The following is a 54,805-nucleotide window of genomic DNA, read 5'->3' as shown; positions in this document are numbered from 1 at the left end:
TCGGCCGAAGCATAGGGCCACATGCGGCAGCCCCCCGCCGCCGGTCCCCGGGCCGTGGAATGCACGGCGACAATGCACTTGAGGCCGCTTCTTTCGTCGAAGAAGGAATGGACGCCTTCGTGCGCCTCAAAAGCCGAGGAATCGAACAAGGTCATGCCGCAATCATCGCCCTTGACTGGAAACTTGCGCCCCTGGCTCTACGCCCCTGGGCCCTCGATCACAACCCCGCGCGCCGGTCGACGTCCATCTCGGCGGCGCGCGGCGCGTTGGCCGGCGTCGGCGCGCCGGGGATCGGCGGCGCGCCGGAAGGCAGGGGCTTTCTGGGATCGAGCACGAAGCTCAGCACGTCGGCCCAGACCACCGGCCCTTGCAGGTCGCGCGTCAGAAGATGCCAGCCGTTTTCGTAATAGGCCGAGCGGTCGGTGGGTTTCAGCCGCGCGGCCGCCTGCTGCGTCGGCGTCTCCGGAATGATCTGGTCGTTGGCGCCGTAGAGGTAGAGAACCGGCACGGAAACGCCGTCGATCTCGCGCCAGCCGCGCTCCATCAGCCCGACCAGGCCGTAGAGGGCGTCGGAGCGCGCGCCCCAGACCATCAGCGGGTCACGGCCCATGGCGATCAGCTCTTCCCGGTTGTCGGTGGGAGACACGCGCCGGGTCAGCCACCGGGGCGGCGTATAGATCTTCGATCCCGTGAAGTTGGCCGCGAACCAGAGCATCGTCCGGTAGGGCAAGGGCTGGTTCGACCAGCCCCAGACCGCCGGGGCCAGCAGCACCAGGCGATCGGCCGGGGGCGGACGGTCGGAAGCGAAGGCGGCGATGGCCACCGCCCCGCCCATGCTCTCGCCCAGCACGACCACGGGCGCTTCCGGATGGCGGTTGCGGACCACCGCGGTGAGGATCCTCAGATCCTCGATCATCAGCTCGCCGCCCCAGAGCCCGCGGTTGGGCGAGCGGCCGAAGCCGCGCTGGTCGTAGGCGTAGGTGGTCACCCCCCGGCTCGCCCACCAGGGCGCGGCCAGATGGAATGCGTTGGCGTAGTCGTTCATGCCGTGGGCGGCGACAATCACCGCCTTGGGCTCGCCCTCGGCCTCCCAGCGGGTGAGGCCGAGCCTCGCCCCGTCGAAGGAGATGAAGGCGTCGCCCTCGATCCGCGGGCCCTGGAAGCCGATTGGCGGCGCGCCGGCCTGCTGCACCTGCAATGGGGTGCAGGCGCCCAGCATGAAAACGGCGGCGAGGACGGCGAGCAGTCTCACGGCGACAGGATTTCCAAAACCCTTCGGCGAAGATAGGGCGTAACTTCCGACTCGAACCACGGGTTGCGTTTCAGCCAGCCGGTGTTGCGCCAGGAGGGATGCGGCAGAGGCAAGACGGCGGGCGCGTGGTCGCGCCAGGCGCGCACGGTTTCTGTCATTCCTCTCCGTGCGACGGAACCCAGCGCCCAAGCCTGGGCGTGGCTTCCCACCAGCAAGGTCAGTTCGACCTTCGGCAGGGCGGCCAGCAGGCGGGGCCGCCACAGAGCCGCGCACCGCGGCGGCGGGGGATAATCGCCGCCCCTGGGGTTCGTGCCGGGAAAACAGAAGGCCATGGCGGCCACACCGATCTCCGGCCGGCCATAGAAGACGTCGGCGTCGACGCCCATCCAGTCGCGCAGCCGATCCCCCGAGGCGTCGGTGAACGGCAGTCCGCTTTCGTGCACGCGGCGGCCGGGCGCCTGGCCGCAGATGAGGAGGCGGGTCTCAGGACGCACCATGACCACCGGCCGCGGCTCGTGCGGCAGTTCGCCCGCGCAGGCGCGGCAGGCGGCGATCTCGGCGAGAAGGGCGGAGAGCTCCATGGGCGGGATATAGGCGAATCAGTCGCCCAAATGACCAAGATCAATTCGCGCAGGACCCACACGAATTAGCAGAGGCTGGGGTTGCGTGTGTGGGCGGAGTTTCGATGCTGAAAACCATCAAGGCCCGGATGCGGGCGTCGTGGCTGGCGGGCCTGGTCTGCGTGCTGGGCGTGGCCGGGCTGAACGCGGCCCTGCTCTGGCTGGTCGAGAGCCGGCTGGGAGGCGCGCAGGGTGCGGGAGAGGCCACGGCCATGCTGGGTCTGGCCATGCGGATCAATCTGGGCGTCGGAGCCGCCATGGTGGTGGGCGTGGTCGTCGGCGTCCTCTATTTCGAGGGCCTGATCGTCGGGGCGCTGGGCCGCATGTCGGCGGCGATGCGACGGCTGGCCGCGGCCGACTACGAGGTCGAGATTCCCGGGGCCGACCGCCAGGACGAGATCGGCGAGATGGCCCGCAGCATGGCGGTCTTCCGCGAAAACGGCCTGGCCCGTGCGCGGCTGGAGGCCGAGGCCCAGGCGATGCACCAGGAGGTCGACCGGCGGCTGAAGGAGACCGAGGCCGCGTTCGAGGCCGCCGGCCGTGACCAGAAGCGGGTGGTGGAGGCCATGGCCCGGGAACTTTCCAAACTGGCCGACGGCGACCTTTCGGCCCGCCTGGAGGCGGAGGTGGCGGCCGAATACGCCCAACTTCGGGAAGACTTCAACGCCGCGGTCGGGCGGCTGGCGGCGGTGGTCGGCTCGATCGCCGCGGCGGCCCAGGAAATCCGCTCCGGCTCGGGCGAGATCGCGCATGCGGCCGACGACCTCTCACGCCGCACCGAGCAGCAGGCGGCCAGTCTGGAAGAGACCGCCGCAGCGCTGGATGAAATCACGGCTGGGGTGAAGCGCACCGCCCAGGGCGCCAATCAGGCCGACGCCACGGCCGCCGCCGCCCGGGGCGAGGCCGAGCGCAGCGGCGCGGTGGTGGACCACGCCGTCCAGGCCATGGGCGAGATCGCCAATTCCGCCGGCCGCATCGGCCAGATCATCGGCGTGATCGACGAGATCGCCTTCCAGACCAACCTGCTGGCGCTCAACGCCGGCGTGGAAGCCGCCCGCGCCGGCGAGTCCGGCAAGGGGTTCGCCGTCGTCGCCTCCGAGGTGCGGGCGCTGGCCCAACGGTCGTCCTCGGCCGCCCAGGAGATTCGCGAACTGATCGCCGATTCCAGCCGCCAGGTGGATCGCGGCGTGGAGCTGGTGGGTCAGGCCGGCGAGGCGCTGTCCGGCATCGTCGGCAAGGTCGGCGAGGTTTCGGCCCTGGTGGCGGAGATCGCCGCCTCGGCCGCCGAGCAGTCGGTGGGCCTGGCCCAGGTGAACACCGCCGTCACCCAGATGGACGAATTCACCCAGCAGAATGCGGCCATGGTCGAGGAGGCCACCGCCGCCACTCAAGCCCTGACGCGGGAAGCGGCCGAGCTGGCCAAGCGCGTCGCCCAGTTCCGGCTGGCCAAGGGCGAGGGAAATCCTGTCCACGCGGCCCAGGCCCGCCTGGCCTCGGCTGCACCGAACCTGCGGGCCGTCTAGCCCCGGTCGGCGGCGGGCGCCTGTTCCCCCGGCAAGGGCAGGCGCAACCGGTAGACGCCCTTGAAGCTGTTGGGATCGGCCGGCTTGCCGTGGCGGGTGATGACGATCCGCCCCTGACGGGCGAGGCCGATGGCCGTGGCGCGGACATGCCCTGTCAGCCGGCGCCAGTTCTCATTGTCGGCGGCGCGCGCCACCTCTTCCGAGGAGGCGGACTTGCCCGGCGGCAGTGCGCCCAGCACGTCCAGGATCACGGTTTCCATATCGACGCTCATGCGCGGAGGATCCTCGTATTCTTACTCAGCGGATGAACCGCAACTCGATCGGAAGGCCAAGATCGGCCCAGGGCCGGTCGGCGGTGAGAAGCGGCCAGCCGCGATCCAGGGCGAGGGCAAGGTCATCCGCCCCGCTTCAGCGTCTCCCGCGCGATGACCACCTGCTGGACCTGGCTGGTGCCTTCGTAGATCCGGAAGATACGGACGTCGCGGTAGAAGCGCTCGATCCCGTGGTCGGCCACATAGCCGGAGCCGCCGAAGATCTGCACCGCCCGGTCCGCCACCCGGCCGACCATCTCCGAGGCGAAGTACTTGGCGGCGGCGGCTTCCATGGTGACGCTCTGGCCCGCGTCGCGCTTGCGCGCCGTCTCCATCGTCAGCGCCTTGGCGGCGAGGGACTCGGTCTTGGAGTCGGCGATCATCCCCTGGACCAGCTGGAACTGGCTGATCGCCTGGCCGAACTGCTTGCGCTCGGAGGCATAGGCCACGCTGTCGGCGATCAGCCGTTCGGCCACGCCGACGCAGACGGCGGAGATGTGCAGACGGCCGCGGTCCAGCACCTGCATGGCCACCTTGAAGCCTTCGCCCTCGGCGCCCAGGCGGTTCTCCGCCGGCACCCGGACGTTGTCGAAGATCACGTCGCAGATGTGGGCGCCCTGCTGGCCCATCTTCTTCTCAGGTTTCCCCACCGAGAGACCGGGAAGGTCCCGCTCCACCAGGAAGGCCGACACCCCGCCGCCGCCGGGCTTGGACGGATCGGTGCGGGCCATGACGGTGAAGAGGTGGGCCTTGTTGGCGTTGGTGATGAACCGCTTGGAGCCGTTCAGCACGTAATGATCGCCATCGCGCACGGCGCGGGTCTGGACATTGGCGCTGTCGGAGCCCGCCTCCGGTTCGGTAAGGGCGAAGGAGGTGATGATCTCGCCGGTGGCGATGCCGGGCAGGTACTTGGCCTTCTGCTCAGGCGTCCCGAACATCACCAGGCCCTGGCTGCCGATGCCGACATTGGTGCCGAAGGCCGAGCGGAAGGCCGGGCTGGTGCGGCCGAGCTCGACGGCCACCAGGCACTCCTCCTCCATCGAGAGGTCTAGGCCGCCATATTCTCCCGGGATCGAGAGGCCATAGAGACCCAGTTCCCGCATCTCCGCCAGCACGTCGTCGGGAATGGCGTCATCCTCGGCGACCTTGGCCTCAAGCGGGCGCAGGCGTTCGGAGACGAACCGGCGGACGGTGTCGATCAGCTGTTCGCGGGTCTCGAGGTCGAGGGCCATCAGTCATTCTCGTCTTTGCAGGCCGGCGCATCGGCCGAGGGTTCGTAGAAGCCGGAGGCCACGACCGCAATGATCGGATCGGGCCAGGTTTCGAAAGCCGCGCCGCCCGCGGCGATCGGACAGACCGCCAGCCGCTTGCGCATCAGCTGGCCGCCCCGCAGGGCGACGATCTCCGCCTCGAAGGCGACGGGGCGGGCGAGCGCGTTCCAGATCTTCATCATCGACTGGCGCTTTTCGGGCGCGGCGTCGAGCGCCACGGCCAACCGCCCGGGCCGTATCCCCTTGAAGACGTCGGCGGCGCCGGCCGGCGCCGCGCGGTCGATGCGGCCGGTCTCCACCGCCGAAAGCGTCGGGCGGTTCTCGGCGTCGAACTCGACCACGGCGCGCTGGCCCGACATCACCTGCACGGCGCCGTCCTCCAGCTTGGTCCGGGGATCGAGGCCGGCGGCCTGCAGGGCGCGGATCAGGGGCGGCGGCTCGGCCTCGGCCGGCGGACTCGCACCCTCGGCCTGCCCCACGGCAAACGCGGCGAGGAGGGCGAACACCGAAATCACAGGCCATGCTCCGGTGAGCTGGTCCGGAAACCGCCGACCCGATACCTGCTTCGGCCTTGCATCCACACTCTCCGGCGCCTAGTTCGCCTCAGCCGGCGCGCGCGATCCGGCGGCAAACTAGAGTTCGAGAGCCCCGCGGAAAAGCCTTCCGGAGGGGAAAGACAACAGGGGGCGGCATGGACGGCGGCGATCATCAGGTTACGGGCTGGCGGCACGAGATCGTCAAGGACGGCGAGTGGGCCGGCTGGGTGCTCTATGGGAACGATCCTTTCGAGGAGCACGCAGGCCCCTTCTACTATCGCGAGGACGGGCGGGGTCGCCGGGTCTGCGCCATGCGCGCCGAGCGCAAGCACATGAACGGCGGCGGGTTCATGCACGGCGGCGCCCTGATGACCTTCGCCGACTATTGCCTGTTCGTGATCGCCCGCGATGCGCTTTCCGACACCCACAGCGTCACCGCCACCTTCAACAGCGAGTTCGTGGGGGCGGTCCCTGAGGGCTCGCTGGTGGAATGCACCGGCGAGGTGGTGCGCAACGCCCGCAGCATGGTCTTCGTCCGCGGCCTGATGACGGCGAACGGCGAGCCGGTGCTCAGCTTCTCCGCCACGCTGAAGAAGACGCGGCCGAGGGCCTGACGGGAATGGCGCGGCTCGAACCCCTGCGACGCGAGGACCTGCCGGCGGTCATGGCGATCGAGCGCCTGCCGGGTTACGAGGTCTTCGTCGGCCGGTTCGAGCTGGCCGAGCACGAGGCGGAGCTCGCCTCGCCGGACGCGCGCTACCTGGCCTGGCGGGAAGGCGAGACCTTGGCCGGCTTCGTCATCCTGCAGGAGTTCCGGCAGCCGACGGTGCTGCTGCGCCGGATCGCCGTGGCCGAACCCGGGCGGGGAACCGGCAGGCGGCTGTTCAGAGCCGCCGTGGATTGGGTATTCGCCGACACAGCGGCCGAGGCGGTCAAGCTGCACGTGCGCATCGCCAACGCCCGCGCGCGCCACATCTATGTGCGTGAGGGCTTCGCCCCCTACGACGCGGACGAGACGGGCGAGCGGCTGTCGGTCGATCGCCGCCGCTGGATCGAGCTGCATCCGCGATGAGCTTCGTCCTTTCCGTTCTGGATCTATCGCCGGTCTCGGGTGCGGACAGCCAGGCCCAGGCCGTGCGCGACACCCTGGAAGTGGCCAAGGCGGCCGAGCGGCTCGGCTATCATCGCTTCTGGCTGGCCGAACACCACAATATAGAGACCCTCTCCTCGCCCTCGCCGGAGATCCTGATCGCGGCCCTGACCCAGGTGACGAACACCATCCGCCTGGGATCCGGCGGGGTGATGCTGGTGAACTACTCGCCGCTGAAGGTGGCCGAGGTGTTCATGGAGCTGGAGGCCCTGGCGCCCGGGCGGATCGACCTGGGCGTGGGCCGCGCCCTGGGAGCCGATCAGCGCACCGGCGGCGCACTGCGTTCTGCGGGTTCGGAGGCCTTCCCGCACTATTTCGCCCTGCTCAGCGCCTGGCTGTTGGACGCCGCCGGCGTCGAACCGATCGGCCCGGAGCATCCCGCCCACGACATCCACGCCAATCCGGCGGGTCCTTCGCACCCGGACCTCTTCATGCTGACCTCCTCGCCGGAGAGCGCCGACTTCGCGGGCCAAGCCGGCGTCGGTATGGTGTTCGCCGAGTTCATCGCGCGCGCCGAGGGCGGTCCGGCTGTGGCCGCCTATAGACGCGCCTTCGAACCCTCGGTGTTCCGCAGCGCGCCGTGGGCAGGCGTGGCCACCATCGCCCTGGCGGCCGAAACGGCCGAGGAGGCCGAACGCCTGGCGGCGCCCATGCGGGCCTCCAACCTCGCCACCCTCACCGGCCACCGGCGGCGGTTCACGTCGATCCCGGAGGCCCAGGCATACCTGGCCGAGCACGCGGGCAGCCCGCTGCTGGACGCCGTGCTCGCCCGCGCCATCGTCGGCGAAGCGGCGGATGTGCGTGGGCGCCTTGCACAGAAAGCCCGCGACACCGGCGCCGACGAAGTCTTCGTCATGGCGGTGGGCCCCACCCTGGAAACTCGGATCCGCTCGCTGGAGCTGATCAAGGACCGGTGAATAGGCCGCCTCAATCCGCCCGTCGCAACTCGATCCGGATCGTCCGGTAGACGCTGCGCGACGCCTTCCGGTCGCCGGCCACCACGGTGCGGTAAGGGCCTTCTTTCTCGTCGAGCTTCTGGCCGTCGACCGTATCGGCCAGGATCACCGTTCCTTCGTGGAAGTCCTTGTCCACCTCGGCGAGCGCATAGACCGCCAGGAACCCGTCGTCGCCGATGGCGGCCACATAGTTGCGCATGGCTTCGGCATGCAGGCGCGCGCCGGCCGGGGCGCCGACCTCGCGCAGCAGGTAGACGAGCAAGGGGCCCTCGTAGGTCCGATCCTTGCCGCCCAGGGGAATGGTCGCTTGAGCCCGCGGCAGGTCCGCCAACGCCTGCGGCGTGAACACCTTGGTGCGGCCGTCGAGGCCAACCACCGTCACCTCCTGCGCCGCGGCCGCAAGCGGCGCCAGGGCCAGGACGGCGGCCAACAGGGCCTTGCGCATGGGAGCCTTCCTATCGTTCGAACAGTTCGCGTGGCAGGGCGCCGACCAGGGCCGCGGTCATGCAGGTGGCCAGGAAGCCGGCCACCAGCGCCTTCCAGACCATGCCGATGATCTCGGCGCGGCGATCGGGCATCAGCACGCCCATGCCGGTGACGGTGATCCCTACCGAGCCGACATTGGCGAAGCCGCAGAGCGCATAGGTCAGGATCATCCGCGTGCGCTCGCTCATTTCCGCGGCGGGCACGGCGCCCAGCTGGATGAAGGCGATGAACTCGGTCAGCATCAGCTTCACGCCCAGGAGGTATCCGGCCCGCGAGGCCTCTTCCCAGTGCACCCCCAGCGCCCAGGCGAGCGGTGCGAAGACCATGCCCAGGACGCGCTCGATCGTGATCGGCTCCCCATAGACCGGCGGCAGCATGGAGAGCAGGCCGTTGCCGATGGCGACGAAGGCCACGAAGACGATCAGGATGGCGGAGATGTTCAGCACCACCGACAAGCCGTCCATCGTGCCCTTGGAGATGGCGTCGATGGAGGAGTCGTACTTCAGCAGCGAGCCGTAATCGGCGTAGTAGCCGCCTTGCCCCGGCTTTTCCGGCACCATGATCCGCGCGAGCAGGATGCCCGCAGGCGCGGAGATGATCGAGGCCACCAGCACGTGGGCGGCGGCGTTCGGCAGCACCGGCCGCAGGATGGTGGCGTAGGCCACCATGGTCGAGCCGGCGACGGTGGCCAGCCCGACCACCATCATCAGGAACAGCTCCGAGCGGGTCAGCTTGTCCAGATAGGCTCGGATGACGATCGGGCTCTCGATCATGCCCAAGAAGATGTTGGCCGCCACCGCCAGGGCCGAAGCGCCCCCCAGGCCCATGGTGCGCTGGAAGAGGATGCCGAAACCGCGCGTGATCCACTTCAGGATCTTCCAGTGCCACAGCAGGGCCGAAAGGGCGGAGATGACCAGGATCAGCGGCAGGACCTGGAAGGCGAAGACGAACAGCGCCCCCTGGTTGGTCACCTGATAGGGTTGCTCCCCGCCGCCCATGTAGCCGAACACGAACTGGGTGCCCTGGGCGGTGGCCGCAGCGAGGCCGTCCACCCCGCGATTGACGCCCTCGATCACCCCTTGAGCGGCCGGCAGGCCGAACAGCAGCAGGATCAGGCCCACCTGCACGCCGAGCGCGCCGAGCGCCAGCCGCCAGGGGAACCGCCGCCGGCTCTCCGAGAGCCCCCAACAGACCAGAAGCACGAAGGCCAGGCCTGCCAGGCTCTGGGCGTTCTCAGGACGGAACATGCGAAATAGGCCCCCGCGGCGCGGGACTCGCGCCGCCTTTTCGTAAACGGCACTTCAATACCGAGCCTGGGGGCGAGGCAAGCGGGCGCCGCGCCGCGGGCGACGCAGCGGCCGCCCTTGACGAGGAAAGCAGCGCCGCCTATTTGATTGTGTACAATTTAATAGGAGAAAATCAAATGCCCGCTCTCTACGCCACCCGGGCCCGCGCCGTCGGCGGCCGCGCCGGCCATGTGGAAACCCCCGACGGCCTGCTCGCGGTCGATCTCGCTCCACCAAAGGAATTGGGCGGACCTGGCGGCGCGACCAATCCGGAACAGCTGTTCGCCGCCGGCTACGCGGCCTGTTTCGAGAATGCGGTGCGCTTCATCGCCCGCCAGCAGAAGATCCCGCTTTCTGACGCCGCCGTGACCGCCACGGTGGAGCTGCACCCTCGCGAAGGCGGCGGGTTCCAGCTGGGCGTGGCGCTGGAGACGGAGACCAGGGGCCTGGATCAGGCCGCCGCCGAGGCCCTGGTTGCGGCCGCGCACCAGGTCTGCCCCTATTCCAACGCCGTTCGCGGCAACATCGACGTTGGGATCACCGTAAGGGCGCAATGAACGCCGTTAGATCGAAGAGCCTGCAGGACGAGGCCCTGCGCCTGGAGAACCAGCTCTGCTTCGCCCTCTATGCGGCGAGCGGGCTGGTCACCCGGGCCTACCGCCCGCTGCTGGAACCGCTGGGCCTGACCTATCCGCAGTACCTGGTCATGCTGGTGCTGTGGGAGCGCGGTTCCGCCACGGTGGGCGAACTGGGCGAGGCGCTGGAGCTCGACTCCGGCACCCTCACCCCGCTCCTGAAAAGGATGGAGACGGCGGGCCTGGTCGCCCGCCGCCGCGATCCGGCCGACGAGCGCCGGGTGATTGTTGACCTCACCGAGGCCGGATCGGCGTTGAAGGCGAGGGCGGCGGAGGTGCCCGCCGCCCTGGCCTGCAAGCTCGCCCTGCCGCTGGAAGACCTGGCCGCCCTCCGCGCCGGGTTGCAGGACCTGGCGCGGCGGATGAAGTAGGGCCGAAGCCCTACTTCCGCGTCAGCTCGCGAACCAGGGCGGTCTGGCCATAGACCTTCGACAGCGCCTCTGTCGCCGCGGCGGTGGAGACCACCACCGTGCGGTTCAGGGTCCCGTCATAGCCGTAGGCGCCGCCCAGCGAGTGGATGTTGCCGTCGAAGGCCGCGCCCAGCACCTCGCCCCGGGCGTTTAGCACCGGCGAGCCCGAATTCCCGCCGATGATGTCGTTGGTGGTGACGAAGTTGTAGACCGTCTCCGGGTTCAGCTTGTCCTGAGCCGCGATCCAGCGCGAGGCGAGCTCGTAGGGCTCGGCGCCCGTCGCCCGTTCGTAGAGGCCGGCGAAGTTGGTGGTCGCCGGCACGGTCACCCCGCGATGGCTCCAGCCTTCGACCTTCCCGTAGGACAGCCGCAGGGTGAAGGTGGCGTCGGGATAGACCGCATCGCCATAGACGCCGAAGCGGGCGCGGGCGATACGCTCGGCCGCCGCGTCGGTCGGGCCTGAGACCTCCGCCTCCCAGGCCTTGCGCACGGCGCGCGCGGCCGGGTCGTTGCGCAGGACCAGCTGGATCATCGGGTCGTCGGAGGCCTCGATGGCCGCCTTGCCGCCTTCCCACAGGGCGCGGCGGACCGCCGGATCGGCGAGTTTGCTGCCGGCCACGGCGCGGGCCGCCAGGCCTTCAGGGCTCTCCTTGCCGAGCAAGGTCTTCACCGCCGGATGATCGGTGGTGAGGTATTCCCGCGTCTTCGAAAGCCAGAAGGCGAGATAGACCTCCTCCAGGGCCGGATCGACGGGCTTTTCGTCGAACAGCCGCTTCTCCACCAAAGGCAGGCGCGTGTCGCCGAACTCCGGCAGGCGCTCGGCGGAAACCTTGGCCCGCTCCTCGCCGCCGCGCACCAGGGTGCGGGCGTAGTCGTAGAGCAGCGAATATTGGCCTGCCGCGGACTCGAGCTGGCGCCAGGCGACGAAATGGTTGGCGTAGGCGGCCTGGGCGGCGGCGATCTCGCTCCAAGGATCGCCGATGTCGGCGGCGAGGGACGCATTCGCCGCGACTTTGGCCTTCAGCTCGGCCTCCTGGGCGCGCTTGGCGTCCATGAACGCCTTGTCGTTCAGAGCGAACTGCCGGCCGAAGAAGACCTTGAAGGAGTTCTCGATCCCGAACAGCGGATCGGTGGCGATGCGCTTGTGCTCCGGGCTCTCCTCCGAGAACCGGATCAGCCGACCGCGCATCTCGGAGCGCTGAAGCTGGCCGACGGGGATGGCGAGATCGCGCAGGGTTTCCAGCTGGGCGACGGTCAGCATCCGGTCGGTGGAGCCGGGATTGCCGGAGACGAACACCGCCTCACCTTCCTGTGGCGCGCGCGAGACCCAGGTCAGGTGCTGGGGCGTGGCCACCGGCCGCTCGCCCTCGTAGAGGCGAAGGAAGGCCATATCGAGGTTGTAGCGGGGGAAGTTGAAGTTGTCCGGATCGCCGCCGAAGAACGCGGTGGCGAGCTCCGGCGCGAAGACCAGCCGGACGTCGGAGTACTTGCGGTACTTGTAGAGCTTGAACTGGCCGCCGCGATAGAGGCTGACCGTCTGGCAGCGGAAGCGGTCGTCGCCGGCGCAGGCTCGGGACTCCGCCGCCGCCTGGGCGGCGTCGCGGGCGCGGACGAAGTCCTGGCCGGCCTTGCCGGCGCTGGCGGCCTTGATCTCGTCGGTCACATCGTCGATCGAGACCAGCACCTCGGCCTGCATGCCCGGGCACTTGCGCTCTTCCGCCCGGCCGGCGGTGAGGAACCCGTCCTTCACATAGTCGGTCTGACCGGACGAGAGATCCTGCACGCATTCGACCACGCAGTGGTGGTTGGTCAGGACGAGACCCTGCGGCGAGACCAGCGAGGCCGAGCAGCCGGTGGTCAGCCGCACGGAGGCGGCCTGGACGCGGTCCAGCCACTTCTGGTCGAGCTTCAGCCCGTAGGCGGCGTTGACGCGGGCCAGGGGGAAGTTGTCGAAGGTCCACATGCCTTCGTCGGCGAAGGCGGGGCCGGCGGACACGGCCAAGGCGGCGGCCAGCGCAAGCGCCCGGCCGGACTTCGAGTGCGTCATTACGAAAACCTAATGAGGAGCGCGCGGCGCCCGGAAACGTAACTCCTGTAACCAGTTGCGCGACGTGTGACCAGGGGCCGCGCCCCGCCTTACGGCGATTTAACTGGCCCCTGGAGGCCCGCCCCCGCACATCCTTGCGGCGCTGGAGGGAACCTATGTCGCTGGCCTTGGCCACCCTGATCTATGAATGGCGCCGCTATCTGGCGGCGGTGATCGCGCTCGCCTTTTCCGGGCTGCTGATCCTCGCCCAGGTGGGCATGTTCACCGGCATCGTGAAGGCGGCCACGGCCACCATCGACCGCAGCCGGGCCGATATCATGATCCTGCCGGCGAAGTCCGAAAGCCTGATCAATTCCGGCCCCTCGGGCCTGCCCCAGCGGATCCAGCCTCAGATCTACCTGCACCCCGAAGTGGTGGAGGTGGCGAGCTTCGACGGCGCCGGCGCCCGCTGGTCCAACGACCCCAAGCCTGGCCAGAAGCAGGTCTCCACCTTCGTCCAGATCAACATGGTCGACACCCGGCCCGACGCCGTGACCCTGCCGGTCGACTATTCGGAAGAGGTGCGGCTGGCGCTGATGGAGCCCTATGCGGTCGCCATCGACCGCACCGCCCTGGCCCGCCTCGGCGTCAAGGTCGGCGACCACGCGGCCCTCAACGGAAAGACCGTCAAGGTCCGCGCCGTGCTGGACGGCTATCCGGACATCAACAACGCCTCTGTGACCATGTCGCGCGACACCCTGCGCCTGCTGGGCATGGGGCAGAAGGGCGCCAAGACCGGGCCGCTGATGGTGCGTGTGAAGGACCCAACCCGGGCGGCGACGGTGCGCGACCAGCTCAACGCCAACGCCGGCGGGGCCTATCGCGCCTGGACGCGGGCCGAGCTGGCGCAAGCCAACCAGGGCGCCCTGCTGAAGGAGCAGATCATCGGGGTCTTCCTCGGCTTCTCGGTCTTCCTCGGCTTCCTGATCGGGGTCGGGATCACCTCCCAGACCCTGCGCGGGGCGATCCTGGCCAACATCAAGGAGTTCGCCTCGCTCCGGGCGCTGGGCGTTTCCATGGGGTCGCTGCGGGTCATCGTGCTGGAGCTGGCCTTCTGGATCGGCGTGGTCGGGCTGGGCGCCACCGCCCTCTTCACCTTCCTGGTCTTCCTGCTGGCCAAGAGCGGCGGCGTGCCCATGGGCTTCCCCGTCGGCTGGGTGGTCACGGTCGCCATCCTGCTGATGATCATTTCGCTCGCCTCCGGCCTGATGGCCCTGGGCATCCTGAAGAAGAGCCAGCCTGCGGACCTGCTGCGATGAACGGCAAAGCCATCGACGCCCGGGGCGTGACCAAGCGGTTCAAGACCGGCCGCACCTACATCGAGGTGTTGAAAGGCGTGGATTTCGACGCCCTGCACGGCGACCTGACCATGGTCATGGGACCCTCCGGATCGGGCAAGTCGACCCTGGTCGCCACTCTTTCGGGCCTCCTGAAGCCCGACGCCGGATCGGTGAACGCCATGGGCGAGGATCTGTGGTCCATGCGGCCGGGCAAGATCGACCGCTTCCGACTGGACCACTGCGGCTTCATCTTCCAGGGCTTCAACCTGTTCTCGGCGCTCACCGCCGTGCAGCAGGTGGCGACCATCCTGAAGTACAAGGGCTATACGCCCGCCGAAGCCAAGGCCCGCGCCGCCGTGGCCCTGGAGGAGGTCGGCCTGGGCGCGCGCCTGAACCAGCGGCCTTCCGAGCTTTCCGGCGGCGAGAAACAGCGGGTGGCCATCGCCCGCGCCCTCGCCAAGGACCCTCAGCTGATCTTCGCCGACGAGCCGACCAGCGCGCTCGACGGCGAGAACGGCCAGGTGGTCATCAAGCTTCTGCAGCGGGCGGCGAAGCAGCACGGCGCGGCGGTCATCTGCGTGACCCACGACCCGCGCCTGGAAGCCTACGCCGACCGCGTCATCCACATCGAAGACGGCCGCATCCTGGACGACCGGCGCACCGCGCCTGCGCCCGCCCCGGAGGCCGCCCGCCAACCCGAGCTCGTCGGAGCCTGAGCCATGTTCGCTTTCGTCAGATCCCACCGCATCAAGCTGATCGTCCTGGCCGTCCTGGTCGTGGGCGGCGGCGGTTTCATGGTCGTCAACGGCCAGGCTCAGGCCAAGAAGGCCGAGGCTGAGAAGGCCGCGGCCGCCAAGGCGCCCAAGAGCCCCTATGTGGCCATCGCCAACGGCAAGGCCGATGTGGAGGGCGGCATCATCCAGGTGGCCGCCCGGCGCGCCGGCGTCGTGCGCGAGGTCCTGGTCCAGGAGGGCGATCGGGTGACCCGCGGCCAGGTTCTGGCGAGACTTGAGGACGACGAGCCGCGGCTGGCGGCCGCCCGCGCCGCGGCGGCCGTAGAGCAGGCGAGGGCCGCCATCGCCCTGACGGAGGTGCAACTCTCCACCGCCCGCCGCGAGCACGAGCGGCTGCAAGGCTTGGCCGGCTCCAACTTTGTGGCCGCCCAGAAGCTGGACGCCGCCGCCGATAGGATCCGGGAAGCCGAGGCCACCCTGCGCGCCCAGCGCGCCGCCGTCGCCACCGCCCAGGCGGCGCTGGAGGAGGCGCGCTACAACCTGGAGCTCACGGCCATCCGCGCCCCGGCCGACGGCCGCATCGCCCGGCGTCACGCCAATCCCGGCGCCGGCGCCTCGACCCTCAACGTCTCGACCATGTTCGATCTGGAGCCGGACGCCCCGCGCATCATCCGCGCCGAGATCGCCGAGGGCTCGCTGGCCAACGTCGCCATCGGACAGGCGGTGCAGATCTCGCCGGAATCCGATCCGGCCAAGACCTATAAGGGCGAGGTCCTGCGCCAGGCGGCCGTCTTCGGCGCCCGCAAGCTGCAGTCCGACGATCCCACCGAACGTACCGACGACCGGGTGGTCGAGGTGGTGGTCAGCGCCGAAGGCGCGCCCTTCCTGGTGGGTCAAAGGGTGCTGGTGAAGTTCCTGCGCGACGGGGCGACCACCCTGGCGGCGCGCTGACTGTTGTAGAAGACAGATCCTCCCCCAGGGCGCAGCGCGATCTGGGGGAGGTGGATCGGCGTACGCAGCACGGCGAGACGGAGGGGGTCGGCGGCGCCGGAGTCAAAGTCCCCCTCACCCGGCTTCGCCGGGAGCTCTCCCAGCAGGGGAGCATCTGTTCGCGTCGCCGCCCCGCTCCGCCCTCTCCGCTTGACGCGCCTTATCCCGCGCCGCACAAACCCGGCCGAAATTCCAAATCTCGTTCGGATGGGAGACTTCGATGGCGGACATCCGCTTTGACGGCAAGGTGGCGATCGTCACGGGCGCGGGCGGCGGCCTGGGCCGGCAGCACGCGCTGGAACTGGCGCGTCGCGGCGCCAAGGTGGTCGTGAACGACCTGGGCGGTTCGGTGGACGGCTCGGGCGGCTCGTCGGCTGCGGCCGACGCCGTGGTGGCCGAGATCAAGGCCGCCGGCGGCGAGGCGATCGCCAACGGCTCTTCCGTCACCGACGACGCGGGCGTGGCCCTCATGGTCAAGCAGGCGATGGACGCCTGGGGCCGCATCGACATCCTGATCGCCAACGCCGGCATTCTGCGCGACAAGTCCTTCTCCAAGATGGACATCGCCGATTTCGAGCTGGTGCTGAACGTCCACCTGATGGGCACGGTGAAGCCCACCAAGGCCGTCTGGGAGATCATGCGCGAGCAGAACTACGGCCGGATCGTGGTCACCACCTCGTCCTCGGGCCTGTACGGCAATTTCGGCCAGTCGAACTACGGCGCGGCCAAGCTCGGCATCATCGGCTTCATGAACACCATCAAGCTCGAGGGCCAGAAGAACAACATCCACATCAACGCCATCAGCCCGGTGGCCGCGACCCGGATGACCGAGAACCTGATGCCGCCCCAGGTGCTGGAGCGCCTGAAGCCGGAATACGTCACGCCCGGCGTGGTCTATCTCGCCTCGGAAGAGGCGCCGACCGGCGCAATCCTCACCGCCGGCGCCGGGGCCTTCGCGCTTTCGCGCATCTACGAGACCGAAGGCGTCTATCTGGGCGAGGGCGGCCTGTCGGTCGAAGAGGTCCGCGACAACTGGGCCAAGATCGAGGACGCCGCAGGCCAGCAAGCCTACAAGACCGGCGGCGAGCAGAGCCAGAAGTTCTTCCGCAAGATGTCCGGCGGCTGAGCGGCTATCCATCGTTGCATGCCAGACGGGCGGCCCTTGCGGCCGCCCGTTTTCGTTTCCGAGATTTCACTTGCCGAGGGATAGGTTATCGCGCGTAACCTGAAAGGAGTCGGGAACGCGCCGATCCAGAAGCGCGACCCCGTCCTCTCGGGAGAAATGAAACTTGACCCAGGCCCAGAAGGCGGCGCGTTCCGGCCCCCTGCCCCTTTCCACCGTCTTCGCCTTCGCCGCCACCAGTCTGCCGATCCAGGCGGTGGTGATCGCGGTGGCCGTCTATCTGCCGCGGCATTACGCCAGCCATCTGGGCATCAGCCTGGCCGCCGTCGGCACGGCCTTCTTCATCGTCCGGATGATCGACATTCCGGTGGATGGCCTTCTGGGCTGGGTCATGGACAAGACCCGCACGCGGTGGGGCCGATACCGGATCTGGACCCTGATCGGGGCGCCGGTGCTGATGGCGTCGATGTATTTCCTGTTCATCCCGCCGGATGGGGTGGGGGTGGGCTACCTGATCTTCTGGGTGCTGATCATGTATCTCGGCACCTCGATCCTGGCGCTTTCGCACGCGGCCTGGGCGGCGACGCTGGCTCCGGCCTATAACGACCGCTCGCGGGTGTTTTCGGTCATGACGGCCGTCGGCGTGCTAGGCGCCGCGTCCGTCCTCGCCATCCCGATCATCAACGAAGCCCGGGGTGCGCCGGACGCCGGCAACGTCGCCACCATGGGCTGGTTCATTTTCGCCATGACGCCGATCGCCGTGGCCCTCGTGGTCTGGCGCACGCCGGAATGGATCGCGCCGGAGGTTCCCGGACATAGCTTCCGCCTTCGGGACTACTGGTCCTTGATCGCCCGCCCGACCATGGCCCGGCTGCTGGCCGCCGACATCTGCCTGGCCCTGGGTCCCGGCTGGATGAGCGCCCTCTACCTCTTCTTCTTCACCGACAGCCGCGGCTTCACCACCGGTGAGTCCAGCATCCTGCTGGCGATCTACATCCTGGCTGGCTTCGCCGGGGCGCCGGCCATGGGACGCCTGGCCATGCGGATATCCAAGCACCGGGCGGTGATGGTGGCGACCACAGGCTACTCGGCGATCCTGGTCTCGCTGATGGCGATCCCCAAGGGAAGCATGCTGGTCGCCGTCTTCCCAATGTTCATGGCCGGATTCCTGGCCGCCGGCTTCAACGTGCTGACCCGGGCCATGACCGCCGACGTGGCCGACGAAGTCCGCCTGGAGCAGGGCAAGGAGCGCTCGGGACTGCTCTACGCCATGACCACCATGACCACGAAGATCGCCGGCGCCTTCTCCATCGGCCTGACCTTCCTGGTGCTCGAGGCGGTGGGCTATGTGGCCAAGGAGGGCGCGACCAATACGCCCGAAGCGATCCGCAACCTGGAGCTCGCCTATCTGATCGGCCCCATCTTCTTCGTGCTGCTCGGCGGCGCCTGCTTCATCGGCTACCGCCTCGGCGCGGTCGAACACGCCGAGATCCGCCGCAAGCTGGACGAGCGCGACGCCCTCTACGACGAGGCCGCGATCGTCGAAAGCGTGACGGCCGAGGCCGCCATCGCCACGCCGCCGTCAGGTCGAGCTTGAGACTAAAATCGTAGTGCAGTCCTTCCCCGCATACCGGGGGTTTCGTCGATTTTTCCGAGCGGCGCCGCCGCCCCTCCATTTTGGACCCGGCCTTTCCCGGGAGAACATTTGAGGCGTTCATGGCTGTTCAGCCCCCAGGGAGCCAAAGGCTTCCCCTGCCCATCGTCCTGTCTTTTGCATCCACAGCGCTGCCCATCGCCGCCATCGCCCTGGTGATGGGAGTCTATCTTCCGCGCTTCTTCGCCGGCCACATCGGGCTGTCGCTGGCGGCGGTGGGGGCGGCCTTCACCATCGTCCGGCTAATGGACATGGCGCTCGACCCGTTGCTCGGCATGGCCATGGACCGCACGCGCTCGCGCATCGGGCGCTACCGCCCCTGGCTGATCGTCGGCACGCCCGTGGTCATGCTGGCCGTCTACATGCTGTTCATGGCCAGCCCGGGCGTCACCGAAGGCTATCTGATCGCCTGGCTGCTGGTCCTCTACATCGGCATTTCAATCCTGACCCTGTCCCAAGCCGCCTGGGGCGCCTCGCTCGCCACCGACTATCACGACCGCAGCCGCGTCTACGGCGTGATCCAGGCGGTGGGGGTCACCGGAGCGGTGCTGATCCTGCTCATGCCCCTGGCCGTCGCCGGCCGGGGCGCGGCGGGCGGGGTCCACGCCATGGGCTGGTTCTGCATCGTCATGCTGCCCGTGACGCTCGCTCTCTGCACCCTGTTCACGCCCGAGCGCGTAGCGCCGACCGGCGCCAAGGAGCGGGTGACGCTTGCGGACTATTGGGCGCTGGTGAAACGGCCCGAAATGCTGCGGCTGATCTTCGCCGACCTGTTCATGGCGCTCGGCCCCGGCACCACTGCGGCGCTCTACCTCTTCTTCTTCCACGATGCCCGCGGCTATTCGGGCCAGCAGACCGGCGTCCTGCTCATCTTCTTCATCGCCGCCGGCCTGGCGGGCGCGATGTTCTGGGGCTGGCTCGCCCAGAAGATCGGCAAGCACCGCGCCATGATCGTCTCGGCGCTCGCCTATGCGGTCAGCCAGTCGGCTCTGATGATCATCCCGCCGGCGACCATGGCGCTGGCCATACCCGGCATGATGTCGGTGGGCTTCGTCTCCTCGGCCTTCATCATGATCGTCCGCGCCATGGTGGCCGACGTGGCCGACGAGGTGCGGCTGGAAACCGGCAAGGAGCGGCTGGGTCTGCTCTACGCGCTGGTGACCACCACCCAGAAGATCGGGGCGGCGATTACGGTGGGGGTGTCGTTCACCGTCCTCGACCTGGTCGGCTACAACGCCGCGGAGGGCGCGCACAACACGCCGGCGGCGATCCATGGGCTGGAGCTCTGCTACGTCTTCGCCCCGATCGTCTTCGTCTTTTTCGGCGGCGCGGCCTTCGTCGGCTGGAAGCTGGACGCCAAACGCCACGCCGAGGTCCGGCGCCAGCTCGACGAGCGCGACGCCCTGGCGGCCGAGAGCGGCCTGCTGGCCGCCGCCAGCGGCGTCGACGTCGCCGGCGCCCGTTAGGTTACAAGCGCCTCCGCCGCGGCCTGGAAGGCCTGGGCGGCGGCGCTCTCGGGCGCGCTTGCGGTCAGAGGGCGGCCCTCGTCGCAGGCCTGGCGCAGCGCCACCTCCAGCGGGATCTCCGCCAGGAGCGGCACGCCCAGCTTCTCCGCTTCCGCCCGCGCCCCGCCGGCGCCGAAGATCGGGATCTTCGTTCCGCTCGAAGGATCGGCGAACCAGGCCATGTTCTCGATCACGCCCAGGATCGGGGTGGCGGTCTTGCAGAACATGGCCGCGGCGCGGCGCGCGTCGATCAGGGCGATCTCCTGCGGGGTGGAGACGATCACCACCCCGTCCAGCTTCATCTTCTGGATCAGCGTGAGCTGGATGTCGCCGGTGCCCGGCGGCAGGTCGACCACCAGCACGTCCAGCGGCTCGGCCTCCGAGCCCCAGGCCACGTCGTGGATCATCTGGCGCACGGCCGACGAGGCCATGGGCCCGCGCCAGATCATCGGCGCGCCTTCGTCCACCAGGAAGCCGATGGACATCACCTTCAGTCCCCAGCCCTCCAGCGGCTGCAGTTTGCCACCGACGAAGGCCGGCTCGCCATCCAGGCCAAGCATGCGTGGCGCCGAGGGGCCATAGACGTCGGCGTCCAGCAGGCCCGCCCTCAGTCCCATGCGCGCGAAGGCGGCGGCCAGGTTGACCGAGACGGTGGACTTGCCCACCCCGCCCTTGCCGCTGGCCACGGCGATCACCCGGCGGACATGGGCGGGGCGTTCCGCAGCCGCGGGCGGGGCCGCCGCGGCCTGGGGATCCTCGGCCACCCGCGCGCCCTTGCGGACCCGGGTGACGCCCGGCGCCGGCGGGGCGGCGGCCGGCGCCTCGCTGGTCAGCACCACCTGGGCGCGCGTCACGCCGGGCACGGCGGCAAGGGCTTGTTCGGCCGCCTTCCGCACAGACGCATACTGGCCCGTCTCGCTCGCCGGGACCTCCAGCATGAAGCCGGCGCGGCCGGGACCTAGGGCCAATCCGCGCACCAGGCCGGCGGCCGCCAGTCCCTTGCCGGACTTCGGGTCCAGGACCCGATCGAGGGCCGCGAGCACCGCGGCGCGGTCTGGAGCTTCAGTGTTCATCGACGCCTTTGTCTTGCTTTGGCCGCCTCGGGGGGTCATATCCGGCGGGAAGCGCCGGTTTACAAGCCCAGCTCGGGCCACACGACGCGGCCGCGCCGACAGACAAACATAACGACGCGACCTGGATGCCTTGGAACGATAACGCAAACCCCGGCCCCTGGGGGTCTCCCTCGCCCAACGACGGCGACCGCGACAGGAACAACCGTCCCGGCCCTCGCCGGCCGCTGGGCGGCGGGCCGCGCGGCCCCCGCGGTCCCGACGACCTGAACGAGACGATCGAGCGTCTCCGCCGTCGGCTGCGCGACTTCTTCAACGGCCCCGGCGGCCAGGGCGTGCGCCCGGGCGCCATAGCCGCCATGGCGGCGGTCGGCTTCGGCCTCTGGGCGCTTTCGGGCTTTTATATCGTCCAGCCCAACGAGCAGGCGGTGGTGATGACCTTCGGCGCCCATACGCGCTCCGAAGGCCCCGGCGTCCGCTATCACTTGCCCGCGCCCATCGAACGCGTGGAGAAGGTGGCGGTGACCAGCCTGAACCGCATCGACGTGGGCGGCTCCAGCAACAATCCGCTTCCCGAAGAAAGCCTGATGCTGACCGGCGATGAGAACATCATCGACCTCGAATTCAGCGTCACCTGGCGGGTGTCCGACGCACCGCGCTTCGTCTTCACCTTGCGGGACCCGGAAGTCTCGGTGAAGGCGGTGGCTGAGAGCGCCATGCGCGAGGTCGTCGGCAAGACGCCGCTGGATATCGTGCTGACGACCGGCCGCGGACAGGTCCAGCGCCAAGCGGCCGAGCTGATGCAGCGCGTGCTGGATTCCTGGGGGGCCGGGGTGAGCGTGGTGGAAGTGCAGATTCGCTCCGCCAACCCGCCGCGAGAAGTCATCGCCGCCTTCCGGGACGTGACCAACGCCGAGCAGGACAAGGAATCGGCGGTCAACGAGGCCAACGCCTACCGCAACCGGGTGGTCAACGAGGCGGAGGGCGATGCGGCCCGCATCATCCAGTCGGCCCAAGGCTATCGCGAACAGGCCGTGCGTGAGGCGACCGGCGACGCCGCCCGCTTCGACCAGATCTATACCGAATACCGCCGCGCCCCCGACGTGACGCGCGAGCGGCTCTATGTCGAGACCATGCAGCGCGTGCTCCAGAATTCGAACAAGGTGATCATCGACGGCAAGGGCGCCAGCGCGCCGATCATCCTGCCGCCCGATGTGTTTCGGCCCCGGGCCGGCGCCGTCGGCCGCGGCGCGCCGGTAGAGGCGCCGGAAACGCAGGTCCAAGCCCAACCCCAGGTCCAGTCCAACGGGGAGGTCCGCCGATGACCCAGCGCCAGATCGTCCTGGCGGTGATCGCGGTCGCGATCCTCGTCGTCCTGTCCCAGACCTTCTTCGTGGTCGGCCAGCGCGAGCAGGCCGTGGTGGTGAACCTCGGCAACCCCGTGCGGGTCATCAACGCCCACCGCGGGCCGCCCAGCCCGGGCCTGAAGGTGAAGGCCCCCTTCATCGAACAGGTGGTGAAGTTCGACAAGCGCAACCTGGCGCTGGAGTCCGCCCAGGAAGAGATCATCGCCGCCGACCAGCGCCGCCTGGTGGTGGACGCCTTCGTTCGCTACCGCATCTCCGACCCGCTGCAGTTCTACCGCACCTTGCGCGACGAACGGACGGCGCAGGACCGGATCGAGCGGCTGGTGAACTCCTCGCTGCGGCAGGTGCTGGGTTCCGCCACGCCCGCCGACATCATCTCCGGCCGGCGCGGCGCCCTGCTGGCCCAGACCACGGCCGACGTGGACGCGCGGGCCAAGGCCTCCCGCTTCGGGATCGACATTGTCGACGTGCGGATCAAGCGCGCCGATTACCCGCCGGAGAACCAGGCCAACGTCTATCGCCGGATGCAGACGGCCCGCCAGCAGCTGGCCGCACAGCACCGCGCCGAGGGCGAGCAGCGCAAGCGCGAGATCATCGCCACCGCCGACCGCGACGTGGCCATCACGCTCGCCACCGCCCGCCAGGAGGCCGAGACCACCCGAGGCGAGGGCGACGCCCTGCGCACGCGGATCTTCGCCGACAGCTTCGGCCGGGATCCCGGCTTCGCGGCCTTTTACCGCTCGATGCAGGCCTATGAGGCGTCGCTGGGTCAGGGGGACACCACCATGGTGCTCTCGCCCGACAGCGCCTTCTTCCGGTATTTCGATCGGGGTCCTTCCGGCCGCTGACGCCCCGTCGGGAACCCGACACCGCCTGCCGCGCTATGTGCCTGCGTGAACCTTGACCGGAGGCGGCATGCGCACCGAACGGATTCTGCTCGCCGCCGCGGGCGTGATCGGCGTCCTGATCCTGATCCTGCTGATCGCGGCGATCGCCCGCGGGGGAGACGACGCGCCGCGCGTGCGCGGGGGCGAGGGCTTCGTGACCGCCGTGGAACGGGGACAGCAGGCCACGGTGATGCTGAGCGTCGCCGGCGCGCCGGGCGGGCCGGACGCCATGCCCATGGGCTCCGGCTTCGTGGTCGACTCCGGCGGCCTGATCGTCACCGCCGCCCACGTCGCCGGCGGCATGCCGGTGGTCAACATCGTCTATATCGACGGCACGGTGGGCCGGGCCGAGCTGGTGCTGGCGGACGAGGCGGCCGACACCGCCGTCTTCCGCACGACGCCGTCCAAGCCGCTGCAGGCCCTTCCGCTGGCCGATTCCAACCGGGTGAAGGCGGGGGAGCCGGTGGTGCTGATGGGCGCGCCCTTCGGCCTCACGGGCACCGCGACCTCGGGCATCGTCTCCACGGTCAACCGTCAGATCGGCATCGGCGGCGCGCCGGACTTCGAGGACGGCGCCTTGCGGGGGCCGGTCCAGGCCTTCATCCAGACCGATGCGGCGCTGACCGCCGGCGGATCCGGCGGGCCGCTGATGAACGCCGGCGGCCAGGTGATCGGCGTGGCGACCGCGCGGGAGTCCCGCGGCGCGCCGGGGGCGGGCCTCGCCTTCGCCATTCCGTCCAATGTGGTGAAGACCGTCCTCGACCGCGCCAAGGCGGTGATGGACGGAACGGCCGCCCCGCCGATGGGCGCCCCGCCTGCCGATCTTCCGGCCGCCCCTAACCAGTCGCCCTGATCAGATCCAAGACCTCGTGGAGGTCCCGGGCGATGCGGATGCAGAGGCTCCGCATCTCCTCGGTCGGGTCGAGCAGGTCGGGCACCATGATCGTCATCATGCCGGCGGCGGCGGCGGCTCGGACGCCGTTGTGGCTGTCTTCCAGCGCCAGGCAGTGCTCGGGCGGCACGCCCAGCGCCTCCGCCGCGGCCAGGTAGGGATCCGACGCCGGCTTGGAGCGCGCATAGTCGCCCGCGGCCTTGATGGCGTGGAAGCGGTCAAGGAGACCGTGGCCGCCCAGGTGATGGTCCACCGCCTCGCGTCCGGACGAGGTGGCGACGCCGCGGGGAATCCCGATCTCGTCGAGCAGGTCGAGGATCTCCAGCACGCCGGCCTTCAGAGCCACGCCGGCGTGGAGCAGGTCGTGAAAGCGGCGCACGGTCTCGATCTTGAACGCCTCGGGATCGAAACGCGGCCCATAGTGGCCCTGCAGGATCTCCGCATTCGCCGGCCATGAGAGCCCGATCAGGCTCCGGAAGAGCTCGTCGGGAAACTCGAGGCCGTCGGCGAGGGCTGCGGCCAACATCGCCTCGCGATAGACCACCTCGGTGTCGACCAGGAGGCCGTCCATGTCGAAGACGACGGCTTTCGGGGGGCGGGGAAGGCTCATGGCCGGGCTTTAGCCGACGCCGCGGCGACGGCGGAAATCAATCCCCGCTTCAATCCGTAACGAACTGATCGGCGCTGTAGCCCTGGAAGTGGAGCAGCGCGGTCAGGTCGGCATGGTCCACCTTGGCGTCGGCCTGGGCCGCGACGATCGGCTTGGCGCGATAGGCCACGCCCAGGCCGGCGGCCTCGATCATCGCCAGGTCGTTGGCCCCGTCGCCCACGGCGAGGGTTTCCGAAGCCTCCAGGCCGAGCGCCGCCGCCTCCTCGCGCAGGGTCGCGAGCTTGGCCTCGCGCCCCAGGATCGGCTCGCCCACCGTCCCCGCCAGCGCCCCGTCGGCCTCGTTCAGCGTGTTGGCCCGCTGCAGGTGGAAGCCGGCCGCCTCGGCCACCCGGCGGGTGAAGAATGTGAAGCCGCCGGAGACCAACACCGCGCGCGCGCCGTTCGCCGCCATGGTCCGCACCAGGGTCCGCGCGCCGGGATTGAGCCGCACCCGCTCCTCATAGGCCCGCGCCAGCACCGAAACCGGCAGGCCCTTCAGCATGGCGACCCGCTCGCGAAGGGCGCCTTCGAAATCGAGCTCTCCGCGCATGGCGCGCTCGGTGATGGCGGCGACCTGTTCTTTCACCCCGGCGAAGTCAGCCAGCTCATCGATGCACTCGCAGCCGATGATGGTGGAATCCATGTCGGCGACCAGCAGACGCTTCTTCCGACCGTTCCAGCCTTGCGCGCAGACATCGAGCGGCCAATCGGCCAGGGCCGCTTCGGCGGCGGCGCGCACGGCGGCGACGTTCTCGGCCTCCACGAGCAGGTCGACCGCGCCTGGGCCGAGCACGCGCGGCTCCTTGACGCGGGCGTGCGCGCCTGCGAGCGCTGGGACAAGTGTCGAGACGGCGGCGGCGGCCGCGTCCGGGTCGGGACCGACGAGGGTGAGAGCGATCTGCATGGAGCCCCGCATCTGGCTGATCGCCGGCCCGACGGCAAGCGGCAAGTCGGCGCTCGCCTTGCGCCTGGCCCAGGCGCGTGAGGCGGAGATCGTCAACGCCGACGCCCTGCAGCTCTATGCCGACCTGCGCATCCTGACCGCCCGCCCCTCGCCCGAGGAGGTGGCGCAAGCGCCGCATCATCTGTTCGGAACCGTGGACGCGGCGGACGGCTGGTCCGTCGGCCGCTGGCTGCGGGCGGCGACGGAGGCCTTGCGGGAGATCGCCGGGCGCGGGCGCGAGGCGGTGGTGGTCGGCGGGACCGGTCTCTATTTCCAGGCTCTGACCGCAGGCTTGGCCGAGATTCCTCCGACGCCTGCAGAGGTGCGGCAGGCGGCGGAGGCGGACTTCGCCGCCCTGGGCGAAGCCCGGTTCCGCACCCGGCTGGCGGAGGGCGACCCTGCGGCGGCTGCGCGCATCGCGCCCGGCGACCGCCAGCGCCTGGTGCGGGCGTGGGAAGTGCTGGCGACCACCGGGATCGCGCTCTCCGACTGGCAGACGCGCACCGAACCGCCCCTGCCGCCCGGAAGCTGGAACGCCGTCGCCCTCGACCCGCCCCGCTCGGCCCTCTACGCCCGCTGCGACGCGCGGCTGGAGGCCATGGTGCACGAGGGGGTGCTGGAGGAAGTGGCCGCACTCGCTGCGCGCCGGCTCTCCCCCGATCTGCCGGCGATGAAGGCGGTAGGCTATCGCGAGTTCGCCGCCCACCTGCGCGGCGAGACCGGCCTGGAGGGGGCGCTGGAAGCCGCCCAGCGCGAGACCCGCCGCTACGCCAAGCGCCAGGCCACCTGGATGCGCGGCCGGATGGCCGGATGGCCCCGCCTCGATGCGGAAAGCCACGAGGGCCAGTGGAGGCAGTTTCTTGCGCTGCACCCCGCCTTGACGCCCTGAGACGGGCATGGCATGAGCCACAGCAACTTGTTTCGGAGAATGCTCGTGCGCGAGATTCTTGTACTCGTAAGGCGACCCGCCGCGGACTGACCCCTGACGTCAGCCGTGAACGGTCGCTCGCACCCAGGCCCCTCGAGGGCCTTTTTTCTTGCCGCCAACCCAGGTCCCGCCCCGATGACCGCCCACCAGACCATCGAAGCCCAAGCCGACGCCGAGACCCTGACCGGCGCGGAGATCGTCGTCCGCGCCCTGATCGACCAGGGTGTGGAGGTGCTGTTCGGCTATCCCGGCGGGGCGGTGCTGCCGATCTACGACGCGCTGTTCTCCGAGCCGCGCCTGCGCCACGTCCTGGTCCGCCACGAGCAGGGCGCCACCCATGCGGCCGAGGGCTACGCCCGCTCCACCGGCAAGCCCGGCGTGGTGCTGGTCACCTCCGGCCCCGGCGCGACCAATGCCGTGACCGGCATCGTCGACGCCCTGATGGACTCCATCCCCCTGGTGGTCATCACCGGCCAGGTCGCCACCCACCTGATCGGCACCGACGCCTTCCAGGAGTGCGACACCATCGGGATCACCCGGCCGGTGACCAAGCACAACTACCTGGTCAAGGACGTGGCCGAACTGCCGCGCGTGATGCACGAGGCGTTCCACATCGCCACCTCCGGCCGCCCGGGTCCGGTGGTCATCGACATTCCCAAGGACGTCCAGTTCGGGCGCGGCGCCTATCGCGGCCCGGCCGAGGTCAAGCACGCCCACGACTATCGCCCGCGGGTGAAGGCCGAGCCGCACAAGATCGCCGAGGCCGCGGCCCTGATCGCCCAGGCGCGGCGGCCGATCCTCTATACCGGCGGCGGGGTCATCAACGCCGGCCCCAAGGCCTCGGAACTGCTGCGCGAGTTCGCCAAACTGACCGGCGCGCCGGTCACCTCCACGCTGATGGGTCTGGGCGCCTTCCCGGCCTCGGACCCTGCCTGGCTCGGGATGGTCGGCATGCACGGCTCGTTCGAGGCCAACAACGCCATGCACGACTGCGACGTCATGGTGGCGGTCGGCGCGCGCTTCGACGATCGGGTCACCGGGCGGCTGGACGCCTTCGCCCCGCATTCGAAGAAGATCCACATCGACATCGACGCGTCGTCGATCTCCAAGAACGTCCGCGCCGACATCGGCATCGTCGGCGACGCCGCCAGCGTGCTGGAGGACCTGATCGCCGCCTGGAAGGATCGCCAGTTCGCCACCGACAAGGCGGCGCTGGACGACTGGTGGCGACAGATCGAGGCTTGGCGCGCGCGTCACTCCTTCCGCTACCGGCCGGACAGCAATCTCATCAAGCCGCAGCACGCCATCCAGCGGCTCTACGAGCTGACCAAGGACCGCGACGTCTATGTCACCACCGAGGTCGGCCAGCACCAGATGTGGGCCGCCCAGTTCTTCCACTTCGACCAGCCGAACCGCTGGATGACCTCCGGCGGCCTCGGCACCATGGGTTACGGCCTGCCGGCGGCGGTGGGCGTGCAGGTGGCGCACCCGGACAGCCTGGTCATCGACATCGCCGGCGACGCCAGCGTCCAGATGACCATGCAGGAGATGTCGACGGCCATTCAGTACGGCCTGCCGATCAAGATCTTCATCCTCAACAACGAATGGATGGGCATGGTGCGCCAGTGGCAGCAGCTGCTGCATGGCGAGCGTTACTCCCACTCCTATTCGGCCAGCCTGCCGGACTTCGTGAAGATGGCCGAGGCCTTCGGGTGCCTCGGCCTGCGCGCCGAGCACCCCGACGAGCTGGACGCCAAGATCCGCGAGATGATCGAATATGACGGCCCGGTGCTGTTCGACTGCCGGGTGACCAAGGAAGAGAACTGCTTCCCCATGATCCCCTCGGGCAAGGCCCACAACGAGATGATCATGGCCGAGGAGGCGCGCGACCTGGGCTCGATCATCGACGACGCGGGCAAGCGGCTGGTCTGAGGGCGGCTCGGCGAACGCCGGTCCGCCGGATCGGCTTGCCCCTCGCTGAGTCTCGCGTTCCTAATCCCACCCAGGATTGCGGGAGGGATGGGAATGTCCGACGAACTGCTTCTTCAGAACCGCCGGACGCTGTTGGCGGGGGCCGCCGCAGCCGGCCTGTTTGCGCCCGGCCTCGCCTTCGCCCAGAGCGGCGACATGGCGGCCGTGCGGCGGGCCGCCGAGCAAGGCTATGACGCCTCGGTCAAGCGCATCCAGGACTGGATCGCCCTGCCCTCCATCGCGGCCGAGAACCTGAACATGGAGGAAGGCTGCCGCTACGTGATGGACCTGGCGCGCGACGCCGGGTTCCAGCATGTGGAGCGCATCCCCACCGACGGCCATCCGGGCGTGTTCGCCACCCTCGACGTGGGCGCCAAGCGCTGGATGGGCATCTACTTCATGTACGACGTGAAGCAGTACGATCCGGCGGAATGGTCGAGTCCGCCGCTGGAGGCCCGGATCGTCGACAAGCCCGGCTTCGGCAAGGTGATCATGGGCCGAGGCGCGGTGAACCAGAAGGGGCCGGAAGCCACCTTCCTGGCCGCCCTGCACGCCCTGCGCGCGGCCGGCAGGAAGCCGCCGGTGAACATCGCGCTGGTCTGCGAGGGCGAGGAGGAGATCGGCAGCCCCAATTTCCGGCAGATCGTCACCAGGCCGAACGTCCTGGCCGCCCTGAAGAAGTGCGAGGGCGTGGTGATCCCGGCCGGCTGGCAGAGCCCGTCCAACGGCGGGGTCAGCGTCAATCTAGGCGCCAAGGGTATCGCCGAACTGGAGCTGGTGGCCAGCGGCGCGAAATGGGGCCGCGGCCCTAAGACCGACATCCATTCCAGCCAGAAGGCCATCGTCGACAGCCCCGCCTGGCGTCTGATCCAGGCGCTGCAGACCCTGGTCACGCCCGACGGCAACACGCCTGTCGTCGACGGCTTCTTCGACAAGGTGCGGCCGCTGACCCCACGCGAGAAGGAGCTGCTGGCCCTGGCCGCCCGGCAGATGAGCGAGGCCGACGCCAAGGTCGCCCTGGGCGTCGACCGCTGGATCGACGACCTGCCCTGGGACAAGGCGCTGGAGCGGTTGGCGTCCCAGCCCACGATCAATATCGAGGGCTTGGTCTCCGGCTATACCGGCCCCGGCGGCAAGACCATCCTGCCCGGGCGCGCCGTGGCCAAGATCGACATGCGGCTGGTGCCGAACCAGACCATGGAGGACGCCGTCGCCAAGCTGCGCGCCCACCTCGACAAGCGCGGTTTCTCCGACATCGAGGTCAATGTCAGCGGCGGCTACGACCCGACCGAGACCGACGAGAACAGCCGGCTGATCCGCGCCGAGATCGCCACCTACGAAAAGCGCGGCGTGCCGGTCACCGTCTATCCGAGGCTGGCAGGCTCGTGGCCGGGGGCGGTCTTCACCTCGCCGCCGGTCAGCCTGCCGGCCGGGCAGTTCGGCCTGGGCCACGGTTCGGGCGCCCACGCGCCTGACGAGTACTATGTGATCGAGTCCAGTAATCCCAAGGTCGAGGGCCTCGTGGGCGCCACGATGGGCTATGTGGACTTCCTCTACGAGATCGCGTCGATCCGCTGACGAGGCGCCGCGCTTCTAGGCCCCGTAGCTCACCGGATCCGCAAGCATCCGCTCGGCGCCCCTCGTCACGGCCTCGTAGCACTCGCAGGCGCAGCGCTCGAGCGAGGGCCGGTCGAGAATACGTATCTTGCCCCGACTGTAGGAGATAAGGCCCTTCGCCTGCAGGGCCGAAGCCAGACCGGTGACCGTGGTTCGCTGCACCCCAAGCATGATCGACAGGTGCTCCTGGGTAAGCGGCAGCAGATCGGCGCCCAGCCGGTCCTGGGTCAGCAAGAGCCAGCGGCAAAGCCTCTGTTCCGCCGCATGGAGCGCGTTGCACGCCGTCGCCTGGGCGGACTGAACGAGCGTCGCCTGGGCGTGCCGGACGAGTTCCCGGCGAACCTCGGGACTTTCGGTGGCGCGGGCCTCCAGCGCGCCGATGGGCAGGCGCCAGGCCTCGCCGCTCACCTGAACCTCGAGCCGCTCGAACGACAGCCGCGCGCCCAGGGCGTGGAGCAGGCCGAAACCGCCTTCCCGCCCGATCGTACGGCTCTCCACAAGGGACCCGTCCCGCATCGCCGTCATGACGGAGAGGATGCAGTTGACCGGTAGAAAGACGTGCTGTGCGTTGGTTCCCTCCTCCACGAGGATGGTGTTGCGCACGAGATCGACCCGCTCGAGCTGGGGCTCTAAAAGCCTGAGCTCCGCCTGCGGCAGCACCTCCAGCACGCGATTGACCCAGGCCACGGTCGTCCCTCCGCGCGAGCCGCGCGCATGCGCGGCCCAATTCCCCAAGGGTCAACGCGGAGGGAGAAAATTGGAGCCGCGCGGCCTCACATCTTCAGGCGCAGCTGCCCCATATAGTCGCGCTTGCCCAGCGGCACGCCCTTCATCCGCAGGATGTCGTAGGCGGTGGTGGCGTGGAAATGCAGATTGGGCATCGAGAAGGAGAGCAGGAAGCCTTCGGCCGTGAAGGGCAGCCGGCGCTCCCCGAACTGGAAGGCCATGTCACGCCCCTCGAAGGCGTTCACCTCGGCCGGATCGAGCGCCTTCAGCGCCGCCGTGGCGTCGGCCACCAGCTTCTGCAGGTCCGCATAGCTGAGCGGCGGCTGGGCCCCGCCGGGAGAGAAGACGCCCTGGCGCACGCCCTCGACGGCGCCCTGGGTGTGGTGGGCCACCGAAGAGACCTGGAACCAGAAGGGCAGCATGTCCGGGAACAGCCGCGTCTCGACGATCTCCTGCGGGTCGATGTTGTTGTCCTGGCAGTGGGAGAGCCCCCGCTCGAGGAAGCCCGACACCCCGCCGAGCGTCTGCAGGAAGGAGACGATGGTCGCGTCGTAGAGGGAAATCGCCATGGGTGCTCCAAGGACCGACGAAGGGTGGAGCTGAGATAGCGGCAATCCGCAGCGCCTGCGACGGAAAAGCAAAGCCGAGCGGCTTGCTCGCGTGGCCGGCGAGGAATTCGCCTGGCGAGAGTCGGCGGTTCGGCCCCATAACGGCGCCATGCCGGTCTCGTTCGAGGGATTCCCCCGCATCCTGCACCGCAGCGCCCTGCGGGCCGGGCGCTGGTTCGTCGCGGCGGACGGCCTTCGGCCTCTGCTGTGCCTGGCCACCGACCTTGGGGAGGGCGACGAGCGGCTGGTGGTGGCCTTCGGCGCAGCCGAGGTGGAGAAGGTGCAGGTGGTCGCGATCCCGATCTCGGCCCTGCGCGAGCCCTTCGGCACGGTGGAGGACGAGGTGGTCTTCGCGCCCGGCCAGACCGAAGGCCTGCCCATGCTGACCACGCCGCTCCGCCAGCCTCTGCGGCACGGGGCGTTACTGCGACTGGCCAATGGCGATCTCGGGATCGCCATCGTTCCCAGGCCCACGGATCGGATGGCTGCGGTGTCCCTGACCACCGGCCTGCCCGCCGACGGCTTCGACCTGGCCTTCGGACGCTGGTCGCTCGCCCTGCGGCGAGGCGGCGCCGAGACCCGGATCGGCTATTTCAAGGCGCACCATCGCTGAACCAGGTCCCGGGCCGCTTGCCCCCGAGCCGGGCATGTGACACCTCGTCGGAACCCAACGTCCCAAGCCCGAGCGACCATGTCCGACACCCAGCCCGCCTCCGTCTACGATCTCGCCCACGAGGAGGAGGCCGAGAACCTGGCCACCTTCGCCATCCTGGTCGACAACGAGCCCGGCGTGCTGCACCGGCTGGTCGGGCTGTTCGCGGCCCGCGGCTACAATATCGAGAGCCTGACCGTCGCCGAGACCGATCGACGGGCCCACACCAGCCGCGTCACCATCGTCACCCGCGGGGCGCCGCACGTGCTCGCCCAGATCGAGGCTCAGCTGGAGAAGATGGTCGCCACCCGCCACGTCCAGGACGTGACCCGCGACCCCAACGGCCTGGAGCGCGAGCTCGCCCTGGTGAAGGTGAAGGGCAGCGGCCCGGACCGGGTGGAGGCCCTGCGCATCGCCGACATCTTCCGGGCCAAGGTGCTGGACACCACCATCGACAGCTTCATCTTCGAGATCACCGGCGTGTCGTCCAAAATCGACAAGTTCGTGGACCTGATGCGCCCGCTAGGCTTGGTGGAACTCTCGCGGACCGGCGTGCTTTCCATCACGAGGGGCGCCGAAGCGATGTGAGGAGGGCCGCTTGGCCGCAGCCCGCGCCGTTGCCGCAAGCCTGCTGATCCTGTCTCTCGCCGCGCCGGCCGGCGCGCAGGTGCGCACCGAGCCCGTGACGGTGCAGCCCTCCGACTGGCCCTGGCCGCCGCCCGACCCGCAGAGCTGGTGGGATGACAAGCGCCCCCTGCCGCCCGAAGCCGCCGATCCGCTCGGCGACCGCCGCCTGCGCCGCAACGAACGGACGCCGCAGGTCGACAACGGCTATGATCCCCTGCTCTACCGCCTCTGGGGGCTGCAGCCGCTGCAGAACCAGATCGTTCGCGGCGACGAGATGATCCTGGAGGTCGCCGTGCGCCCGGCCAATTCGGTCCGCCAGGCGATCGTGCGCGTCACCGCCCGCCGGGACGGCAAGGTCTTCGTGCAGGGCCGGGCGGGGCTGGGCTGCTGCGATCCCGGCATAGCACGCCGTGTCGGCTTCGACGCCGAGGCGCCGGCCGGCTGGGCCCAGCGCCTGCAGGCCCTGAGGAGCCATCCCCTGTGGGCGGCGCCGCGGCATGTGCGGGTGGTGGAGGGCGGCGACGCCGCCGATGCGCTGTGCGTGGACGGCGTTTCCTATGAGCTCACCCTGCTGGTTCCCAGTCAGGCGCGCTCGGTGCGCCGGGCCTGCGACCCCGCCGAGATCGGTCAGGCCGCCGATGTCCTGGAGGCCGTGCTGTCGCTGGCGCTGGGCCACGAACCGCGTTTCGACGTGCTGTTCCCCTCCGGCGCAGACTTCGCCCGCGCCCGCCGCGCCTATGAGAGCCTGATCGCCGGCGGCGGCGGGCTGAACCCTGCGCCGGAAGGCCGCACGCTGCCGCCGACCTTCGAACCGCCCCCGGCCGAGCCGGAGGATGCGCCGCCCGCGGACGAAGAGGACGTCGAGCCGGGTTCTTCAAATCCTAATCCATCGGCCCTATATTGAGGGCGTCGGGCTTCGGTCCGACTATGGAGATAAACGCGCACGAAATAAGCGGACTGGACCCGGGTGCGATTCCCGGCGGCTCCACCAAATTCTTCCTCCGGGTGTCGCCGGGGAGCATGGGGCCGATCAGCATCGACAGACGTGTAAAGGTGTTGCTTTCTCCCGGCATGACCCACCGTTTCGGGTCGTTAAACTAACTGCGAACGACAACTTCGCTGAAGAAGTCCGTCTGGCTGCGTAAGCGGTCCGATAGATTTCGACCTAAAGCCCTAGTGTCTTAGCAGCGCTAGGCGGGGCTCGGGGGCGCCTGGCAACAGAAGCCCCCACTTTCACGCCGACGCCGATCGAACCCATAGGGGCGCCTGGCGACAGAAGCCCCCACTTCTCTCTCCCCAATTTCGCCCGACCTCCGGCGCATCCTGCACGCGAGCCGCCTTGCGCCGCGGCGGCGAAACGCTACCCTTCGCGCAGTTTCGCGTTCATCGGAGATCCCATGGCCCAGGAGCCGCCGGCCCAAGACCAGATGCACTACGAGGCGCTGGCCCAGGAGGCCCTGCGCGGCGTGGTCAAGAGCGCTCTGAAGCGGGCCGCCGCCCCGGACGGCCTGCCGGGCGCGCACCACTTCTACATCACCTTCAAGACCAAGGCGCCGGGCGTGTCGGGGCCGAACGACCTCCTGGGCAAGTACCCGGACGAAATGACCATCGTCCTGCAGCACCAGTATTGGGACCTGGCGCCGGGGGAGACCTTCTTCTCCGTCACGCTCAAGTTCGGCGGCCAGCCCAAGCGGCTCTCGGTCCCCTATGCGGCGGTGACGCGGTTCTACGACCCCAGCGTCCAGTTCCTGCTGCAGTTCGAGGCCCCGGCCGCTGCGGCCGAGGCCGAGCCCAAGCCGCCCGCCGCAGAAGCCGCCCCCGCCGAGACCGATCCCGACGCGCCGAACGTCGTTTCGCTCGACACCTTCCGCAAGAAGTGAGCCCGATTTCCCGATGACCGACGTCGCCGCGCCGCAGACAAAGGCCGACGAGCCGCAGGCCCTGACCGACGAGGCGATCCTGGCGCGCTTCCACCGCACCAAGAACCAGCCCACCGGATCCCAGACGCTCGGCTTCCATCTGGTCGCCGTCTGCCAGGCCGAAAAGTCCGTGGAGGTGGAATTCGAGGCCAAGGCGGAACTGCTGCTCAACCCGATGCGCCAGGTCCAGGGCGGCTATCTCTGCGCCATGCTGGACGAGTGCATGAGCGTGGCCTGCATGGTGGCCTCAGGCATGACCCATGTGGCGCCGACCGCGGAGATGAAGACCACCTTCTTCCGCCCGGCCCTGCCCGGAAAGCTGAAGGGGATCGGCAGGGTGGCCAAGTGGGGCCGCACCATCGCCTTCACCGAGGGCGAGCTCTACGACGCCGAGGGGCGGCTGGTGGCCAAGGCGACCGGGACGGCGGTGCCCACCCCCTTCGTCCAGTACAAGAAGTAGGCGCGATGCGGCGGGCCGGCCTCATCGCCGCGCTCGTCGCCCTGGCGCTGGGTCTCGCCAGTCCCGCCGCCGCCGGGGCGTTCGCCGACTGGGCCGCCGTCGTCGTCGCCGGAGACTGGAAGGGGTCGAACGGCGGACCGACCGAGGCCTTCGACAACGCCCGCCGCGACGTCTCGCGAGAGCTGCAGAGGCTGGGCTTCGCCCCAGCCAACATCCGCCAGTTCTCCGTCCGCCCCGAGCGCTATCGCGACCGGCCCTCGAAGTCCGAACCGCGGGGGATCTACCAGGCGCTGGGCGAGCTGTCCGGCCGGGCCGCCGGCGGGTGCCTGGTCTATTTCACCTCGCACGGAGCCCCGCAGGGAGTGCTGGTGGACGAGACCGTGCTGACGCCCGCCATACTGGCGCGGATGCTGGACACGACCTGCGGCGCGCGGCCGACCGTGGTGGTGGTCTCGGCCTGCTATTCGGGGGTGTTCGTCCGGCCCCTGGCCCAGCCCAACCGCATGGTGCTGACCGCCGCGCGGCCCGACCGCACCTCCTTCGGCTGCGGCGAGGCCGACCGCTATCCCTATTTCGACGACTGCGTGCTGCAGACCACGCCCCGGGCGTCCGACTTCGTGGGCCTGGCCTCGGCGGTGCGGGCCTGCGTGGCGGAACGCGAGGTGAAGGAAGGGATGACGCCGCCGTCCGAACCCCAGGTCTGGATCGGCGCGGCCCTGCGGCCGATGCTGCCGCTCTACGCCTTTCCGGGCGGCGTCACGCCCACGGATTAGCCGCAGGCGGCGACGGCGAATCGATCCGTGCGACGGCTAGCGCCCGGGGGCCGCACCGCTCTACAACTAGCGACTCGAACAGGGGCTTAGCGGGTTTCCTCGACCGATGCGTTCTCTCGTCAAAGCGGCCGTCACGGCCCTTGCGCTTCTGACCGGGCCGGCCGTGGCGCAGGAAGGCGTGGAGCCGCAGGAACCCGCGGTCACGCCCGCCCCGGCGGCGGCCCCTCCGACCAAGGGCCCGGTTCCCTATACCAGCCTGCAGCCGGCGCCGCGGCCGCGCGCCGCTGCGCCGGCGTCGCCGCCCGCCGCGCCCGCACCGTCCCCGCCCCCGACGGCTTCCGGTCTCGTCGAAGCCAACCCCTCAGCGGCCCCGACCGCCCAGGCCCGGCTCGCCCGGGAGGAATTCCTGCCCGCCGCCGAGCTCGAGGCCTATGTGGACGGGGTCGTCCGCGAAGCCATGGCCCGGGAGCACATCGCCGGCGTTACCGTTTCGGTGATCCAGAACGGCCAGGTGGTGCTGAAGAAGGGCTACGGGTTCGCCAGCCTCGATCCCGCCCGACGGGTCGACCCCGACCGGACCCTGTTCCGGATCGGCTCCATCTCCAAGACCTTCACCTGGATCGCCCTGATGAAGGAGGTGGAGGCCGGCCACGTCCGCCTGGACGCGCCGCTGAACCTGCACCTGCCCGAGACCCTGCAGATCCGCGACCAGGGCTTCCACACCCCGATCCGCGTGGCGAACCTCATGGATCATTCGGCCGGGTTCGAGGACCGGGCCCTGGGCCACCTCTTCGAGCGCGACTTCGCCCGCGAGCGGCCGCTGGCGGAATACCTGCGCCAGGAACGTCCCCGTCGGGTGCGCCCGCCGGGCGCCCAGTCAGTCTATTCGAACTATGGCGCGGCTTTGGCCGGCCAGGTGGTGGCCTACGTTTCCGGCGCCCCGTTCGAGCAGTACGCGGAGACCCGCATCTTCCGCCCGGCCGGCATGAACCGCACCACCTTCCGCGAGCCGCATCCGCCGAAGGCGGGCATCCCCGCGCCCATGCCCCCGGCGCTCGCCCAGGACCTTTCCACCGGCTTCCGCTGGACGCCTACGGGCTTCGCGGCCCGCGACTTCGAACACATCGGCCACATCGCCCCCGCGGGGTCGGCCTCGTCGACCGCCGGCGACATGGCGCGCTACATGCAGCTCCTGCTCAACGGCGGCGCGCTGGAGGGCGCCGAGATCTACGGCCCCCGCACGGCCCAGGCCTTCCGCACGCCCTTGCGGCGCACGCCCTCGGGCGTGAACGGCTGGCGCCACGGCTTCGCCGAATACGCCCTCCCCGGAGGCTTGAGCGGTTTCGGCCATTCGGGCGCGACCCTGTCCTTCGTCTCCAACATGGTGGTCGTGCCGGACCTGAACCTCGGGATCTTCGTGGCCGCCAACACGGAAACCGGCGGCGACCTGGCCCAGCAACTGCCCAACCAGCTCATCCAGCAATTCTACGCCGCGCCGGAGCCGCCGCCCCGCGAGGGCGTCCGCGGCCTGATCGCCGCCCGCGACCTTTACGAGGGCTATTATGTCGGAACCCGTCGGGCCTATGGCGGGCTGGAAGGCTTCGTGGGCCTGCTTCGCACCGGCCTCGAGGTCTCGGTGACCCCGGACGGCAAGCTGGTCACCCAGCGCGAGGGGCGCACGCGCATCTGGGTTCCCGAAGGCGATCCCCGGGCCGGTCGGTTCGTGGCCGCCATCGGCGACGAACGGCTGGTCTTCGAGATGTCCGACGGAAAAGCCCGCCGCATCCTTCCGGAGAACGGGGCGCAGACCTATGAGCGTGCGCCCTTCTGGAAACACCCCGCGACGCTGGCGATCCTCGCGGCCTTCGCCGGCGTCGCCGCCATCGGAACGCTGGTCGGCGTGGTCGTCCGCAACCGCCGCGAATTCCGGCAGACCTCGGTGCAGCGCCAGGCGAGCCTTGTGCAGAACACCCAGGCCGTCCTCTGGCTGGCCGCCATGGTCCTGTTCGCCGTCTGGGCCGCCGGGACCGCCGACGTGGCCCGCGTGGTCTATGGCTGGCCGGGCCCCTGGCTGGTGATCGCCTCGGCCTGCGTCCTGCTGGCCTCGGCCCTGACCGTGGTCGGGCTGGCCCTGACGCCGCCGGTCTGGCGCGGTGGACGGCGGGTGGATTCCTGGAGCCCGCTGCGCAAGCTCGGCTTCACCTACACGGCCTTGCTCTATGCCGCCTTCGCCCTGGTTCTCGGCTTCTGGGGCGCCCTGACGCCCTGGAGCGGATAAACCCCACCGATTTCCTGCAACCCTTAAACTCGGCGTTTACCAAGCACTGGGTAAATCCTGCCTAGTGGCGGGCGAGACCTTTCGACCCCGCGTATCGGGGGATTGCCTTGGAGAGCTTCGGCGCCGCCTTGCAAAGGTTCGGGATCGGCCGGCTGGCCGCCATCCTCGGGATCGGCGCCGGCGTGGCCGCGGCCCTGTTCGCCCTGACCATGAACCTGGGCGAACCCAAGGCCCTGCTCTATTCCAACCTGGACCTGAAGGAAGCCTCGGCGATCACCGCCGCGCTCGACCAGTCGGGCGTGAAGTACGAGGTGAAGGGCGACGGCTCGACCATCATGGTGCCGCGCGACCGGGTCGCCTCCACCCGCCTGATGCTGTCCGGCAAGGGCCTGCCGACCACCGGCTCGGTCGGCTACGAGATCTTCGACAACTCCAACACTCTGGGCCAGACCGATTTCGTCCAGCAGCTCAACCGGCAGCGGGCGCTGGAAGGGGAGCTCGCCCGCACCATCATGGGCTTGGACGGGGTGACCTCGGCCCGCGTGCACCTGGTCCTGCCCCGCCGCCAGCTCTTCGAGGAGGCCGCCGAGCAGCCGACGGCGGCGGTGACCATCGGCGTGGGCGGGCGCGAGCCCGACGCCCAGAAGGTGAAGGCCGTCCAGAACCTCATCGCCGGCGCCGTGCCGAACCTGCCGCCCGACCGGGTGACGGTGGTGGACCAGCATGGCCGCACGCTCTCCGGCGGCGACGACAGCTTCGCCGGCGGCGCGGCGGAGGCGCGCCGCAACGAAGTGGAACAGCGCATCGCCAAGACCGTGAAGGGCCTGGTGGAAGGGGTCGTCGGCCCCGGCAAGGCGCGCGTCAACGTCACGGCCGACCTCGACCTTGCCCAGGTGACTGTGCAGGAGGAGACGTTCGACCCCGACGGCCAGGTGGTCCGCTCCGAAAGCACGACCGAGGAGAACGCCCGCGAGAGCCAGCCGCTGGGCGCCGGCGGCGTCTCGGCCAGCGCCAACATCCCCGGCGGCGTGCTGGACGGCGAGGAGAACCAGACGAGCTCGGCCAGCGGCTCGACCCAGACCACCACCAATTACGAGATTTCCAAGACCACCCGCACCGAGATCCGCGCGCCGGGCCAGGTGAAGCGCGTGTCGGTGGCCGTGGCCATCGACGGCGTCGTCGCCCCCGGCGAGAACGGCCAGCCTGGCGCCTACACCCCCCGCAGCGCCGAGGAGATGCAGCGTATCGAGCAGCTGGTCCGCGCCGCCGTCGGCTTCGACGCAGACCGCGGCGATCAGGTGACGGTGGTCAATGTCCGCTTTCCCACCGCCGACGCCCAGGGCGGCGTAGAGGCCGCAAACCCGCTGATGGGCTTCGACAAGAACGACATCATGCGGGCGGTGGAGCTGGTCATCCTGGCGCTGGTCGCCATCCTCATGATGTTCTTCGTCGTCCGGCCGCTGCTGAAGAACACCGGCGGCGGTGGCGGCCGCAATCTGCCGCCGCTTACGGCTCCCGGCGCCGTCACCCGCCTGGTGACCACCGCCGACGGCGGCCAGGCCCAGATCGCGGTGGACCCGACCACGGGCGAGCCGCTGGCCCTGCCCGGCCCGGGCAACGAGCTGGAACAGCGCATCGACATCGCGCGGATCGAAGGCCAGGTGAAGGCCTCCTCGGTCAAGCGCGTGGCCGAGTTCGTCGAAAACCACCCTGAGGAGTCGGTGTCGCTGCTGCGCACCTGGCTGCACGAAACCACGTGAACGCGCGCGTGAAGAGCATCAACGACCCTTCGAAGCTCAGTGGGCCGGAGAAGGCGGCCGTCATCCTCCTTTCGCTCGGGGAGGATCACACCACCATCTGGTCGCACCTGGACGAGGAGGAGATCAAGGAGATCTCCCAGGCCATGGCGAGCCTCGGCACGGTCTCCTCCGGCGTCGTCGAGCAGCTATTGGTCGACTTCATCTCCGGCATGTCGGGCGCCGGGGCGATCATGGGCTCCTTCGAGCAGACCCAGCGCCTGCTGCAGGCCTTCCTGCCGCCGGAGAAGGTCGACAGCCTGATGGAGGAGATCCGCGGGCCTGCCGGCCGGACCATGTGGGACAAGCTCGGCAACGTGAACGAGGCCGTGCTCGCCAACTACCTGAAGAACGAATACCCGCAGACCGTCGCGGTGGTGCTGTCCAAGGTCAAGTCCGACCACGCCGCGCGCGTGCTGGCCGCGCTGCCGGAAGACTTCGCCCTGGAATGCGTGACCCGGATGCTGCGCATGGAGCCGGTCCAGCGCGAGATCCTCGACAAGATCGAACAGACCCTCCGGACCGAATTCATGTCGAACCTGGCGCGCACCTCCAAGCGCGACAGCCACGAGATGATGGCCGACATCTTCAACGCCTTCGATCGCCAGACCGAGGCCCGGTTCCTGGCCGCCCTGGAGGAGCGCAACCGCGAGAGCGCCGAGCGCATCCGTGCGCTGATGTTCGTCTTCGAAGACCTCTCCAAGCTCGATCCTGGCGGCGTCCAGACTCTGCTGCGGGCCTGTGAGAAGGACCAGCTGGCCCTGGCCCTGAAGGGCGCCTCGGATTCCCTGCGCGAAATGTTCTTCTCCAATATGTCCGAGCGGGCGGCGAAGATCATGCGCGAGGACATGGAGACCATGGGCCCGGTCCGCCTGCGCGACGTCGACCAGGCTCAGATGGCCATGGTGCAGGTCGCCAAGGATCTGGCGGCCAAGGGCGAGATCATGCTGGCCGGCTCCGGCGGCGAGGATGAGCTGATCTACTGATGACCCAGCCCGCCCCCCGCAAGTTCGAGTTCGACACCGTCTTCGACGGCGCCGGCGACGTGGCCTTCGAGGCGCCGCGGCCCAAGCGACTGTTTCCGGCCGAGGAAGTCGAGCAGATCCGCGCCCAGGCCTATGCCGAGGGCCAGCAGGCGGCGCTCGCCTCCATGCAGGCGCTGCAGGCCCAGGCCCTGGCGCAGATCGCCGCCGCCGCCGGGGCCGCCATGCCCACCCTGGCCGCCGTCGCCCACGACCATCGCACCCACTCCGCGGAGTTGGCGCTCGCCTGCGCGCGCTCCATCGCCGCCGCCGCCCTGGAACGCTTCCCCGAGGCCCCGATCCGGGCGGCCCTGGAAAGCCTGGCGCGCGAGATCGAGGCCGCCCCGCGCCTCGTCGTCTCCGCACCGCCTGAACTTGCCGAAGCGCTGCAGGCGGCGGTGGAAGAGACCGCCCAGGCCATCGGCTATCCCGGCGCGATCCAGGTGCGGGCCCAGCCTGGCCTGCCGCAGGCGGCCTTCAATCTCGACTTCGGCGACGGCGCCGCCAGCTTCGACCCGCATGCCGCCGCCGAGCGCGTGGCCGCAGCCCTGGACGCGGCGCTGGCCGCCGAGGGCCTGCACGCCGAACCCCTGATCCCCGGAAGCGAAAGCTGACCGCCATGCCCGACAACGAACTCAAGCTCGACGAATTCGCCCCCTCCGAAAACCCGCTCGCCGAACTGGCGACGGAGCTGGAGGAGAAGACCGCCACCGATCTGGCGCCGGTCTTCGACGTGCCGGTCTCGATCTCGGCGGTGCTGGGCCGGGCGACGCTTTCGGTGTCGCAGCTGCTGCAGCTGTCCTCGGGCAGCGTGCTCGACCTGGACCGGAAAGTCGGTGAGGCGATCGATATCTATGTGAACAACCGGCTCGTGGCCCGCGGCGAGGTCGTCATCGTCGACGATCGCCTGGGCGTGACCATGACCGAAATCATCAAGGACGGCGACGCCCAGGGCTGAAGCCCCAGGTGTGACGAGGAGACAGGAACATGCGGCTTCTGGTCGTCGGAAAACTGAACGGGCAGCTCTCCACCGCCGTGAAGATGGCGATGAGCGCAGGGGCCAAGGTGAGCCACGTGGAGTCGATCTCCGCGGCCACCCACGCCCTGCGCGCCGGCCAGGGCGCCGACCTGCTGTTGGTCGATTACGATCTCGACATCGGCGCCCTGATCGAGGCCAACGAGGCGGAGCGCATCCGCGTGCCGGTCGTGGCCTGCGGCGTGGACAACGACGCGAAGAAGGCCGCCGACGCGATCCGCGCCGGGGCCAAGGAGTTCATCCCGCTGCCCCCCGAGGCCGAGATGATCGCCGCGGTGCTGGCGGCCGTCTCCGACGACAACCGGCCGATGGTGGTGCGCGACGCCGCCATGCAGTCGGTGATCGCCATGGCCGACCAGGTGGCTGCCTCCGAAGCCTCCATCCTGATCACCGGGGAAAGCGGCTCGGGTAAGGAAGTCATCGCCCGTTACGTGCACCAGAAGTCGCGCCGCGCTAGCCGCCCGTTCATCAGCGTCAACTGCGCCGCAATCCCCGAAAACCTGCTGGAAAGCGAGCTGTTCGGTCACGAGAAAGGCGCCTTCACCGGCGCGGTGGCCCGCCGGATCGGCAAGTTCGAGGAAGCCAACGGCGGCACCCTGCTGCTGGACGAAATCTCGGAGATGGACGCCCGTCTGCAGGCCAAGCTGCTGCGCGCGATCCAGGAGCGCGAGATCGACCGCGTCGGCGGCTCCAAGCCCGTCAAGGTGGACATCCGCATCCTCGCCACCTCCAACCGCGACCTGGCTCAGGCCGTTCGCGAGGGGACCTTCCGCGAAGACCTGCTCTATCGCCTCAACGTCGTGAACCTGCGCCTGCCGCCGCTGCGGGAGCGTCCGGGCGACGTGCTGGCGCTGGCCGAGCACTTCGCCAAGAAATACGCCAAGGCCAACGGCGTGCCCGACCGCCCGCTGTCGGCCGAAGCCAAGCGGCGCCTGGCCTCCCATCGTTGGCCCGGCAATGTGCGCGAACTGGAGAACGCCATGCACCGGGCGGTGCTGCTCTCCATCGGCCCCGAGATCGAGGAGACCGCCATCCGCCTGCCGGACGGTCAGCCAATGGCCGCACCCGACGCCGGCGCCCGCGCCGCCCAGGCCGCGAGCCTCGCCGCGGAGACCGCCACCCGCGCCTTCGTCGGCCAGACCGTGGCGGCCATGGAGCAGCAGCTGATCCTCGACACCCTGGAGCACTGCCTGGGCAACCGCACCCACGCGGCCAACATCCTGGGCATCTCCATCCGCACCCTGCGCAACAAGCTGAAGGAATATTCCGAAGCCGGCGTGAGCGTCCCCGCGCCGCAGATGGGCGCGAGCGCGGCGTGAGCGGCGAGCGGCCCCGGGGAGCGCCCAGGCGCGCCGTCCTGATCGGCGGCGCGGCCGTTCTGCTGACCGCCGGCCCGGCGCACGCCGCCGGCCCCTTGGGCGAACTCGAGGCGCGCTCCGGCGGCCGGCTGGGCGTGTGCGCGGTCGACGTCGCCACCGGGCGGCGGCTGACGCACCGTGCGGGCGAGCGCTTCGCCATGTGTTCCACCTTCAAGGCGCTGCTGGCCGGCGCCGTCCTGGCGCGCGTCGACCGCGGACTGGAGCGCCTGGACCGCCGGATCGCCTATTCCGAGGCCGACATGGTCTCGCACGCGCCGGTGACGGAAAAACACTTGGCCGAGGGCTCTCTGTCGGTGGAGGCGCTCTGCAAGGCCACGGTCGAGCTCAGCGACAATCCGGCGGGGAACCTCCTGCTGAAGACCCTCGGAGGGCCGGCGGGGTTCACCGCCCACCTTCGCCGGCTGGGCGACCGCACCACGCGTCTCGATCGCTGGGAGACCGAGCTCAACTCGGCCATCGCCGGCGATCCGCGCGACACCACCACGCCAGCGGCGATGGTTCGCACCCTCCAGAAGCTGACGATCGGCTCGGCGCTGTCGCCCGCCTCGCGCGAGCGGCTGATCGGTTGGATGGAGGCGTCGCCCACCGGGCGGAACCGGCTGCGCAAGACCGCGCCCGCCGACTGGCGCGCTGGCGACAAGACCGGCACGGGCGAGAACGGCTCGACCAACGACGTCGCGGTCTTCTGGCCGCCCACGGGAGGGCCGATCGTCATGGCGGCCTACCTGACCGAAACGGCGGCCCCCTTCGCCGAGCGCGAGGCTGTGCTCGCCGAGGTCGGGCGGATCATCGTCGAAACCTTCCGGCCGGGAGCCGTCTGATGGCCGACGTCGGCGCGCTGGGGTCCAATCGCCCGAGCCCACGCGAAGTCATGGGCTGGGTGTTCCGCAGCGAGGTGGCGCTGGCGGTGGGCGTCATCGGCATCGTCGTGCTGCTGATCCTGCCGATCCCGGCCTTCCTGCTCGACCTGCTGCTGGCGATCTCGATCACCTCCTCGGTGCTGATCCTGATGACCTCGCTGCTCATCAAGAAGCCTTTGGAGTTCACGGCCTTCCCGACGGTGCTGCTGGTCGCCACCCTCTATCGGCTGGGGCTGAACATCGCCTCGACCCGTCTGATCCTCGGTCACGGGCACGAGGGGGCGCACGGCGCCGGTCAGATCATCGAAAGCTTCGGCAAGCTGATGATGGGCGGGAATTTCGTCATCGGCCTGATCGTCTTCTTCATCCTGGTGATCGTGAACTTCGTGGTCATCACCAAGGGTTCCGGGCGGATCGCCGAAGTGGCCGCCCGCTTCACACTGGACTCCATGCCCGGCAAGCAGATGGCCATCGACGCCGACCTGTCGGCCGGCCTGATCGACGAGGCCGACGCCAAGAAGCGGCGCAAGGAGCTGGAGCAGGAATCCACCTTCTTCGGGGCCATGGACGGCGCCTCGAAGTTCGTGCGCGGCGACGCCATCGCCGGCCTGATCATCGTGGCGATCAACGTGCTGGGCGGCATCCTGATCGGGGTGATGCAGCACAAGGTCCCGCTTTCCCAGGCGGCCGCCTCCTACACGATCATGACCATCGGCGACGGTCTGGTCAGCCAGATCCCGGCCCTGGTGATCTCCATCGCCGCGGGCTTCCTGGTCTCGAAGGCCGGCGTCGACGGCTCGGCCGACAAGGCGCTGGTGGCCCAGCTGGCCATGAACCCGGTCAGCCTGGGCGTGGTCTCAGCCGCCTCCGGCGTCATCGCCTTCATCCCCGGCATGCCGATGCTGCCCTTCGCGGCGCTGGCGGGCGGGGCGGGTTATCTGGCCTGGCGCCGGTCGCAGGCGCCGCTGGAGATCCCCGCCGCAGAAATCGCGCCCGCCGCCCCGGCCGAGGAGCAGGAAGAGCCGATCAGCCAGTCCCTGGCCATCGACGAGATCAAGATCGAGCTGGGTTATGGGCTGCTGCAGCTGATCAACGACCTCGAGGGCCGGCGTCTCACCGACCAGATCAAGGCCCTGCGCCGCACCCTGGCGGCCGACTACGGCTTCGTCATGCCGGCGGTGCGGATCCTCGACAACATGCGCCTGCCTTCCCAGGGCTATCTGATCCGCATCAAGGAGATGGAGTGCGGCCAGGGCGAGGTGCGGCTGGGTTCGCTGATGGCCATGGACCCCTCCGGCGGCCAGGTGGAGCTGCCGGGCGAACACATGCGCGAGCCGGCCTTCGGCCTGCCGGCCACATGGATCGACGAATCCATGCGCGAGGAGGCGACCTTCCGCGGCTACACCATCGTCGATCCGGCCACGGTGCTGACCACCCACCTGACCGAGATTCTCAAGGAGAACATGGCCGACCTGCTGTCTTACGCCGAGGTGCAGAAGCTCCTGAAGGAGCTGCCGCCCGAGCAGAAGAAGCTGGTCGAGGATCTGATCCCCGGCGTGGTCTCGGCCACCACCGTCCAGCGGGTGCTGCAGGCCCTGCTGCGCGAGCACGTCTCCATCCGCGACCTGCCGGCGATCCTGGAAGGCCTGGGCGAGGCCGCGCCGCACACCCAGTCCATCACCCTGCTGGTCGAGCACGTCCGCTCGCGGCTGGCCCGCCAGCTCTCCTTCGCCTATCGCGGCGACGACGGGGCCCTGCCGATCGTCACCCTGTCGGGCGACTGGGAGAACGCCTTCGCCGAGAGCCTGATCGGCCAGGGCGAGGAGAAGCAGCTCGCGCTTGCGCCCTCGCGCCTGCAGGATTTCATCCGGGGCGTCCGCGACACCTTCGAACGCGCGGCGCTGGCCGGCGAGTCACCCGTGCTGCTGACCAGCCCGCAGATCCGGCCCTATGTCCGTTCGATCATCGAGCGCTTCCGCGGCCAGACGCCGGTGCTCAGCCAGAACGAGATTCATCCCAAGGCGCGGCTGAAGACCGTCGGCCAAATCTAACTCAACGGCTTGGCGAAGACGTATTGCGGACCGTACCCCTCGTCGTGGCGCACGCCGGTGTCGACGAAACCCATCCGGCCGTAGGCGGCGATGGCGCCCTCGTTGCGGGCGTTGACCGCCAGCATCAGCTGAGGCTGGACCGGCCGCTCCCGCGCCAGCCATTCCTCAAGCAGAGCGATGCAGCGCCGCCCGATCCCCTTGCCCTGCAAGCCCGGCCGCACGCGGAAGGAATGCAGCGTGACCGCCCCCGGCGCCGCCCAGGGCGGCCGGCGCAGGCCATCGCGCAGCACGAAGAAGCCGACCACGGCGCCGTCGGGCGCGATAACCGCAAAGCCCTGCTCGACGCCTGCGGAGTCGGGGGCGTTCAGGCGCCCGAACACCTCGTCGAGGGAGCCGGCGAACATCTCCTGCTCCGGCGGCAGAGCGATGACCTCGACCAAAGCGCGGTCTTCCCCGTCGATGGGCTCCAACCGCCAGCCTGCAAGATCGAGGTTTTCTCCCATGAGGCGAGCCTAGCACGACCTCCAAGGAAGGCGATCTCCTCCTGCGCCGTTGCGGCGCGGCTTGGCGGCTGCTAGCGGTTTGGCCCGGATGCGACCAAGTGCGTCGCCGAGCGTTGGAGATCGAATGCGGCCATCTGCCTCCACCTCCCGTCGCAGTTCGCCCGGCTCGGTCTTCTGGGACCTGCTGACCTTCGAACGGCTGATGACCAATCAGGTCATCCATCTGATCTACTGGGCGGGGCTGGGCGTGATCGCGCTGGTGGCCTTCGGCTCGCTTGGCGCAGCCGTCGGCGTGGCCCTGCGCGAGGACACCCTGATCGGCAAGCTGCTGGCGGTCCCGATCCTGATCGCCGGCCTTCTGGTGGTGGCCGCGATGATCCTGCTGTGGCGATCGTTCTGCGAACTCTATGTGGCGCTGTTTCGGCTCAGCGACGACCTGCACGCCTTGCGTCAGGCCGCCGACAGCGAGCAGGGGCGCGGCGGCCCGCCGCCTTCGCGCCCAGGGCTGCCGCTCTAGCCTCCGCCGGCCAGCGCCCGCGCCAGGGCCGCCGCAGCGGGCTTGGCCGCGCCGGTATTGTCGAACGGCACCGGCCGGTCGGAGGCGTTCTCGCGCACCAGCCAGGAGTCCCCGTCGCGTAGGCCCCAGAGAGTGAAGGCGAACCTTTGGCTGCGCGGCAGGGCGGCGAAGGCGGCGGCGGCCTCCGCATAGACCCGCGCCTGGGCCGCTTCCAACGCGGATCGGCCGGCCAGCGGGCGGCGCGCCCGCACCAGCGAGACGTCCAGCTCCGAAAGGTGGATGGGCAGGCCGAAGCGGGCGAGCGCGTTCAGCGTGCGCTCCAGCGCGCCCTCGGCCAGACCGGCGTCCACGTGCGTCTGGCAGCCGATCCCGTCGAGGGGGGCGCCGGCGGCCAGCAGGCGGTCGATCAGGCGCATATATGTCTCGAGTTTCCGGGGAATGGTCTCGAGGTTGTAGTCGTTGATGAAAAGAACAGCGTCGGGATCGGCCGCCTTGGCCGCCCTGAAGGCTCTGACCATGTGGTCGAGGTCGCCTAGGCGAGAGGCCCAAAGGCTGTCGCGCCACCCATCGCCGTCCTCTGCCACCGCCTCGTTCACCACATCCCAGCCCGAAGCGCCCCGATAGCGGCCTACGACCGCGGCGATGTAGTTGTCATAGGCCTTGCCGAAGCTGACCCGGCTTTCGTCCAGGCGCAGGAAGCCTTCTGGCTTCTGGGCGTACCAGACCAGCGCGTGCCCGAAGAGCCGCATGCCGTTCTCGCGGGCGAAGGCGGCGATGCGGTCGGGGCGGTCGAACCGCAGGGAGCCGTCGTCCTGGACGATGTACTCCATCTTCATCTCCCACTCCGGCGTAAGCTGGGAGACGTGGGTGCGGGCGAGCACGACCCAATCGGGGTCGTCGAGCTGGCCGGCTTGGACGCAGCTTCCGACCGGGAAAGGGGCCACATGCTTCAGCGGCGGAACCTCCGCCGGCCAGGCCTGGGCGTCCGCACGCCGGTTGCAGGCGGCCAGGCCGAGCGCGCCGCCCAGCACCAACCGGCGCGAGGGCGGGAAGGCGCGGCTCGAGGTTCCGGTCACCGCCCGCCCGCGGCCCGCCGCAAGCCGAGTTCGTCGAGGGCGGCGGTCTCCAGCCGGGCGACTTCGCGAACCTCGGCGAGGCGCAGGCCTTCGGCGATGTGCTCGTACTTCTTCTGCTCCTCGAAGGCCTGGGCCAGCGCGTCGCGGGCGCCGGCCTCCTCGAGGGCGATGGCCTGGATCTCCGCCTGGACCGCCGCCTTGCGCAGGCGCAGGCCTTCCATATAGCCGACCTGGTACCACCCCGCCTCGGCGTCGCAGTCGGCGCGGCGGGCCTCGGCCTCGCCTTCGGCTTCCAGGATGAGCAGCTTCATCTCCCCCTGCTGGCGGCGAGCGGCGATCTCCGCCAGGCGCTTCTGCAGAACCTCGACCTCGTAGGTCGAAAGCTTCACCAGCGACTTGGCCCAGCTCATGACGCCTCGCTCATCAGGATTTCGGCCATCCGGGCGAAGCTGGCCTCAAGGCCGGTGGCTTCGTCCTTGTCCTGCGCCAGAAAGGCCTCCAGCGCCGGATTGAGCTGGATCGCCCGGTCCACCTGCGGATCGGCGCCGGGCCGATAGGCGCCGATGCGGATCAGCTCCTCCATATTGGCGTAGGCCGAAAGCGTTTGGCGCGCCGCCGTGACGATCTCGCGCTCGTGCGGCTCCTGGCAGGCGGGCATTGTCCGGCTGATCGACTTCAGCACGTTGATCGCGGGGAAACGGCCGCGCTCGGCGATGGCGCGCTCCATCACGATGTGCCCATCCAGGATCCCGCGCACGGCGTCGGCGATGGGCTCGTTGTGGTCGTCGCCGTCCACCAGAACGGTGAAGAGGCCGGTGATCGGCGCGGCCGTGGTGCCGTCCGGGCGCACCGGCCCCGGGCCGGCCCGCTCCAGCAGCTTCGGCAACTCGGTGAAGACGGTGGGCGTATAGCCCTTGGTGGTCGGCGGCTCGCCGGCGGCCAGGCCGATTTCCCTCTGGGCCATTGCGAAACGGGTGACGGAATCCATCAGGCAGAGCACTTCGAGGTCCTGGTCGCGCAGGAACTCGGCGATGGCGAGGGTCATATAGGCCGCCTGGCGGCGTTTCAGGGCCGGCTCGTCCGACGTGGCGACCACCACGATGGCGCGCTTCAGCCCCTCCTCGCCCAGGGTCTCTTCGATGAACTCGCGGACCTCGCGGCCTCGTTCGCCGATCAGGCCCACCACGACCGCATCGCAGTCGGCCTGCTTGGCCAGCATGGAGAGCAGCACAGACTTGCCGACCCCGGAGCCGGCGAAGACGCCCAGGCGCTGGCCGCGGCAGCAGGTGGTGAAGACGTTCATCGCCCGCACACCCAGGTCCAGCCGCGCGCCCACCCGGCCCCTGGCGTGGGCGGCCGGCGGCGGCGCCCGCAGCGGATAGGCGGCGAGGCCCTGGGGCAGCGGCCCCTTGCCGTCGATGGGTTCGCCGAAGGCGTCGACGATCCGGCCAAGCCACGCCGTCGTGGGTCGCACGGCCGAGCCGAGAGGTTCGATGCGGATTTCGGCCCCCGGCGCGACGCCTTCGACGGGGCCGAAGGGCATCAGCAGGGCGCGGGTCTCCCGGAAACCGACCACCTCGGCGGCCAGCGGCCGATCACCGAGGCGGCGGATCTCGGCGCGGGCGCCGACGGCCAGCCGGGTCAGCCCGCCGCGGGCTTCGATCAGCAGCCCGTTCACCGCCGCGACGCGGCCGGAGACGGTCAGCGGATCGATCCGCTCGACGGCGGCGACCAGGTTGCGCAAGACAGGAGTCCCCCAGGGGTGAACAGCCCGGTAAGAATCCTACCCGCGGCGTTAACTCCGGATGAAGATTCCGCCTGCGCGGATCAGCGCAGGGCGCCGGCGAGCCGGGCCGCCTGTCGCGGATGGCGGACCGCCAGCCGCGCGGCCGTGGCCGGACGCCGCATGGCCGCCCGCACCAGCACCGGCCGCACCGCCCGCGCCACCATCGGCCGCGCCGTACGCGCGATGACCCCGCGTCCCAGGAAGGCCGCGGCGCCGGCCACCGCCAAAGCCCCCAGCCCCAAGGTGAGTGCGGGATGCTTCTGGGTCTGGGTGTAGAGGCTGAACTTGCGGCCCTTCACGTGCGGGCTGTCCACCCGGCCGTCGTCGCCCGGCTCATAGAGATTGTCGCGCACGGCCTTGGCGCCCTTCCGGCGGGAGAGCGGCGGCACCACGATCCCGAACAGCCGGTCGGCCAGTCCCGGCGCGACCGCATGGCTGACCACGAGCTGCCGCCCGCCTGCGCCCACGGTCAGGTTCCTCACCGGATGCGCTGCGGCGTGCAGAATGGCGTCGGCCACGACCTCCGGCGCATAGACTGGCGGCGGCACGGTGGCGGCCTTGTCCATGAGGTTCCGCGCGTGGTCGGAGAACGGGGTGCCGATGCTGGAGGGCTTGATCAGGGTGACGGAGATCGGCGCCTTCTCGCGCTCCAGCTCGATCCTCAGGGCGTCGGTGAAGCCCTTCACCGCGTGCTTGGAGGCGGCGTAGGCACCGAGCAGCGGCGTAGCGATGTCCGACAGGATCGAGCCGACATTGATCAGGGCGCCCGATCCGCCGCGGGCCTTGAAATGCTTCACCGCCTCGAGGCTGCCGTGGACGACGCCGAAATAGTTGGTGCGGAACAACCGCTCATGATCCTCGTGGGGCACATTGACCAGCTCGGCGTAGAGGCCGACGCCGGCGTCGTTGATCCAGGTGTCGATACGCTCGAACCGGGCCAGCGCGGCGCGCGCGATCTTCTCGACGTCCTCGGCGTTCCCGACATCGGCGACCACCGGATGGGCGCGGCCGCCCTCGGCGTTGATCTCGTCGCAGATGGCCCGTAGCGCGTCCTCGTTGCGGGCGGCCAGCACCACGGCCGCGCCCGCCTTGGCGGCTCGACGCGCTGTGGCGAGCCCGATGCCCGACGAGGCGCCGGTGATGACGATGACCTGTTCGGCGAGCGGCTTCAGTTTCAGAGGCATGGGGCGTTCCTGCTTGGCTGGAAGTCGCCTCTGAAACGGTCCCCGGCCCGCCCTGTTCCGGCGCCCGGCAGCCCCGCCGTTCGGCGCGATTGTCCAATCACAAAAGATTCAACAGGCGCCGGAGTCCGCGACTCACGGCCGCGCTTGCTGGCGATTCCCAAACCGCGTTAACGATTCGGTCAGACGCCTTTCACTATTAACCGGTCTTAAATTAACTCGCTGGCAGGTTAACGGCGGGGCGTCCTGCGGATTCCAAGGATCCGGTATTTCAAGCGCTGCCGTTCGAGGAGGGGCCAATGCGCGTACTATTGATTGAAGACGATAGCGCCACCGCGCAAAGCATCGAATTGATGCTGAAGTCCGAGGGCTTCAACGTCTACACCACCGATCTGGGCGAAGAGGGCGTCGATCTCGGCAAGATCTACGACTACGACCTGATCCTCCTCGATCTCAACCTGCCCGACATGAGCGGCATGGAAGTGCTGCGCACGCTGCGGGTGGCCAAGATCAACACGCCGATCATGATCCTGTCCGGCACGGCCGAAATCGACACGAAGGTGAAGACTTTCGCCGGCGGCGCCGACGACTACATGACCAAGCCCTTCCACAAGGACGAGCTGGTGGCCCGCATCCATGCGGTGGTCCGCCGGTCGAAGGGCCACGCCCAGTCGGTCATCAAGACCGGCGACATCGTGGTGAACCTCGACGCCAAGACCGTGGAAGTGAACGGCGTGCGGGTGCACCTGACGGGCAAGGAATACCAGATGCTGGAGCTCCTTTCCCTGCGCAAGGGCACCACGCTCACCAAGGAAATGTTCCTGAACCACCTCTATGGCGGCATGGACGAGCCGGAGCTGAAGATCATCGACGTCTTCATCTGCAAGCTGCGCAAGAAGCTGGCGGCCGCCGCCGAGGGCAAGCACCACATCGAGACCGTCTGGGGCCGCGGCTACGTGCTGCGCGACCCGCAGGAGAGCCAGGTCGCCGCCTGACGGCCCAGCCGCCTCTTCGAAGCATTCCGAACGCCCGCCGCTCCTCCGGCGGGCGTTTTCGTTTTCGGTGCGGATCGCGCTAGCTTCACGGCAAACATCGCGTGGGACCTGGGAGACTGCGCCGTGACGAGATGGTTCGCGCTGATCGCGGCGCTGGTCGCCGCCTTCCTGCTGGCGCGCGCAGCCGAGCAGACTCCGCCGCCGGCGCCCGCCAGCGCACCGCCGACGACCTTTTCCGCCGAACGCGCCATGGCCGACGTCCGGGTCGTCGCCCGCGCGCCGCATCCGATCGGGAGCCCTGAGAACGCCGCCGTCCGCGACCATCTGCTGGCGCGGCTGCAGGCCCTCGGCCTCGAAGGCGAGATCCAGCGGGCGCCGGGGCAGTTCCATAGGACCTTCAACGGCGAAACCTTCGTCGCCGGTGGAACGGTTGAGAACGTCATAGGAATCCTGCCGGGCCGCGACCGGACGGCGCCCGCCGTGGCGCTGATGGCCCACTACGACAGCGTACCGGGGTCGCCCGGCGCGGCGGACGATGCAGCCGGAGTCGCCGCGATCCTCGAAATCGCCCGCGCCCTCAAGGCGGAAGGTACGCCCGCCCGCGACGTGGTGCTGCTGCTGACCGACGGCGAAGAGGCCGGTCTGCTGGGCGCCGAGGCCTTCTTCGCCCAGCACCCCCTGGCCCGCCGCATCGGCTTCATGATCAACCTGGAGGCCCGCGGCGGCGGCGGTCGCGCCCAGATGTTCCAGACCGGGCCGGACAACCGCGGAGCAGTGGACCTCTACCGTCGGAACGCGATTTCGCCGGAGTCCTCATCCCTCGCGGTCTTCCTCTACGAAACCATGCCCAACGACACCGACTTCACCGTGTCGAAGGAAGCCGGAGCGCCAGGCCTGAACTTCGCGTTCATCGGCCGGCAGTTCGACTATCACATGCCGAGCTCCACGCCGGAGAACCTGGACCGGGGGTCGCTGCAGCATCTGGGGCAGGAGGCGCTGGCGGTCGCGCGTGCGGCGGCCTTCGCCCCGGCCCTGCCCCAGCCGGGGCCGGACCTCGTCTATTCCACCACCTTCGGCGATCGTATTCTGGCCTATCCGCCGAACGTCGGCTGGGGCGTCCTGGCCGCCGCCGCGCTGCTGGCCCTGATCGGTTTTATCCGCGCCCGGCGGCGCGAGCCCGTGGACTGGCGCGACATGGTCAAGGGCCTGGGGGTCGGGCTGTTCCTCATCGCCTTTTCCGCCGCCCTGCTCCGCTTCGCCCGGCGTGCCGCGACGGAGGGCGGGCAGGGGTTTCTCGACCAGCATGTCCTTCTCGCCCAGGTCACCCGATGGGAGATCGCGCTCGCCTTGCTCGCGACCGGCGCCCTGCTCTACGCCAGCGCAGCGGTCGGCCGCGGACGCACGCGGCTGCCGGCCGCGGCCCTGGCGCTCGCCGCCGGATTCGGCTGTTCGGCGTTCGGCGGATGGGACCCGATCGGCGCCGGCCTCGGCGGCGGGGCCGCCCTGCTCGCCCTGGCCAGCTTCGGGCGTCCAGGCGGAGTGGCCGGCGTCTGGAGCGGGCTCCTCCTCACCGGCCTCGCCGCCGGGGTCGCCCTGCAGATCCTGGCTCCGCCCGCCGCCTTCGTCGTCGCCTGGCCGCTGGCCGTCGCCGGCCTGGCGGCCGCGGCGTCGGCCATGGGCGCAGCCCGCGGCGTCCTGATCGCAGCGGTCCTCGCAGTGCTCACCGGCCTCGGGATCTCCTGGATTCTGGGCTACGCCCACGGCGTCTTCCTGGGCCTCGACATGCCCGAGCTGCTGGCCGCCTTCGCCTGGCTGGCGGCTCTGGTCGTCTGGCCGCTCGCCCAGCCGGGGGACCATGAGAAGAGCGCCCGCCCCGCGGCCCTGATCGTCATCGCCGCGGGCCTCGCCGGACTCGCCCTGGTGCGGCTGGACCCGCCCTGGACCGAACGCCACCCCAAGCCGGTGGGAGCGGCGTATCACGTGGAGCCGGCCGCCGGGCGGGCTCACCGCGTGGTCTTCACCCCCTTCCCCGACGACTGGACCCAGGCCGTGCTCGGCGCCGACGACGGCGAGGTTTCCCAGCGCCGCCTCACCGGTTTCCGCCGCCCGGTCGCCGCCGCGCCGGCGCCGGTCGTCGACGCCCAGGCGCCGACCGTGACCCTGACGCGCGGCGAAGACGGCTTGCTGACCCTGCGCGCCGTTCCGCCCGCCGGGGCCCGCACCCTGCTGGTCGACCTGAAAGCTTCTGTTCCGATGACCGCGGCCACGCTGGACGGCCGGCCGGTCGATATGCTGCAGGCGCCCGACCAATGGGCTCGGCTGCGATGGATCGCCACGCCGGAGGGGGTCGTCCTGGTCCTGCGCCCGTCCGGCCCCGGGGGGGGGGGGGGGGGGGGAGAAAAGGGGGGGGGGGGATGGGAAGAAAAAA

Annotated in this window: 54 protein-coding genes and 1 other RNA gene (1 of these 55 running past the window's edge); 36 read left to right on the top strand and 19 right to left on the bottom strand. The window is 69.7% G+C overall.

The window, feature by feature from the left end:
- The 3 genes from ACK41C_RS09810 to ACK41C_RS09800 form a co-directional block, all read right to left on the bottom strand.
- A protein-coding gene (locus ACK41C_RS09810) for a Glu/Leu/Phe/Val family dehydrogenase (RefSeq protein WP_409653244.1) crosses the window boundary here: on the bottom strand, nt 1–155 show its 5' portion. The gene continues 922 nt to the left of window position 1, outside the view; the window shows 155 of its 1,077 coding nt (coding positions 1–155); its start codon is at nt 153–155; its stop codon lies off the left edge, out of view.
- A 62-nt stretch (nt 156–217) separates the two neighbouring features.
- Nucleotides 218–1,252 carry a lysophospholipase gene (locus tag ACK41C_RS09805; RefSeq protein ID WP_409653242.1) on the bottom strand — a complete coding sequence of 345 codons (1,035 nt, stop codon included), beginning with the start codon at nt 1,250–1,252 and terminating at the stop codon, nt 218–220.
- Entirely contained in the window at nt 1,249–1,833 is a 585-nt protein-coding gene (locus ACK41C_RS09800) for a uracil-DNA glycosylase family protein (protein ID WP_409653240.1), read from the bottom strand. Before ACK41C_RS09800 ends, ACK41C_RS09805 begins: the two co-directional genes overlap by 4 nt.
- Before the next feature lie 104 nt (nt 1,834–1,937).
- Here ACK41C_RS09800 and ACK41C_RS09795 point away from each other — a divergent pair, with 104 nt between their 5' ends.
- Nucleotides 1,938–3,395 (top strand): methyl-accepting chemotaxis protein, encoded by a 1,458-nt coding sequence (locus ACK41C_RS09795; RefSeq protein ID WP_409653238.1) that lies wholly within the window; start codon nt 1,938–1,940, stop codon nt 3,393–3,395.
- Here the strand turns inward: ACK41C_RS09795 and ACK41C_RS09790 are convergent.
- The 3 genes from ACK41C_RS09790 to ACK41C_RS09780 form a co-directional block, all read right to left on the bottom strand.
- Nucleotides 3,392–3,667 (bottom strand): DUF3253 domain-containing protein, encoded by a 276-nt coding sequence (locus tag ACK41C_RS09790; protein ID WP_409653236.1) that lies wholly within the window; start codon nt 3,665–3,667, stop codon nt 3,392–3,394. The two genes, ACK41C_RS09795 and ACK41C_RS09790, sit on opposite strands and share 4 nt — an antisense overlap.
- A gap of 122 nt (nt 3,668–3,789) precedes the next feature.
- A complete protein-coding gene (locus ACK41C_RS09785; RefSeq protein ID WP_409653234.1) occupies nt 3,790–4,938 on the bottom strand; it encodes an acyl-CoA dehydrogenase family protein in 1,149 nt (382 codons plus the stop codon).
- Nucleotides 4,938–5,492 (bottom strand): hypothetical protein, encoded by a 555-nt coding sequence (locus ACK41C_RS09780; protein ID WP_409653232.1) that lies wholly within the window; start codon nt 5,490–5,492, stop codon nt 4,938–4,940. The genes ACK41C_RS09785 and ACK41C_RS09780 overlap by 1 nt, the downstream gene beginning before the upstream one ends.
- A 176-nt stretch (nt 5,493–5,668) precedes the next feature.
- On the opposite strand from ACK41C_RS09780, the gene ACK41C_RS09775 reads away from it, so the two are divergent.
- Genes ACK41C_RS09775 through ACK41C_RS09765 form a run of 3 tightly spaced genes read left to right on the top strand, consistent with a single transcriptional unit; the run spans nt 5,669 to nt 7,580 of the window.
- Nucleotides 5,669–6,127: a PaaI family thioesterase gene (locus ACK41C_RS09775; protein WP_409653230.1), complete on the top strand. Its 459-nt coding sequence runs from the start codon at nt 5,669–5,671 to the stop codon at nt 6,125–6,127.
- A gap of 5 nt (nt 6,128–6,132) precedes the next feature.
- Nucleotides 6,133–6,585, top strand: coding sequence for a GNAT family N-acetyltransferase (locus ACK41C_RS09770; protein ID WP_409653228.1), 453 nt, complete (start codon nt 6,133–6,135; stop codon nt 6,583–6,585).
- Nucleotides 6,582–7,580, top strand: a complete 999-nt coding sequence (locus ACK41C_RS09765; protein ID WP_409653226.1) for an MsnO8 family LLM class oxidoreductase — start codon at nt 6,582–6,584, stop codon at nt 7,578–7,580. Before ACK41C_RS09770 ends, ACK41C_RS09765 begins: the two co-directional genes overlap by 4 nt.
- A 10-nt stretch (nt 7,581–7,590) precedes the next feature.
- Here the strand turns inward: ACK41C_RS09765 and ACK41C_RS09760 are convergent, their stop codons facing one another.
- Nucleotides 7,591–8,064, bottom strand: coding sequence for a molybdopterin-dependent oxidoreductase (locus ACK41C_RS09760; protein WP_409653224.1), 474 nt, complete (start codon nt 8,062–8,064; stop codon nt 7,591–7,593).
- Nucleotides 8,065–8,074: 10 nt separating this feature from the next.
- Complete coding sequence (locus ACK41C_RS09755; protein WP_409653222.1) at nt 8,075–9,352, bottom strand: NupC/NupG family nucleoside CNT transporter; 1,278 nt, start codon at nt 9,350–9,352, stop codon at nt 8,075–8,077.
- Between the two features lie 176 nt (nt 9,353–9,528).
- Here ACK41C_RS09755 and ACK41C_RS09750 point away from each other — a divergent pair, with 176 nt between their 5' ends.
- Complete coding sequence (locus tag ACK41C_RS09750; RefSeq protein ID WP_409653221.1) at nt 9,529–9,948, top strand: organic hydroperoxide resistance protein; 420 nt, start codon at nt 9,529–9,531, stop codon at nt 9,946–9,948.
- 20 nt (nt 9,949–9,968) lie between these two features.
- The gene (locus tag ACK41C_RS09745) at nt 9,969–10,397 is read left to right on the top strand and encodes a MarR family winged helix-turn-helix transcriptional regulator (protein ID WP_409653979.1); all 429 of its coding nucleotides are present in this window, start codon (nt 9,969–9,971) and stop codon (nt 10,395–10,397) included.
- Nucleotides 10,398–10,407: 10 nt separating this feature from the next.
- Here the strand turns inward: ACK41C_RS09745 and ACK41C_RS09740 are convergent, their stop codons facing one another.
- Nucleotides 10,408–12,483 carry a S46 family peptidase gene (locus ACK41C_RS09740; protein ID WP_409653219.1) on the bottom strand — a complete coding sequence of 692 codons (2,076 nt, stop codon included), beginning with the start codon at nt 12,481–12,483 and terminating at the stop codon, nt 10,408–10,410.
- A gap of 155 nt (nt 12,484–12,638) precedes the next feature.
- Between ACK41C_RS09740 and ACK41C_RS09735 the strand changes: the two genes are divergently transcribed.
- From ACK41C_RS09735 to ACK41C_RS09710, 6 genes are all read left to right on the top strand, one after another.
- The gene (locus tag ACK41C_RS09735; protein WP_409653217.1) at nt 12,639–13,781 is read left to right on the top strand and encodes an ABC transporter permease; all 1,143 of its coding nucleotides are present in this window, start codon (nt 12,639–12,641) and stop codon (nt 13,779–13,781) included.
- Nucleotides 13,778–14,518, top strand: coding sequence for an ABC transporter ATP-binding protein (locus tag ACK41C_RS09730; RefSeq protein ID WP_409653215.1), 741 nt, complete (start codon nt 13,778–13,780; stop codon nt 14,516–14,518). Before ACK41C_RS09735 ends, ACK41C_RS09730 begins: the two co-directional genes overlap by 4 nt.
- A 3-nt stretch (nt 14,519–14,521) precedes the next feature.
- Entirely contained in the window at nt 14,522–15,487 is a 966-nt protein-coding gene (locus tag ACK41C_RS09725; RefSeq protein WP_409653213.1) for an HlyD family secretion protein, read from the top strand.
- 259 nt (nt 15,488–15,746) lie between these two features.
- On the top strand, nt 15,747–16,652 hold the full coding sequence (locus ACK41C_RS09720; RefSeq protein ID WP_409653211.1) for an SDR family NAD(P)-dependent oxidoreductase: 906 nt from the start codon (nt 15,747–15,749) through the stop codon (nt 16,650–16,652).
- Nucleotides 16,653–16,815: 163 nt separating this feature from the next.
- Nucleotides 16,816–18,246 carry an MFS transporter gene (locus ACK41C_RS09715; protein WP_409653209.1) on the top strand — a complete coding sequence of 477 codons (1,431 nt, stop codon included), beginning with the start codon at nt 16,816–16,818 and terminating at the stop codon, nt 18,244–18,246.
- Between the two features lie 119 nt (nt 18,247–18,365).
- Nucleotides 18,366–19,769: an MFS transporter gene (locus ACK41C_RS09710; RefSeq protein WP_409653207.1), complete on the top strand. Its 1,404-nt coding sequence runs from the start codon at nt 18,366–18,368 to the stop codon at nt 19,767–19,769.
- On the opposite strand, the gene ACK41C_RS09705 is transcribed toward ACK41C_RS09710, so the two are convergent.
- Nucleotides 19,766–20,881, bottom strand: coding sequence for an Mrp/NBP35 family ATP-binding protein (locus ACK41C_RS09705; protein ID WP_409653205.1), 1,116 nt, complete (start codon nt 20,879–20,881; stop codon nt 19,766–19,768). The two genes, ACK41C_RS09710 and ACK41C_RS09705, sit on opposite strands and share 4 nt — an antisense overlap.
- Nucleotides 20,882–21,006: 125 nt before the next feature.
- Here ACK41C_RS09705 and hflK point away from each other — a divergent pair, with 125 nt between their 5' ends.
- The 3 genes from hflK (at nt 21,007) to ACK41C_RS09690 (ending at nt 23,985) form a co-directional block, all read left to right on the top strand.
- Nucleotides 21,007–22,203 (top strand): FtsH protease activity modulator HflK, encoded by a 1,197-nt coding sequence (gene hflK / locus ACK41C_RS09700; RefSeq protein ID WP_409653203.1) that lies wholly within the window; start codon nt 21,007–21,009, stop codon nt 22,201–22,203.
- Nucleotides 22,200–23,093: a protease modulator HflC gene (gene hflC, locus ACK41C_RS09695; RefSeq protein WP_409653201.1), complete on the top strand. Its 894-nt coding sequence runs from the start codon at nt 22,200–22,202 to the stop codon at nt 23,091–23,093. Before hflK ends, hflC begins: the two co-directional genes overlap by 4 nt.
- 67 nt (nt 23,094–23,160) lie before the next feature.
- Nucleotides 23,161–23,985: a S1C family serine protease gene (locus ACK41C_RS09690; RefSeq protein ID WP_409653199.1), complete on the top strand. Its 825-nt coding sequence runs from the start codon at nt 23,161–23,163 to the stop codon at nt 23,983–23,985.
- Here ACK41C_RS09690 and ACK41C_RS09685 read toward each other — a convergent pair.
- Both ACK41C_RS09685 and serB read right to left on the bottom strand, forming a co-directional pair.
- Complete coding sequence (locus tag ACK41C_RS09685) at nt 23,969–24,634, bottom strand: HAD family hydrolase (protein ID WP_409653197.1); 666 nt, start codon at nt 24,632–24,634, stop codon at nt 23,969–23,971. The two genes, ACK41C_RS09690 and ACK41C_RS09685, sit on opposite strands and share 17 nt — an antisense overlap.
- Nucleotides 24,635–24,683: 49 nt before the next feature.
- A complete protein-coding gene (gene serB, locus ACK41C_RS09680; protein WP_409653195.1) occupies nt 24,684–25,577 on the bottom strand; it encodes a phosphoserine phosphatase SerB in 894 nt (297 codons plus the stop codon).
- Between serB and miaA the strand changes: the two genes are divergently transcribed.
- The 3 genes from miaA to ACK41C_RS09665 all read left to right on the top strand — a co-directional run bounded on the left by miaA (nt 25,576) and on the right by ACK41C_RS09665 (nt 30,093).
- Nucleotides 25,576–26,505, top strand: coding sequence for a tRNA (adenosine(37)-N6)-dimethylallyltransferase MiaA (gene miaA, locus ACK41C_RS09675; protein ID WP_409653194.1), 930 nt, complete (start codon nt 25,576–25,578; stop codon nt 26,503–26,505). The two genes, serB and miaA, sit on opposite strands and share 2 nt — an antisense overlap.
- A 174-nt stretch (nt 26,506–26,679) precedes the next feature.
- Nucleotides 26,680–28,476, top strand: a complete 1,797-nt coding sequence (locus ACK41C_RS09670) for an acetolactate synthase 3 large subunit (RefSeq protein WP_409653193.1) — start codon at nt 26,680–26,682, stop codon at nt 28,474–28,476.
- Between the two features lie 93 nt (nt 28,477–28,569).
- Entirely contained in the window at nt 28,570–30,093 is a 1,524-nt protein-coding gene (locus ACK41C_RS09665; RefSeq protein WP_409653192.1) for a M20/M25/M40 family metallo-hydrolase, read from the top strand.
- Nucleotides 30,094–30,108: 15 nt separating this feature from the next.
- Here the strand turns inward: ACK41C_RS09665 and ACK41C_RS09660 are convergent, their stop codons facing one another.
- Together ACK41C_RS09660 and ACK41C_RS09655 are read right to left on the bottom strand one after the other, a co-directional pair.
- Nucleotides 30,109–30,819: a Crp/Fnr family transcriptional regulator gene (locus ACK41C_RS09660; protein WP_409653190.1), complete on the bottom strand. Its 711-nt coding sequence runs from the start codon at nt 30,817–30,819 to the stop codon at nt 30,109–30,111.
- Nucleotides 30,820–30,905: 86 nt separating this feature from the next.
- Nucleotides 30,906–31,427: a DUF1993 family protein gene (locus tag ACK41C_RS09655; RefSeq protein ID WP_409653189.1), complete on the bottom strand. Its 522-nt coding sequence runs from the start codon at nt 31,425–31,427 to the stop codon at nt 30,906–30,908.
- A 148-nt stretch (nt 31,428–31,575) separates the two neighbouring features.
- Here ACK41C_RS09655 and ACK41C_RS09650 point away from each other — a divergent pair, with 148 nt between their 5' ends.
- The 15 genes from ACK41C_RS09650 (at nt 31,576) to flhA (ending at nt 46,319) form a co-directional block, all read left to right on the top strand.
- A complete protein-coding gene (locus ACK41C_RS09650; RefSeq protein WP_409653187.1) occupies nt 31,576–32,079 on the top strand; it encodes a hypothetical protein in 504 nt (167 codons plus the stop codon).
- A gap of 78 nt (nt 32,080–32,157) precedes the next feature.
- Nucleotides 32,158–32,706 carry an acetolactate synthase small subunit gene (gene ilvN, locus ACK41C_RS09645; protein ID WP_409653186.1) on the top strand — a complete coding sequence of 183 codons (549 nt, stop codon included), beginning with the start codon at nt 32,158–32,160 and terminating at the stop codon, nt 32,704–32,706.
- 10 nt (nt 32,707–32,716) lie between these two features.
- The gene (locus ACK41C_RS09640) at nt 32,717–33,649 is read left to right on the top strand and encodes a hypothetical protein (RefSeq protein WP_409653184.1); all 933 of its coding nucleotides are present in this window, start codon (nt 32,717–32,719) and stop codon (nt 33,647–33,649) included.
- Nucleotides 33,615–33,977: a transfer-messenger RNA gene (ssrA, locus tag ACK41C_RS09635) on the top strand. Before ACK41C_RS09640 ends, ssrA begins: the two co-directional genes overlap by 35 nt.
- Before the next feature lie 165 nt (nt 33,978–34,142).
- A complete protein-coding gene (locus tag ACK41C_RS09630) occupies nt 34,143–34,625 on the top strand; it encodes an SspB family protein (protein ID WP_409653182.1) in 483 nt (160 codons plus the stop codon).
- A 13-nt stretch (nt 34,626–34,638) separates the two neighbouring features.
- Nucleotides 34,639–35,124, top strand: a complete 486-nt coding sequence (locus ACK41C_RS09625; protein WP_409653181.1) for a PaaI family thioesterase — start codon at nt 34,639–34,641, stop codon at nt 35,122–35,124.
- A gap of 5 nt (nt 35,125–35,129) precedes the next feature.
- Nucleotides 35,130–35,897 carry a C13 family peptidase gene (locus ACK41C_RS09620; protein ID WP_409653179.1) on the top strand — a complete coding sequence of 256 codons (768 nt, stop codon included), beginning with the start codon at nt 35,130–35,132 and terminating at the stop codon, nt 35,895–35,897.
- 106 nt (nt 35,898–36,003) lie between these two features.
- Nucleotides 36,004–38,175 (top strand): serine hydrolase, encoded by a 2,172-nt coding sequence (locus ACK41C_RS09615; RefSeq protein ID WP_409653177.1) that lies wholly within the window; start codon nt 36,004–36,006, stop codon nt 38,173–38,175.
- 107 nt (nt 38,176–38,282) lie between these two features.
- Nucleotides 38,283–39,935 (top strand): flagellar basal-body MS-ring/collar protein FliF, encoded by a 1,653-nt coding sequence (gene fliF, locus ACK41C_RS09610; RefSeq protein WP_409653175.1) that lies wholly within the window; start codon nt 38,283–38,285, stop codon nt 39,933–39,935.
- Nucleotides 39,936–39,943: 8 nt separating this feature from the next.
- Nucleotides 39,944–40,957, top strand: coding sequence for a flagellar motor switch protein FliG (fliG, locus tag ACK41C_RS09605; protein ID WP_409653173.1), 1,014 nt, complete (start codon nt 39,944–39,946; stop codon nt 40,955–40,957).
- Entirely contained in the window at nt 40,957–41,607 is a 651-nt protein-coding gene (locus ACK41C_RS09600) for a flagellar assembly protein FliH (protein ID WP_409653171.1), read from the top strand. Before fliG ends, ACK41C_RS09600 begins: the two co-directional genes overlap by 1 nt.
- Before the next feature lie 5 nt (nt 41,608–41,612).
- Complete coding sequence (fliN, locus tag ACK41C_RS09595) at nt 41,613–41,951, top strand: flagellar motor switch protein FliN (RefSeq protein ID WP_409653169.1); 339 nt, start codon at nt 41,613–41,615, stop codon at nt 41,949–41,951.
- A 29-nt stretch (nt 41,952–41,980) separates the two neighbouring features.
- Nucleotides 41,981–43,348: a sigma-54 interaction domain-containing protein gene (locus tag ACK41C_RS09590; protein WP_409653167.1), complete on the top strand. Its 1,368-nt coding sequence runs from the start codon at nt 41,981–41,983 to the stop codon at nt 43,346–43,348.
- Nucleotides 43,345–44,229: a class A beta-lactamase gene (gene bla, locus ACK41C_RS09585; protein ID WP_409653165.1), complete on the top strand. Its 885-nt coding sequence runs from the start codon at nt 43,345–43,347 to the stop codon at nt 44,227–44,229. Before ACK41C_RS09590 ends, bla begins: the two co-directional genes overlap by 4 nt.
- Complete coding sequence (gene flhA, locus ACK41C_RS09580) at nt 44,229–46,319, top strand: flagellar biosynthesis protein FlhA (RefSeq protein ID WP_409653164.1); 2,091 nt, start codon at nt 44,229–44,231, stop codon at nt 46,317–46,319. The genes bla and flhA overlap by 1 nt, the downstream gene beginning before the upstream one ends.
- Here flhA and ACK41C_RS09575 read toward each other — a convergent pair.
- A complete protein-coding gene (locus ACK41C_RS09575) occupies nt 46,316–46,822 on the bottom strand; it encodes an N-acetyltransferase family protein (protein WP_409653163.1) in 507 nt (168 codons plus the stop codon). The two genes, flhA and ACK41C_RS09575, sit on opposite strands and share 4 nt — an antisense overlap.
- A gap of 124 nt (nt 46,823–46,946) precedes the next feature.
- Here ACK41C_RS09575 and ACK41C_RS09570 point away from each other — a divergent pair, with 124 nt between their 5' ends.
- Entirely contained in the window at nt 46,947–47,339 is a 393-nt protein-coding gene (locus tag ACK41C_RS09570; RefSeq protein ID WP_409653162.1) for a DUF4282 domain-containing protein, read from the top strand.
- On the opposite strand, the gene ACK41C_RS09565 is transcribed toward ACK41C_RS09570, so the two are convergent.
- The 4 genes from ACK41C_RS09565 to ACK41C_RS09550 all read right to left on the bottom strand — a co-directional run bounded on the left by ACK41C_RS09565 (nt 47,336) and on the right by ACK41C_RS09550 (nt 51,385).
- Nucleotides 47,336–48,415, bottom strand: coding sequence for an endo-1,4-beta-xylanase (locus ACK41C_RS09565; RefSeq protein ID WP_409653160.1), 1,080 nt, complete (start codon nt 48,413–48,415; stop codon nt 47,336–47,338). The genes ACK41C_RS09570 and ACK41C_RS09565 overlap by 4 nt on opposite strands.
- A complete protein-coding gene (locus ACK41C_RS09560; RefSeq protein WP_409653158.1) occupies nt 48,412–48,825 on the bottom strand; it encodes a flagellar export protein FliJ in 414 nt (137 codons plus the stop codon). The genes ACK41C_RS09565 and ACK41C_RS09560 overlap by 4 nt, the downstream gene beginning before the upstream one ends.
- Complete coding sequence (fliI, locus tag ACK41C_RS09555) at nt 48,822–50,159, bottom strand: flagellar protein export ATPase FliI (protein WP_409653156.1); 1,338 nt, start codon at nt 50,157–50,159, stop codon at nt 48,822–48,824. Before fliI ends, ACK41C_RS09560 begins: the two co-directional genes overlap by 4 nt.
- Nucleotides 50,160–50,242: 83 nt before the next feature.
- A complete protein-coding gene (locus ACK41C_RS09550; protein WP_409653155.1) occupies nt 50,243–51,385 on the bottom strand; it encodes an SDR family oxidoreductase in 1,143 nt (380 codons plus the stop codon).
- A 296-nt stretch (nt 51,386–51,681) separates the two neighbouring features.
- Between ACK41C_RS09550 and ctrA the strand changes: the two genes are divergently transcribed.
- Complete coding sequence (ctrA, locus tag ACK41C_RS09545) at nt 51,682–52,377, top strand: response regulator transcription factor CtrA (protein ID WP_409653153.1); 696 nt, start codon at nt 51,682–51,684, stop codon at nt 52,375–52,377.
- 123 nt (nt 52,378–52,500) lie between these two features.
- Nucleotides 52,501–54,805, top strand: a 2,305-nt coding sequence (locus ACK41C_RS09540; protein WP_409653151.1) for a M20/M25/M40 family metallo-hydrolase, incomplete at its 3' end; no start/stop codon positions are given.

Source organism: Phenylobacterium sp. (assembly GCF_046290725.1).
In the GTDB taxonomy this organism is placed as follows: domain Bacteria; phylum Pseudomonadota; class Alphaproteobacteria; order Caulobacterales; family Caulobacteraceae; genus Phenylobacterium.
The sequence above is the reverse complement of the archived record's forward strand: the minus strand, read 5'-3'. Positions and strand labels throughout refer to the sequence as shown.

Excerpts from the sequence above, each read along its gene's own strand:
- flhA (WP_409653164.1), top strand. The coding sequence starts at position 44,229 with ATGGCCGACGTCGGCGCGCTGGGGTCCAATCGCCCGAGCCCACGCGAA.
- ACK41C_RS09760 (WP_409653224.1), bottom strand. The coding sequence starts at position 8,064 with ATGCGCAAGGCCCTGTTGGCCGCCGTCCTGGCCCTGGCGCCGCTTGCG.
- ACK41C_RS09710 (WP_409653207.1), top strand. The coding sequence starts at position 18,366 with ATGGCTGTTCAGCCCCCAGGGAGCCAAAGGCTTCCCCTGCCCATCGTC.
- ACK41C_RS09705 (WP_409653205.1), bottom strand. The coding sequence starts at position 20,881 with ATGAACACTGAAGCTCCAGACCGCGCCGCGGTGCTCGCGGCCCTCGAT.
- ACK41C_RS09665 (WP_409653192.1), top strand. The coding sequence starts at position 28,570 with ATGTCCGACGAACTGCTTCTTCAGAACCGCCGGACGCTGTTGGCGGGG.
- ACK41C_RS09720 (WP_409653211.1), top strand. The coding sequence starts at position 15,747 with ATGGCGGACATCCGCTTTGACGGCAAGGTGGCGATCGTCACGGGCGCG.
- ACK41C_RS09600 (WP_409653171.1), top strand. The coding sequence starts at position 40,957 with ATGACCCAGCCCGCCCCCCGCAAGTTCGAGTTCGACACCGTCTTCGAC.
- hflK (WP_409653203.1), top strand. The coding sequence starts at position 21,007 with ATGCCTTGGAACGATAACGCAAACCCCGGCCCCTGGGGGTCTCCCTCG.
- ACK41C_RS09765 (WP_409653226.1), top strand. The coding sequence starts at position 6,582 with ATGAGCTTCGTCCTTTCCGTTCTGGATCTATCGCCGGTCTCGGGTGCG.
- ACK41C_RS09735 (WP_409653217.1), top strand. The coding sequence starts at position 12,639 with ATGTCGCTGGCCTTGGCCACCCTGATCTATGAATGGCGCCGCTATCTG.
- ACK41C_RS09625 (WP_409653181.1), top strand. The coding sequence starts at position 34,639 with ATGACCGACGTCGCCGCGCCGCAGACAAAGGCCGACGAGCCGCAGGCC.
- serB (WP_409653195.1), bottom strand. The coding sequence starts at position 25,577 with ATGCAGATCGCTCTCACCCTCGTCGGTCCCGACCCGGACGCGGCCGCC.
- ACK41C_RS09685 (WP_409653197.1), bottom strand. The coding sequence starts at position 24,634 with ATGAGCCTTCCCCGCCCCCCGAAAGCCGTCGTCTTCGACATGGACGGC.
- ACK41C_RS09690 (WP_409653199.1), top strand. The coding sequence starts at position 23,161 with ATGCGCACCGAACGGATTCTGCTCGCCGCCGCGGGCGTGATCGGCGTC.
- fliN (WP_409653169.1), top strand. The coding sequence starts at position 41,613 with ATGCCCGACAACGAACTCAAGCTCGACGAATTCGCCCCCTCCGAAAAC.
- ACK41C_RS09575 (WP_409653163.1), bottom strand. The coding sequence starts at position 46,822 with ATGGGAGAAAACCTCGATCTTGCAGGCTGGCGGTTGGAGCCCATCGAC.
- ACK41C_RS09750 (WP_409653221.1), top strand. The coding sequence starts at position 9,529 with ATGCCCGCTCTCTACGCCACCCGGGCCCGCGCCGTCGGCGGCCGCGCC.
- ACK41C_RS09570 (WP_409653162.1), top strand. The coding sequence starts at position 46,947 with ATGCGGCCATCTGCCTCCACCTCCCGTCGCAGTTCGCCCGGCTCGGTC.
- ACK41C_RS09770 (WP_409653228.1), top strand. The coding sequence starts at position 6,133 with ATGGCGCGGCTCGAACCCCTGCGACGCGAGGACCTGCCGGCGGTCATG.
- ACK41C_RS09730 (WP_409653215.1), top strand. The coding sequence starts at position 13,778 with ATGAACGGCAAAGCCATCGACGCCCGGGGCGTGACCAAGCGGTTCAAG.
- ACK41C_RS09790 (WP_409653236.1), bottom strand. The coding sequence starts at position 3,667 with ATGAGCGTCGATATGGAAACCGTGATCCTGGACGTGCTGGGCGCACTG.
- ACK41C_RS09655 (WP_409653189.1), bottom strand. The coding sequence starts at position 31,427 with ATGGCGATTTCCCTCTACGACGCGACCATCGTCTCCTTCCTGCAGACG.
- ACK41C_RS09615 (WP_409653177.1), top strand. The coding sequence starts at position 36,004 with ATGCGTTCTCTCGTCAAAGCGGCCGTCACGGCCCTTGCGCTTCTGACC.
- ACK41C_RS09630 (WP_409653182.1), top strand. The coding sequence starts at position 34,143 with ATGGCCCAGGAGCCGCCGGCCCAAGACCAGATGCACTACGAGGCGCTG.
- ACK41C_RS09795 (WP_409653238.1), top strand. The coding sequence starts at position 1,938 with ATGCTGAAAACCATCAAGGCCCGGATGCGGGCGTCGTGGCTGGCGGGC.
- ACK41C_RS09620 (WP_409653179.1), top strand. The coding sequence starts at position 35,130 with ATGCGGCGGGCCGGCCTCATCGCCGCGCTCGTCGCCCTGGCGCTGGGT.
- ACK41C_RS09650 (WP_409653187.1), top strand. The coding sequence starts at position 31,576 with ATGCCGGTCTCGTTCGAGGGATTCCCCCGCATCCTGCACCGCAGCGCC.
- ACK41C_RS09740 (WP_409653219.1), bottom strand. The coding sequence starts at position 12,483 with ATGACGCACTCGAAGTCCGGCCGGGCGCTTGCGCTGGCCGCCGCCTTG.
- ACK41C_RS09800 (WP_409653240.1), bottom strand. The coding sequence starts at position 1,833 with ATGGAGCTCTCCGCCCTTCTCGCCGAGATCGCCGCCTGCCGCGCCTGC.
- miaA (WP_409653194.1), top strand. The coding sequence starts at position 25,576 with ATGGAGCCCCGCATCTGGCTGATCGCCGGCCCGACGGCAAGCGGCAAG.
- ACK41C_RS09785 (WP_409653234.1), bottom strand. The coding sequence starts at position 4,938 with ATGGCCCTCGACCTCGAGACCCGCGAACAGCTGATCGACACCGTCCGC.
- ctrA (WP_409653153.1), top strand. The coding sequence starts at position 51,682 with ATGCGCGTACTATTGATTGAAGACGATAGCGCCACCGCGCAAAGCATC.
- ACK41C_RS09590 (WP_409653167.1), top strand. The coding sequence starts at position 41,981 with ATGCGGCTTCTGGTCGTCGGAAAACTGAACGGGCAGCTCTCCACCGCC.
- hflC (WP_409653201.1), top strand. The coding sequence starts at position 22,200 with ATGACCCAGCGCCAGATCGTCCTGGCGGTGATCGCGGTCGCGATCCTC.
- ACK41C_RS09725 (WP_409653213.1), top strand. The coding sequence starts at position 14,522 with ATGTTCGCTTTCGTCAGATCCCACCGCATCAAGCTGATCGTCCTGGCC.
- ilvN (WP_409653186.1), top strand. The coding sequence starts at position 32,158 with ATGTCCGACACCCAGCCCGCCTCCGTCTACGATCTCGCCCACGAGGAG.
- ACK41C_RS09775 (WP_409653230.1), top strand. The coding sequence starts at position 5,669 with ATGGACGGCGGCGATCATCAGGTTACGGGCTGGCGGCACGAGATCGTC.
- ACK41C_RS09560 (WP_409653158.1), bottom strand. The coding sequence starts at position 48,825 with ATGAGCTGGGCCAAGTCGCTGGTGAAGCTTTCGACCTACGAGGTCGAG.
- ACK41C_RS09755 (WP_409653222.1), bottom strand. The coding sequence starts at position 9,352 with ATGTTCCGTCCTGAGAACGCCCAGAGCCTGGCAGGCCTGGCCTTCGTG.
- ACK41C_RS09670 (WP_409653193.1), top strand. The coding sequence starts at position 26,680 with ATGACCGCCCACCAGACCATCGAAGCCCAAGCCGACGCCGAGACCCTG.
- ACK41C_RS09550 (WP_409653155.1), bottom strand. The coding sequence starts at position 51,385 with ATGCCTCTGAAACTGAAGCCGCTCGCCGAACAGGTCATCGTCATCACC.